Origin of the sequence: Micromonospora sp. Llam0, from assembly GCF_003751085.1 — a bacterium.
GTDB lineage: Bacteria > Actinomycetota > Actinomycetes > Mycobacteriales > Micromonosporaceae > Micromonospora_E.
The window spans coordinates 2561112-2618782 of record NZ_RJJY01000002.1 but is presented as its reverse complement, the minus strand read 5'-3'; the positions used below and the strand labels follow the sequence as shown (position 1 = coordinate 2618782).

The window sequence follows — 57671 nt, the reverse complement described above, 5'->3', positions numbered from 1 at the left end:
CATCGCGGCGGTCCGGGCCTCGGCCAGGCTCGCCCCGTGGGTACGTTCGTACTCGAACAACCACCAGGAACCGGCGACCAGCAGCGCGGATACCAGCAGGATCCGGAACATCAGCGCGCGGGTGAGTAGCGGCTGATCCGGGTCCCGGGGCGGCCGGGTCATGATCCCTGGCTCCTTGGGCTCGAACGCGAGCATCAGCCCGAGCGCGACCGCGGTGGTCATGTTGATCCACAGAATCTGGGTGGGCATGATCGGCAGCGCCGTACCGAACATGATCGCGGCCAGGATGACCAGGCCCTCACCGATGTTGGTGGGCAGCGTCCAGGTGATGAACTTGGTGAGGTTGTCGAACACGCCGCGGCCTTCTTCGACGGCGGCCTCGATGGTGGCGAAGTCGTCGTCGGTGAGCACCATGTCCGCTGCGTCCTTGGCCACCTCCGTGCCGCTGGCGCCCATGGCCACGCCGATCCCGGCCTGACGCAGGGCGGGCGCGTCGTTGACACCGTCACCGGTCATCGCAACCAGATGCCCACGGGCCTGCAGCGCCTCCACCAGACGCAGCTTCTGCTCCGGTGACACCCGGGCGAACACGACCGCGCGGTCCACCGCGTCCGGGAAGTCCTCAGATGGCAGTTTGGCCAGCTCGGTGCCGGTCAGCACCATGCCTTCACCCGGCCCACCCGAGTCGAGCACCCCCACCTGGGAGGCGATCGCGGTAGCGGTGGCCGCGTGGTCCCCGGTGATCATCTTCACCTTGATGCCGGCGGCGTGGCAGGCGGCCACCGCGGCCGTCGCAGCCTCGCGGGGTGGGTCGAGCATGGCCTGCAACCCGGTCAGCACCATGCTGCCGGGCAGCCGGTTCTCCTCGAAGTCGTCCGGGCCGGCCACCGGGTGCATGGCGGTCGCCAGGACCCGCAGTCCCCGCCCGGCTAGCTCACCGGCCGCACGCAGCACGGACTCGCGGTCCAAGGGCCGGACGGTGCCGTCGGCGTGCAGCTGAGCGTCACACAGCTCGAGCATCCGCTCGACGCCGCCCTTGGCCAGCGCCACGTCCCCGGCCGGGGTGCCGCCGGTGGTGTCGCGGTGCAGGGTCGCCATGTACTGACGCTCCGAGCTGAACGGGATCGTCGCCACCCGGGGAAGAAGTGCCTCGACCTCATCGGATCCGAGTCCCGCTTTGCCGGCGACCACCAGCATCGCTCCCTCGGTGGGGTCACCGGCGACGTCCCACCGCCCGTCCTCGTGGGTCAAGGCCGCATCGTTGCAGGCAGCGCCGGTCAGCAAAGACCAGCGCAGCGCCTGGTCGGTGCCGGCCGGATCCACCGCACCGGCGGGGTTGCGCAAAGCACCGTCCGAGGCGTAACCGGAGCCGGTGACCTCGTAGGTGCCGTCGGGGGTCCACACGGTGCGTACAGTCATCTGGTTCTCGGTCAGGGTGCCGGTCTTGTCCGAGCAGATGACCGTGGTGCTGCCCAGCGTCTCCACCGCAGGTAGCCGGCGGATCACCGCACGCCGCCGCGCCATCCGGGCCACGCCGATCGCGAGGGTGATCGTGACCGCCGCCGGGAGCCCTTCGGGAATCGCACCGACCGCGAGCGCGACCGCCGCGGTGAACGTCTCCACCGCGTCGTACCCGCGCACCAGGCCGAGCGCGAACGTCGCCGCGGCCAGGGCGAGGATGCCGACGGTCAGGATCTTGCTGAACCCGGCGAGCTTCTGCGTCAACGGTGTCGCCAGGGTCTCCGCGGCCCCGACCAGCCGGTGGATCTCACCCATCTCGGTCTGCGCGCCGGTGGCGACCACGATCCCGGCACCGCTACCGGTCGTGACCAGGGTGCCCGAGTAGGCCATGTTGTTCCGGTCGGCGACCGGTATCGCCTCGGGCAGCACCACCTCGTCCTTGGTCACCGGAACGGACTCCCCGGTCAGCGCCGACTCGTTGATCCGCAACTCCGCCAACCGGGTCAGCCGCATGTCGGCGGGCACCTTGTCGCCCGCCTCCAGCACAACGAGATCACCTGGGACCAGGTCGTCGGATGGGATGGTCCGCCGGCGGCCGTCGCGGATCACTGTGGCCTGGGTGCGCACCATCGACCGCAAGCCCTCCAGCGCGGCCTCAGCCCTGGATTCCTGGATGAACCCGATGATCGCGTTGATCACCACGACGCCGAAGATCACCGCCGAGTCGACATACTCGCCCAGCACGGCGGTGATGCCACCGGCGGCGATCAGGACGTAGATCAGCGGGTGGTGGAACTGGCGCAGGATCCGCGCGAACAGCCCGGCGCCCTTGGCCGCAGGCAGCCTGTTGGGCCCGTATCGAGCGAGCCGCTCGTCGGCTTCCTGATTGTCCAGTCCGTGGTGGGCGTCGGTTTCCAGCAGCAGCACCACCTCGTGGGCGGCGAGCCCATGGTGGGAGCTACCGGCCCGCATGACGGGCGTCGTCATCGTGTCGTCTCCTGGAGCGCTCGGACAACGTGGGGGGCGCCGACGGCCCCGGCACCGGCACCTTGCGGGTCAGCTCGACGGCGACGCTGCCCAGCAGGCACACCGACAGGCCGTGGCCACGCCGGACCACAACGCCACAACCATGGTGTCGTACTGCCCGCGAGTCATTGCCCCACCATCTCCATCCGGCCACCCGAAGGGCTAGAGGCGAACGCCCCTTCCTGCCAGGCCGGGCACCATGCCGGGCCCGATGGTTCGGACGATCGTCACCAAGGACCATACTGCTGGACGCGTCCTCGTGACGGTGATTGAGCGCACCTTCGATCGTCGTCATCCACGCCGGCTTCCGACGGCCGGTGGTCCCGACCACACCCGGACTGCACCACCGGAAGCTCTGCGTCTGCCGCCACCCCGGACTCATGGTTACGCAGGGCAGCACCTACGACATCTATGTTGGTGGCGCAGGCAGACGGAGGGCCTGACCCTGGCCATCCGCGACACCTCGATCGGCCTGTACGACGTGGACATCTTCAGAAACCCTGCTCACGGGGTGAAGGCGACCATTTCTCTGAGCCACTCGGACAACCGCGCGATCTCATCCGAGGAGGCCGTACCCAACGGCTGTTGACGCCGGAACCGCTCGGTGGAGACCGCCGTGAGGTCCTCGGTCCGTGCCCAACTCGGGCGGGCGAGCCCAGATGCAGGCGAGTCGATACGCACGTGATGTTCCAAGCCGCGATCCCGGCTTGTCAACGGCACCACGATTGCCATCCCGATCGGGAACCGGCAGTGGGCGGTGGAGCCGACGACAACGGCTGGGCGTACGCCACCTTCCTCATGTCCGACCGGGTTACCGAAGTCCACCAACCACACCTGCCACGGTGCGAGCCTGGACTGACTCACGTGTTGTACTCCGGATACTCGTCCGACCCTGGCGGCAGGCCGTCAGCGGCAGCGTTGTCGGTCAACGACACCTCAGCCCGGTAGCTCTCCCACTCCTGCTGATCTGACCGCAGTTCGGCGTACCGCGTCATGATCTTGTTGATCTGGTGCTCGCGGATGAGCCGCCGAAGCGCCTCGGCGAGGGGAACCCCTGCGAAGTCGCGCCTGGCGATCTCTGCCAACTCGTCCCGGAGGCTCCCGTCGAGCTGCATGGTAGTCGTTGCCATAGCAGATACTATAGCTCGAACTATAGCCGCAGTGTCGCTGGCTGGTCAGGAGCAAGTACCTCGATCGTCGCGGGTCATCGCCAGCTCGGCCCGCAACGCGGCCAACTCGTCGGCGACCAGGTGCAGGAAGGCGCGTACCTCGGCCGGGTCGAGACCGCGCCGGGTGCGGTCCAGCGTTCCGATGCCTGCGGCGCTCAAGCCTTCCCTTGGGCCAGCCACAATGGCATCATGAAATCGTCAGACGTCGATCTAACGATCGCCTGGAGACACGCGGGAGATCGGCGAGTGCCCCAACCTATGGGAGGACGTATGCGAAGACTGACCACACTGCTGGTGGCGTTCATGATCGCCATGGCCGGCCTGTTCGCGACAACCGCCGCCCCGGCTTCGGCGGACTACCCGGACCCGCCGGGCGGCACGCTCCGCAACGTCTACAGTGATCTGGACTTCTGCCACTGGTACGGCAACTACGGGATCCAGAACGACCTGTGGAGTTCGTACCTCTGCCAGTACCGCGCGTACGGCAACCCGCCCAACGTCCTCTACTTCTTCTGGACGTTCGACTAGCAGGTGGCTCCTGGGGAGGCTCCACCGTGGGGCGACGGCCTGCCGCCAGCAACGGCCTCACCCAGGTCAACCGGGCGTGCGAGACGGGGGCCGGCGAGCGGGGTCGAAGACGCGGGCCATCATCAGGGCGGCTCGGCGCCGACTCACGATTCGGCTCACGAGCACGCCGAGCCGGTTACCACCGCCGTCAACGACGATCGGGCCCGGATCCCGGCGCTCGAGGTGGCGCAGCGCAGTCGCGACGACGTCCTCTGCGGCCCGCACCTTCCCTGCGGTCAGCACCGCCGCGTCCGGCCCCATCCCGGCCGTGAAATCGGTGCCGGTGGCTCCGGGGGCGACCGCGAACACCGTCAGGCCGGTGCCACGCAGCTCCGTCCATAGTGACTCGGTGAAGCTGAGCATGAACGCCTTTGCGGCGCTGTAGACGGTCATCCGAGGAGTCGGGAAGTACGCGGACACGCTGGCAAGGTTGATGATGAAGCCGTTGCCGGCACCCGTCAGCTGCGGCATGAAGGCCGCTGTCAGCGCGACCGGTGCCATCACGTCAACGGCGACCTCGGCGGTCGACCGGCTCGGGTCCACATCGGCAAACAGGGCGAAAGAGCCGATCGCGGCATTGTTGATCAGGCTTGTCACCTCGACGCCCCGGTCGGCGACCGCTTGGCGAATCTCGGTCGGCGCAGCGGGACTGGACAGGTCCGTGGGGACGACCTCGATTCGCACATCAGCAGTGCGGCGCAGCTCGTCCGCGATCGACGCCAACCGGTCGGCACGCCGCGCGACCAGCACGAGGTTCGCGCCGCGTACGGCCAGCGCCCTGGCGAAGGCGGCACCGATCCCGGAGCTCGCCCCGGTGAGCAGAACGGTCTGTGAGCGGTAGTCGACAGGCATACGACCAGCCAACGTTCTGCCGGCGGCCGTGTCCAAGACCTGTTTCGCACCCCGTCATGCAACAGGCGCATGACGATCGGGACCCAGGGTCAGCCAACGAGGAGCCGCTCAGCAGAGCGGACGAACTCTGCGACCAACGGGTTGGCGTCCCCGGCGCGGGTGACCACGGCGACCTGGCAGGGCTCGACCTCGTGGATGGCAACGGTGACCAGGTCGGGACGCAGGCTGAACCGCCGGTCATTGGCCGGGACGACGGCGATGGCACTGCCGTCGGCGATGGCTTCGAGCTTGTCGTCGTAGGTGTCGGCCAGCGTGGGACCGAGCTGGGCGGGACTGCCGTCCGGTCGGGGTTCGAGCCGCCAGAAGCCGGTCCAGTCGGCGCCCATGCCGGTGCAGCCGACCAGCGGTTCCGCAGCGATGTCCGCGACGGTCACCGACTCCTTGCCGGCCAGCCGGTGCGCGGCGGGCACGACCAGGACCCGGGGTTCGTCGTAGAGGACAGCCACGTCGAGGTCGTCGGCCGGAACCGGCAGCGGCGTACGGATGACCAGGGCGTCGGCCTGCCGGCTGAGCAGTGCGTCGGCGTCCCGGGTGTCGAGGTGGCGGGCGCGGACGTGGGCGTCGGGAAACCGGTGGCGCAGGTCGCGTACAGCGGGGGTGACGATCAGATCGTCGACGTACCCGATGGTGATGGTGTGCTCCGGTGCCGCCGCCCGCGCGGCGAGCACCGCCTGGCCGGCACGGTGCAGTAGCTGCTCGGCACGGGGCAGGAACGCCGAACCGGCGGCGGTGAGCCGGCTGCCCTGGCTGGTGCGTTCCAGCAGGCGTACGCCGAGAGCGTCCTCCAACCGCTGGATCTGTCGGCTCAGCGACGGCTGGGCGACTCGGAGCTGCTCGGCGGCGCGCGCGAAGTTCAGCTGCTCGGCGACCACGGTGAAGTACCGGACCAGCCGCAAGTCCAGATCCGGAAGCATGCCAACAGCCTACTCGTCATGCAGTTCCTGCATGGCGACGTGCGCGGCAGGCCGGTGGAGCGCTCAGCCCGCTGGTCCGCGACGCCATCGGCCGCTCCGGCGGCGGTGGGACGCGCCGTCGAGACGGTTGCGGGCAATGGTGAGCAGCTCGCCGACCTCGGTCGGCAGTCGTCCGGCGGTCTCCCGGTGCAGGTGCCGACGAGCCACCGCCGGGAGACCGGTGAGCAGTAAGTCGTCCAACCCGGTGACCAGACAGAGCCCGGCGAGCCGGGCCTCCAGTGCGGGCAACGGCTCGCCGCGCTGTAGCCGTACGGTCAGCCGGGCCCACGCCCACCCGGCCCGGTTCGCGTCGGTCGGCACCTGGCGCACGGCGGTGGTCAGCAGCCGGCGTACCGTCCGGGGCCGCACCACGCCCGCCGCGACCAGTCGCCGCGCGACCTGCTGATGAGCGCCGGGCGCGAGCAGCGCCAACCAGGTGCCGACCCGTCGGTACCCCGGCTCGGCGGCCATCCAACGCAGGGTCCAGCCGCTGAGCGCGTCCACCGGCACGTGCCGCGCCGCCAGCCAGAGCCGGCCGTCGCGCACCCGCAACGCCCCGGCGTCGACCAGGTCCACCAGCAGCGCGGCGGCCAGACCGAACCCGACCGCCCGGTCCGGCAGCCGCGGCCGGCCGGTCACCGCGTCCTGCGCCAGCAGGAAGAACTCGTCGGCCAGCAACGGTCTCCGCAGGTGCACCGCCGGCAACGGCAGCGTCAACGCGGCGTCGGCCCAACCGGCGGTCCCGGTCCCGGCCCTGGCCCCGGTGTGGTGGACCATCATGGCTCCCTTCGCGGTCACGGGCCGACGGCCTACGCCGGCATCCGGGCCTGGAACTGGCGCGACTGCCAGTCCCGCAGCGCCTGCTTGATCCGTACGTTCTCGTCGCGGGTCATCGCCAGCTCGGCCCGCAACGCGGCCAGCTCATCGGCGACCAGGTGCAGGAAGGCACGTACCTCGGCCGGGTCGAGACCGCGCCGGGTGCGGTCCAGGAACTGGCGGTCGCGGACCAGCCCCGGGCTGATCGACGGCCGGGCCGCAGCGCGGTAGTGGCGGGTGCCGGCGTTGCGGGTGTGCGGCCGGGACTGCCGCCGGGTACGCCGGGGAAACAGGACGAGGTGGAGAAGCCTGCGCACGGTGGAACCACCTTTCGCATTTCGACGGGATCGCTGTCAGGGTGTTTCTGATCAGGAGCGAGATTCGGGGGTACGGCCGTCGCGTTCGACAACGCCGGGCCGCCGCAAGGCGTGTTTGAACACCGACAGCAGCATCATCTGGCCGGTGCGGGGGCCGCTGACGAAGGTGCCCATCACCGCGATCATGGTCACGTGTGGAATGTCGTGACCGTGCCGCAGATGGGACACCCGGATCGCCACCGGGCCGTTGCCGAATGCCCAGTCCTCGGCGCGCAGCCGCAACACGTCGCCGACCTTGATCAACGGTTCACCGGACAATTTCGCACCACCCTCCGTCGTCGCCGCTCCGGCCGTCGTCGCTGCTCTCCGGCGGATGCGGGAACTCCGGCGGCGACAAGCCGGCGACGGTGAGGACGGTCCGGATCCGCCGTGCTCGCGGCACGTCGCGCCGGTCGAGGATCGCCAGGGCCATGGTGAACGGTGCGCAGAACGCGACCGATCCGCACGTCGGGCATTCGCCGATCCGCCTCGGAAGGTGCTTCTCAGCGGTCTCCCTTGCGTGCCGCAACACCGGGTCGTCGTCCGGGTCCGCCCCGGCGGCCACCACCTTTTTGATCATCAAATCCCTCCCGATTTTCTGCTGTCAGCAGATCCACCCTGGACCCGCAGCGCCAGCAGTGGAAGGATTCCCACCAACAGAACCCGTTCCGAAACTTCGATCTTGAATCGGGAAGGACCGGTAATTCGTGAGCAGCAACGGGGTTCCCCGCACTCTCAAGTTCCTCCGCACCCTCAACGGAGGCATGACCCAGGAGCAGTTGGCGCAGCGGCTGAGCGTCTCTACCTCGCTTATCGCCAAGTTCGAGACGGCCCGGCAGATCCCCCTGCCGGACACCGCCGAGCAGATCGACGATGTCTTCGGCAGCGGCACCCTGGTGCAGGAGACCGCCGCGGACGCCCGCAACGCCGTCCCGCCGGACTGGTTCCAGCCGTGGCCGGAGTACGAGGCCGAGGCCGAGATGCTGCGCGGGTACGAGTCAACCTACGTCCCCGGGCTGTTGCAGACCGAGGCGTACGCCCGCGCGGTGCTCGCCGTCGGCCTGCTCCCGCCGGAGGTGGCCGAGCAGCGGCTGGCGCACCGGCTGGCCCGCCAGGCCACCGTCTTCGACCGCAGGACGCCGCCGGTCACCTCGTTCATCGTCGACGAGGCGGCGCTACGGCGGGGCGACCCGGTGATGATGAAGGAGCAGTTGCTGCACCTGGTCGACATGTCGCGGCGCGACCGGGTGCTGCTGCACGTGGTGCCGGTCGACGCCGGGCTCTACATCGGCCAGCTGGGCAACTTCGCGCTGGCCACGCTGCCGGACGGGGCGACGGTGGCCTATGCGGAGAACCCGGTGGACGGCCGCACCTACGAGGAGCCGGCCAAGGTCGCCGCCTTCGTCAACGCCTGGGAGGCGATACGCTCGGTGGCACTGCCCCAAGACATGTCCCGAGACCTGATCGCGAGAATGGCAGAGGAGCTATGACCCAGCCCGCGTGGCGCACCGCCAGCCGCAGCAACAGCAACGGCGGCAACTGTGTCGAGGTCGCCGACAACCTGCCCGGCCAGGTACTGGTCCGCGACAGCAAGGACCGCACCGGCGGCACCCTCACCTTCACCCCCACCGCCTGGTCCACCTTCGTCGCCCAGGCCGCCACCACCCGACCCTGACCACCACCCCCGGACCTGCCCCTACCCCCGACCCCGGGCAGTTCCGGGGGGTGTCGGTTGCCGACATGTCGGTCGCACCGGCGACAATGATCGAGACTTGATCGACTCAGAGGGGTTGGCACAACGGATGATTGACGACAGGGGCCACGACGTCGCGTCGGGCGACGAATCCGGCACGGCAGCGGTCGCCGGAGCTGGGCCGGAGTCCCTGTCGAACGACGAGACCATCGACTTCATCACCAACACACCGGTACGGCTGCGCGGCAACGAAGAGGTCCGCCAGCGCATCGCTCACGCGCTGGCCGTGGAGTACGGCATCTCGACCGACGACATGGCCCGCGACTTCCCGATCCCGGTCGAGCTCGACGGGCGACGCCGCCGGATCCGCAAGGCCGACATCGCGGTCTTCACCCCCGGCGCGCAGCAGACCCTGGAAAACCTGCAACGGGTGGTGATCTGCAAACCGGAGCCAAAGGCCAGCCGGGCCGTCACCAAGATCAGGACCCATGAGCAGGCCCGGCAGGATGTGGAGGAGCTTCAGGATCTGCTCGGCACCCCGGCCACCCCCAACGCGCGGTACGGCCTGTGGACCAACGGCCTGGACTTCTTTTTCCTGCAGCGGGAAAACACCCGGTTCGGAGCGAAGTTCCCAGCGCGGGCCGACTGGCCGGTCGACGCCGCCAGCTTCGGCGGCGCGGCCGGATCCGCTGCCCGGCTGCGCCGGGGCGAGGCGGCCATGCTCAAGACCGCCTTCCGGCGCTGCCACAACTATGTACACGGCAACGAGGGCCTGCCCAAGGACGCCGCGTTCTGGCAGTTCCTCTACCTGATCTTCGCCAAGGTGCACGACGAGCGGGTCAGCCGCCGACAGCACCGCGCGCCCCGGTTCTTCGCCACCCCACAGGAGCCCTTCACCAACGAGGGCCGAGCGGCGATCGCCGAGCGCATCCACGAGCTCTTCGACGAGGTGAAGAAGGAATACCCGCTCTTCACCGACCGCGACCAGATCAGCCTCTCGCCGCGCGCGCTCGCCTTCATCGTCGGCGAGCTCGCCTCCTACGACCTGGCCGGCACCGACATCGACGTCAAGGGCATGGCGTACCAGGAGCTGGTCGGCATCAACCTGCGCGGCGACCGGGGGCAGTACTTCACCCCGAAGGGCGCGGTGGAGCTGATGGTACGGATGCTCGACCCCAAGGAGCACGAAACCGTCCTCGACCCGGCCTGCGGCACCGGCGGCTTCCTCCGCGAGACCCTGCGCCACTTGCTCGACCAGTGGCGCGCGGCGGAGGGCACCAAGGGTCTACCCGACACCGAACCGCAGCTGATCGAGCACCAGGAGCGGCTGGCCCGATACTCCAAGACCCATCTCTTCGGGGCCGACTTCGACCCGTTCCTGGTGCGGGCCTCGCAGATGAGCGTCATGCTCTCCACCGGTGACGAGGGCAACGTCTACCACCTGGATTCCCTCGCCTTCCCCGACGGCCACCTGGCGGACCGGCACGCCGCTGCCGAACGCATCCCACTGGGCAGCGTTGACGTGCTGATGACCAACCCGCCTTTCGGCTCGGACATCAAGATCGAGGACGCCGACATTCTCGACGCCTACCGGGGTGGGGTGGCCCAGTCCTGGACCCGCAACCGGGAAACCGGCCAGGTCGAGGCCGGTCCCGGCCGGGTGTCGGCGATGTCGCCGGAGCAGCTGTTCATCCAACGGGCGGTCGACTGGGTCAAGCCCGGTGGGCGGGTCGGCATCGTGCTGCCCAACGGCATCCTGTCCAACCCCGGCCCGATGGACGAAGGGATCCGCCGCTGGATCCTCGACAACTGCTGGATCCTGGCCAGCGTCGAACTGCCGGTGGAGACCTTCATTGTCGACGCGCACGTCAACATCCTCACCTCGGTGCTGCTGCTCAAGAAGAAGACCGACCGGGAGAAGCTGGCAGCGGAGCTCGGCGAGCGGCCCGACTATCCGGTTTTCATGGCCGTCGCCGAGAAGGTCGGCGTGGACCGACGCGGCAACAAGATCTACAAGTGCCGGCCCGACGGCGTGCCGATCCTGCGAGACACCGTGGAGCGCATCCCGGTCTACCGCAACGGCGGCACCAGTCATCGGGAGGTCACCCGCAAGAAGCCGGTCGTCGACAACGACCTGCCGGAGATCGTCGACGCCTACCGCCGGTTCCGCGCCGAGCACCCCGAGCCGGGTGAGCGCACATGATCAGCCGGATCGAGGCCTACCAGTACCGCTGCTTCGCCCAGCTGAGCATCGACCTGGGCGGGTTCCACGTGCTCGCCGGCGCCAACGGCGCCGGCAAGAGCACCCTGCTCGACATCCCGGTGCTGCTCGGTGACCTGCTCAATCAGCAGCGGGTCGCCGACGCCTTCCTCCGCCCCCAGGGCTGGCGGGACGTGCCCCGGGCGCACACCCTCACCGAGCTGGTGCACCAGGGGCGCGGCGACACGGTGGCCTTCTCGATCGAGGCCGCGCTGCCGGCGGACATCGTCAACACCATGGCCGGCCGCAGCACCGCGTCGACAGTGCACCGGGTCCCAGACCACCTGCGCTACGAGCTGCGGCTGCGGATCTTCAACGACGAGTTGCAGGTCGACGGGGAGTACCTCTACCTCTTCTCCGACGCCGACCGGCGCCGACCGACGGCGGGCATCGCGATGCAAGGTGCCGACCTGCCCAGACGCGGCCGGTCCGCTCGCCAGGCCGCCCAGCCGGTCATCCACCGCGGGCCGGGCGAGCCGACCACGTTCACCGCCGAGACGACCACCCGGGGCACACGGGTGCCCGACTTCCGGGTGCCGGCCAGTCAGGTCGCGCTGGCCGCCGTACCGGCGGATCCGGAGCTCTTCCCGGCGGCGCTGTGGTTCGCCGGCCTGCTGCGCGAAGGTGCGGTCTTCTTCGACCCGGACTGGACGAAGCTGCGCCAGGCCGCCGCGCCCGGTGACCCGCTGCGGGTGCTGCCCTCCGGGCGCAACCTGCCCTGGCTGGTGGCCCACCTGCAACAGGAGGACCCGCAGGGGTTCGCCCTCTGGATCGATCACCTGCAGACGGCGTTGCCGCAGATCAGCGGGGTCGAGGCGATCGAACGCGCCGACGACCACTACGCATACCTGTCGGTGGAGTACGCCGGTGGCTACCGGGTCACCTCGTCCGGGCTGTCCGAAGGCACCCTGCGGATCCTGTCGCTGTCGTTGCTGCCCTACCTGCCCAGCTCCGCGCTGCCCCGCCTGCTGGTCACCGAGGAGCCGGAGAACGGCATCCACCCCCGGGCCATCGAGACCGTGGTGCAGTCGCTGGCCGCCCTCACCGACGACCAGGTCTGGATCTCCACCCAGTCGCCGATCGTGCTGGCCAACACCGACCTCGCCAGCATCGTGCTCGCCCGGCTCGACGGCGACGGCGCGGTCGAGGTCATCGCCGGCACCGACCACCCCCGGATGCAGGACTGGCACGGCAGTGTCGACATCGGCACCCTCTTCGCCTCAGGAGTGCTCTCGTGACCTTCGCTCCCCCCGGACGCCCCCGCCCATGCGTGATGTGATCTTCCTGGTCGCGGACGGTTCGATGCAGCAGATGCTGCACGGCTTCCTCGGCCGACCCGAGTTTCACCGCAGCGTGGGTTGCCGGCGGTTCGACTTCGACCCGCGCCACGACGTGGTCGTCTCGCCCACCAAGGACCCCGGCGTCTACCGGCAGGGGCCGGAGCTGCTGCGCAGGTACCGGCGCAGCCACGACCGCGCCGTGATCATGCTGGACAACGACTGGCAGGGCACCCCCGGCCCGGAGAAGATCCACAGTGAGCTCAGCCAGCGGATGCGTGACTCGTGGGCCGAGTTCGCGGTCATCGTGATCGAGCCAGAGCTGGAAGCCTGGGTCTGGCAGGACAACCCCCGGGTCGCCCAGGCGCTCAACTGCCCGCCCAACTTCCGGCAGATCCTGGCCAGCAGTGGCTTCTGGCCGCCGGAGCTCGCCAAACCGGCGCGGCCCAAGGAAGCCCTCGAACATCTACGCGACCGCTACCGCGACCTGCGCCGCGACGGCTACCGGGTTGACCGGTCCCCGGCGCTGTTCAAGCGGCTGGCCGCCGGGATCTCGGTCAAGGGCTGCGTCGACCCGGCGTTCCTGACCCTGCGCGACACGCTACGTGACTGGTTTCCCGAGGAGGAGCTGTGAAGCTTGCCAGCCCAGACAATCCCGTCCAGGCGAGCTGGCTGGCCGAGCAGGGGTCCCGCCTCGACCCGGGGCCGTACGTCTCGGACGCCTACGCCGCCCGAAAGTACCTGGGTCGGATGCCGCACGCCGAGCCGCTGCACACGGTCACCGCACGGATCTTCCACTCCGGTCGGGCGACGCGCGAGTGGACCACCGACCCGGCACACGGGGTGCCGTTCCTCGGCAGCGCCGACATCTTCGAGGCCGACCTGACCAACCTGCCGAGGATCACCAAGCGCTCATTCGAGAAGATCCCGAACCTACCACTGGAGCCGGGCTGGACCCTGGTCACCCGCTCCGGGATGACCGCCGGCCGGGTCACCTACGCCCGGCTCAGCATGGCCGGGGCGGCCTGCAGCGAACACGTCATGCGGGTGGTGCCCGATCTGGCCCGAATCCCGGCCGGCTACCTCTACACCTTCCTGGCCAGCCCGTTCGGCATTCCGATCATCAAGGGCGGCATCTACGGCACCAGCGTCAGACACATCGAGCCGAGCCACGTCGCCGATCTGCCGGTGCCCCGCTTCGGTGGCGGCGTCGAAGACCGGATCGACGCCCTGATCAGCGAGGCGATGCAGCTGCGCCAGCGCTACGAGGACGGCGTCCGGGAAGCGACCCGCGACCTGTTCGTCAGCGCCGGCATCCCCGAGCTGCTCGACCTGCGCTGGCACGACCAGGAGCGGGACCTCGGCTTCACCATCGAGCGACCCACCGCGCTGTCGCTGCGTGCTCTCAACTACTCCCCCCGCGCCCGCCGCGTCATCGACACCCTCCGCTCCGTCCCCCACCACCCCCTCGGCAACATCTGCAAAGGCGGCTATCTGGGTTCCGGAGTCCGATTCAAGCGGGTTGACGCTAACCCCGAACATGGGGCAAGGCTGATCGGGCAACGGCAGGGCTTCTGGCTCCGGCCCGAGGGTAGGTGGATCAATCCCAACGAAGCACCGGCTGACATCTATGCGAAGGATGAAACTGTCCTTGTTGCTGCTCAGGGCACACTCGGTGAGACCGAAGTCTTTTGCCGGCCGGTGTTCGTCACAGGAACGTGGCTCGAAAATGTCTACACTCAGCATTTTCTTCGGGTGGTCTCGGGGGATCCGCAGGTGCCGGGGGCGTACCTGTTCGCGTTCCTCCGGTCCGAAGTGGCGTTCCGGATGCTCCGCTCGATGAGCACCGGCGGCAAACAGCAGGACATCCACGAATCGTTGCGCGCCGATCTACCCGTGCCGATGGTGGTGGCGGCCGACCGGGAACGGATCGCCGGGGTGGTGCGGCAGGCGTATCGTGACCGCGACGATGCGGACCGCAAGGAGGACGAGGCGTTTGCTCTGCTCGACAAGGCGGTGCGAGAGGCGGCGCGCTGAGCGTGGCTGAGATCGTCGGCGGGTCCACCCCGGCCAACGACGGGGAACGCCTGGTCATCGCACACCTGCGGGACAACGCTCCCGACGACTGGTTCGTGCTGCACAACATCGAAATCCCGGTACACGGCGCGGCGTACGAAGTGGACCTGGTCGTGGTGACCACCCGGGCGGTCCACCTGATCGACGTCAAAGGCACCGTCGGGCGTATCGACGTCGCCGGCGTCCGGTGGTACCCGAAGGGCCGTGGCTCCTTCGCCTCCCCGGTACGCAAGATCCGGTCGCACGCCCGCGCGCTCAAAGGCGTCCTGGAACGGGCCCGGCCCGAGCTGTCCCAGGTCTACGTGGGCCAACTCGTCGTCCTGGTCGGTCGGGACGCCCAGCTGATCGACCCCAGCGACCGCGCCGACGCCGACGCCATCGACGTCGTCGACCTGCCCGGCCTGATCCCGGCGCTCGACGACCCGGCCCGGATCCGGCCCGGCATGATCCGCGACATCCGGGACCATCAGGCGACCGTGCTGAACGCCCTCGGCGGCGGGGTCCGCCGGCGCACCGGGCCACGCCTGTTCGGCAACTGGCAGGTCTGCGAACGGCTCGGCGGCGACGAGGAGGTCACCGAGTACCGGGCCCGCAACGCCACCTTCGCCGGGTCGGAAACCGTGCTGCTGCGGGTCTACCGGGCCGACCCGTTCCTGCCCGCCAAGCAGCGGACAGCGCAGCGCCACGCGATCGGCAACGCCTACGCGGTGCTGACCAGAATGCCGCCGAGCCCGCACGTCGTGGGCCGGCGCGACTTCTTCCCCACCGACGACGAAGGACAGTTCGTCCTCGTCCTCGACGACGTCGACGGTCAGGCGCTGACCGTGCACCTGACCGACTCACGGCAGGCGCTCAGCGCCGACGTGCGGCTGCGGGTCGTCGCCGACCTGCTGCGCGGGCTCGCCCACGCACATACCCACGCCGTGCTGCACCGGGCGTTGACCCCTACGTCGGTGCTGGTCACCCGGGACAACCGGGGCGTACTCACCGGGTTCGACTACGCCCGGCCACCCGGGTCACGGGAGCATTCGGTGGTCCACCGGCTGGCCGACATCCTCGACCCGGCCTACGTCGCCCCCGAATGCCAGGGGCGGGCGCAGGAGATGAGCCAGGCGTCCGACGTGTACGCGGCCGGGGTCATCGCCTACCAGTTGCTCACCGGCGAGTTGCCGTTCGCCAGCACCGATGACCAGACCCGCAAGGGCAGTGTGCTGCCGCAGACGGTGATGACCGCCGCCGGGCTCAGCCCGGCGCTGGCCGAACTGCTGGGCCGGATGTGTGCGCTGAAGCCGTCGGCCCGACCCACCGCCGCCGATGCCCTGCGGGACCTGGCAGTGCTGATCCGGCCCGGCAACACCCGACTGGCCGAGGCAGCCGCCGGGCCATCTCCAGCGCAACCCGACTACCGTGATCTGCCGCCGGGCCACCAGCTGACCCGCAAGTTCACCATCCGCCGCCGGCTCGGCAAGCCGGGCTCCTACGGCACCACCTACCAGGCGTACGACAATCTCGCCGGCCTCGACCGGGCGGTGAAGATCGTGCACCGGGACCGCGAGTCGGTAGTCGAACGGCTGCGGGTCGAGTATCAACTGCTGCTGCGGCTGCCGGCGCACCCCAGCGTGGTCAAGGTGGAGAGCGCCGACTACCTCGACGGCGGCGAGATCCCGTACCTGGTCTTCGAGTACGTCGACGGACAGCAGGTCGCCGACCTGGTCAGCCAGCGGGCGCTGGGGCCGGCGGACACGGTGCGGCTCGGGGTCGACGTCGCCGACGGGTTGGCCTACCTGCACGACAACGGCATCTACCACTGCGACATCAAGCCTGCGAACCTGCTGCGCACCGACAGCGGCTGCAAAATATTCGACTTCAACGTGGCGGTCTCCGACGACTCCAGCCTGTCACGCACCGGCGGCACCGCGCGGTACGCCCCGCCGGACTTCGCCACCGGTGGGCAGGTCACCCGGGCCGACCTCATCGACCGGGACGTCTACGCCCTCGGGCTCACCCTGTACGAGGTGCTGACCGGGCAGTGGCCGTACTCCGATCGCCTTGCCCCTGTCGGGCGGCGGCCCGACGACCCGCGCCAGGTGCCGGGCCTGGGCAACCTCTCCGACCAGCTCGTCCACATCCTGTCGACCGCCATCGCCCCGCTGCGCAGCGACCGGTACACCAGCGCCCAGCAGTTCCGTGACGCGTTGGCCGCCATCGGCGACGAGGTGTTCCAACCGGTCCGGCCGGAGCCGGTCGACCCGGTGCTCCCGCCACCCGCACCGACAGCGGTCGGCAGCAACCCGTTCGTCGGGCACCTGCAGACCCTCTACAGTCAGAGCATCCGCAGCAACGCCGGCACCCGCGCCGGCGGCAACCCGGCGTTCGACCTGTACGTGGCCACCGCGCTGGACGACAAGCTCACGCCAGATGTGTTGGCCGGCGCCTACCGGCTGGTCGTCATCACCGGCAACGCCGGGGACGGCAAGACCGCGTTCCTGGAACGGCTGTTGACGGTCGCCGCCAAGGACGGGCCACACACCCCGGGGCGGCGCGGCAACGGAGCCGACTTCACCACCCCCACCGGCCTGGTCCTACGCACCAACCACGACGGCAGTCAGGACGAGTCCGACAAACACAACGACGACGTGCTGCTGGACTTCTTCGCGCCGTTCGCCGGTGTCGACCTGGCCGGCGTCGCCGGCGAGACCCGGCTGATCGCGATCAACGAAGGCCGGCTGGTCGACTTCCTCGACACCCACCGGGCACAGTTTCCCGCCCTGGCCGACCAGGTGCTGACCAGCCTGACCGACCGGCCGGAGCCGGCGGCCGGCGCGGCCGCCACCGTCGTGGACCCCGGTGTCGTGGTCATCAACCTCAACCGCCGCAGTCTGCTGGACGACTCCGACGAGTTGGGCGGCGCGGTCTTCGACCGGATGCTGGCCCGGATGACCGCACCCCAGCGGTGGGAGGCGTGCGGCGGGTGCGCCCTCGTCGACACGTGCTACGTCCGGCACAACGCCCGTACCTTCGCGCACCCCGCCCTCGGGCCGAAGATCGCCGCACGGCTGCGGATGCTCTACCGGCTGACCGAGCTACGCGGCATCGCGCACATCACCGTCCGCGACGTCCAGTCGGCGCTGGCCTTCATGCTGACCTCCGGTCGTGACTGCGCGGACATCCACGAGCTGTACGCCAGCGACCAGCTCACCGAAGTGCTCGACGGCTTCTACTTCAACAGCTGGGCCGGACCGGTCGCCGGTGCCGACCGGCTACTGAACCTGCTGGCACAGGTCGACGTCGCCACAGTCGCCGACCCGGGCCTGGACCGGCGGCTCGACTACGTCGGCCCGGACGCCGGACGTGCCCTGATGACCGTCGACCAACGCGGCGAATACGACCTGCGGATGCTGCAGCGGTTGGTCGACGCCCTGCCGCGCGGCGCGGCGATGGACCCGGCCACCGCCGAGACGCATCGCCGCTACCTCGCCGCCGCCCGTCGCCGGTTCTACTTCGAATGCGTCGACGACGAACGATCCCGGCGGATGCTGCCGTACCGCTCGGCCCTTGACTTCCTGAACCTGCTGGTCCGGCCGGACGAACTGCCGTCGCGGCTCCCGGAGCTGATCACTGCGCTCAACCGCAGCGAAGGTCTCGGCGACGCGGCACGGCTCGCTGACGCGCTGGCGTTGCAGGTCAGAGTGGTGCCCGGCGGCAAGATCCGCAGCTACCGGCTGTTCCCCGCCGGACAGTTGACGCTGCTGGCCGACGGCGAGCCACAGTCGCCCTACCTGGAGGGTGGCGCGCAGGAGTTGGTGCTCGGCTACCGGGGGGCTGCCGATCATCGGGTCACCCTGCGGATCCGGCTCGACCTGTTCGAGCTGCTCACCCGGCTGCGCGACGGCTACCTACCCGGCATCGCCGAACGCCAAGGGCTGCACCTCGGCCTGACCATCTTCAAACACGAGTTGTCCGCCGCCCCGTACCAGGAGCTGCTGCTCACCGAGACCGGGCAGCAGCTGTGGCGGGTGCTCCGCCAGCCGGGTGGGCAGGTCCGGATGGAGCCGGTGACCCCACGGGAGGAGTCGTAGTGGGGCTGCACAGGGACGACAAGGAGTTCCGCCACCCGGCGGTCAGCTACCTCGACTACACCCAAATCGACATGGACCGGGTGCTCACCGCCCTGCTGCCCCGGCTGTGGTACAATGGCTCGCCCAGCGTGCTGGTCGGTTCGGGGGCGGATCTGAGCGTCGACGCCTTCGTCGAGCAGATCGCCAACTCTCCCGACCGGTTCGTTGGATTCGACCCGGACGTCACCGCGCGCTGGCTGGAAACCCACCTGCTCGACCTGGTCAACCGGGGCAAGCCGGGGCAGGCAATCGCCGGGCTACGTCCGCTGCACGGCTTCACCTACCGTTTCCGGGTAGCCCGCCGGTCCCGGCCGCGCAACGCCGACGAACAGCTCTACCGGATGATCCACCACGGCTCCAGGACCCAAGGCACTGTCCTGCCACTGCTGAAAAGCTTCTTCTTCGCCGGAGTCGACCCGCGTACCGGCGACGGCGACGCCACCGAGATCGACGTCGAGACGCAGACCCTGATCAACCTCTGCGAATCGGCCAAGGGTGCCGTCACCGACCGGGAGGACCAACGGGCCCGCAAGATCTACCCACCGCTGGACACCGCCGCCGCCGAACTGCTCACCCACGACGTCGGCCGGCTGCTCTACCACCGAGGTGTCGTCCCCCGGTCGGTGCTGGTCGACCACCTCAAGATCCTGTTCGCCTTCCACCTGGCGCGGTACCACTTCCGAATCATGAAGACGTTGCCGATCTGGACGGCCGGCGACCGCGTCGCATTCGGTGGCGGATTCTTCCTCGACGTCGCGGGCGTGCCCGACACACCCGCCGCCCGGCTCGCCGAGACCAGCGCCCAGATCTGGTACGACCGGATCCCGGCGTTCGTGCAGGCCACCTTCACCGTAAAGAAGCTCGACGACTTCGGCTGGCACCTGGTGAAAATCGGCAAGCTCCGCAAGCCGGTCGGCGACATGTTCCCCGTCGACCAACTGTTGTCGTTGCTCGGCCCGGCGCACAAGGCCGACCGGGGCCGGTTCGCCGAGGCGCGGCTGGCCCGCGTAGTGGAATCGGCATCCGGTGCGGACAACGGCCTCGACCCGCAGATCGCCGACCTGCTACAGCTGAAACTCGACCCATTCACCACCTACATCGAGATCATCACCGCGTACCGGGTCAAACATCACCGCACCCGGCTGACCGAGTGCCTCGACAGCCTGCTGCTCAAGCACCGCCCCGGCGCGATGCTCGCCCAGCCGCGTCGCGGGCAACGCCGATTCATCCTCGACAGCCGGCTGCTCGAAGTGCTGCTACAGCTGGCCCTGCTCCACCCCGACGGCACCGGCGCGTTTCGGACCGCCGCGATCCGGGTCGACGAGTTCCTTACGCTGCTGCGCGACCGGTACGGCATCTACATCGACGAATTGCCCCCCGGTGACGGCTTCGGCCAGCCCAGCATCACCGACCACCGGGCGCTACGACAGAACCGGGCCGCGTTCGTCGCCCGGCTGCGCGAGATCGGCTTCTACACCGACCTCTCCGACGCCTACCTCACCCAGACCATCACCCCGCGTTATCGCCTCGGGTCCGACGGAGCACCGCGATGAGCACCGGACTACGCGAAGTCACCGACACCGACCTCGACGAAGCCCTCGAACGCGTCCTGGTGCCCCGGTTCGCCGCGCTGCTCGCCGCCCGCACGGCCGGGCACTGCGTCCGGGTGACCGACCTCGGCGCACCGCTGGCCGCCAGGCTCTGCCGCCGGCTGCGCGGCGCCACCGGCACCGCCGCCCAGATCCACGTCCTCGGGCAACCGCCGCAGGTGCCCGACGACGTCGCCATCAGCGGCACCAAGCTCGTCGAACTGCGCAACCCCGACGCCGATGGCCGCCAACGCCCGCCGCTGCTGGTGTTCATCCCACCCGGCACCCACGCCAGCGCCGAAGACTCCTTCGGCGTCGCCACCTTTGAACAGAGTGAACCCGGCGACGTCTACCAGGAACTCGTCACCCGGCTACAGGCTGGTCTGCCCGACGAGCTGCGTACCGCGATCGGCGAACTGTTCGGCGTGCTCGACGAGCAGACGGTCGAGCCAGGTCGGGTCGACGCCGGCCCGCTGCGGCGCGCCCGCTTCCTGCTCACCATCGAACACAACGACCGGGACCCGCAGGCCGCCGGCGGCGCGCTGTTCGAACTCGGCCTCATCCCCGACTTCGAACTGTTCACCGACCCCACCCAGGTCCGCACCCGGGCCACCCGCAACGCCCGGACCGTCCAAGCGCTGAGCCGGGCCGACCGGTCGGTCCGGCAACGCGTCGTCGACCTGCGGCTCACCGATGCCGCGTTCCGCACGAGAGTCGCCGAACTGCTGACCGACGCCGGCCGGGACGCCTCCGCCAACTGGACCCGCCGGATCGTCGTGGACCGGGCCAACTGGGGATTGTCCTTCCACCGCTGGCCGCTGCCGCAGGACCGGGTCGCAACGGCCGTACGCATCACCCTCGCCGAGCTGGCCCTGCCGCGCGCCGGCGGACGCCCCGAACACCGCGACCATCCGGTCCTGGACACCATCACCGGACAGGCGTACCTGCCGGGCGGCGCCTCCGGCCACAACCAGCTGCCGGTGGCGTTCGAGGTGACCCCGGACCCTCGGCAGGTCCGTGGCCTGACCTCCTTCACCGTCCAGTTGATGTCCGAAGAGTCCGGCCCGACCGGCGTACACGCCGTCGTCAAGGTCGGCACCAACCGGCGGCAGACGTACAAGGCCGTGCTGAAACGGCTGCGCTCCGCCCGGCTCGACAACGGCTGGCACTACCTGCGGGTGACACCGATGGACAGCGATGGCGTGCCGCTGCCGGTGGAGACAGGCCACCCCGCGGGTCACCACGACGCCCACGGCGGCGAGGTGCCGGACCGGCACGCCGACAACGAAAGCGACCGGTTCTATGTCGTCGCGGACGACGACCTCGACGAACCACCGGCACCACCTCGCACCCGCCGTTCCGTCGGAGTGACCCAGGAGTTGCTCCGGCTGGCGTTCGAGGCATCGGTGGACGGACGCGACGGGCAAGGCGTCAGCTGCCAGCAGACGTCCTGGAAGGACCCGGCCCGCACGGTCGTCGAGGCCGAGTTCGGCGCGCACGGCACCGCGCAGGTGCCACTCGCTCCGATCCTCGCCGAACTGGAGCGGCAGATCCTCGCCGACCCCACCCAGTTCGCCGTACGACAGCTGACCACAGCGGCCGGGCAGCCACCCCGCCTCGTCCAGGTCGAGCCCGCGCACCCCCCGTTGGCTTCCTCAGACCGGCTCGACACGTTCCTCGCCACCCGGGCCGCTGTCCTGACCGCGATCAGCGGCGACGACGCCATGGTCGTCGCCGGCCGCGACCTGAGTCGGATCGACGCCGCCGTGCTCGCCTACGCGGAGGCATACACCGAGCTGCTCAACGGATCGCTACACAGCACCGGGCGGGTCGCCGAGACCGAGCTGACCCGGCGGCTGGCCACCTTGCTGCAGATCGACACCGTCGTGGTGGAGCACCAGGACATCCGCGGCAACCTGCACCAGCTCACCCTGGTCGCTCCAACCCATCCACTGCGCCTACTGTGGATGGTTACCTGGGCGCGGCTCGGTCGGCACTGGTTGGCTGAAGCGTCGACCGACGCGCCAGCCGAGAGCCCGGCCACGGTCAGTGGAAAGGACCGGATCCGGGCAGCGGCCGAGCGGCTGTTCGCACTGACGCCGACCGGATTCCCGCTGATGATCGTCGGCGCCGACGGCCGGCTAAGCGCCGCCACCGCCGACCTCGCCACCTACTGGGGAGCCTGCCTACCAGCGGAAACCGGCGACCCGCATACGCTGTTGGCCGACGTGGCGGCAGCACTCGGCGTGCCCGACGCCCCGAATGCGGCACTGACGGTCACGGCCGGGCAGCTCGCCGACCGGATCGAGCGATACGTCCGGATGCACCCGTACGTCGCCACTCTGGTCCTGTGCGTAGTCAACCCGGGGCGCGCCGAACTCCTGGCCGACACCCTCATCGAACTGGAACGGCGCAAACCACTTCGACACCTCTCGTACGACCTGCGACTGTTCGCCGCAGACCCGCAGCTAGCCGGCACCGGTGCGGCACTGGCTCAACTACTCACCGGCGAGTGGAGCACCGCCGCCGAAGCGGAGACGTTCTGCACACCGAGAAGCGCGGGGCTGGCACCCAAACTCGCCGTAGCGGTGCTGCCACTGAACGACTTTCGTTCCGCGACAAGCCGGCACACCGCACATGTCACGCTGCTCTTCGACGCCTTCAGCGGTGAAGACCTCGGCGTCGGCCCGGCCCGGCCCGACTCGACCGCACCCGTACACGGACTTGTCCAAGAGTTGACCGTCGATTACGTCGACACCGCCGACGGCATCGTGGCCTGGCACAAACAGCCCCGGCACGGACCCGGGCGGGACATCCCGGGGGCCGAGGAGTATTCCGACCTGCTCACCGCACTCCCCCGGGTAATCTCGGTCGCCGCGGCGACAGTAGCCACCGGCGAAGCGGGAACCGGCCTGGTGCCACGAATCACGCTGAACCTCACCGCCGCCGACGGCAGCCTGCTCCATCAAGCCCACCGATGCAGCGACTGGGTCATCACCGTCGACCGGACCTTGGGCGTCGAGTACTTCGACAGCCCGGGCAGCTCACGCCGCCCCGACTACATCATCGACTTCGCCAGCACCGGACCGGACGGCCTCGGCCACCAACTGGTGGTCAGTTCCAGATCGGTGGACGAGCTGCGCGCCCTGCTGCATCCCATGATGAATCAGCACGGTTTTCAGGTCGACCGTAGACATGCTGGGACCTTCTTCGACCAGCTCCGGCTGCTGTCCGGCCGACTCGCCTTCAAGATCGCGTCTACCGCGCCGAACCAGCGGACCGAAGTCCTGGGACTGGCGCTCGCCCGGCTCTACCTGGAGCATCAAGCGGTCCTGGGCAACCAGATCCTCGTCCCCCTCGATTCCCACCTGGAGCTGTACCGGGAGGCTCGCCGCAGAGCAGACGAGGTCACCGAGAGCATCGGACTACGGCGCACCGACCTGGCCCTGTTCAGCCTCGACGCACAGCGACGCACTATCACCTGTCGACTCGTCGAGGTGAAGTGTCACAGCACGCTGACCAGCATCGCGGACCTGCAGAAGGTCCGCAGCGAGATCATCGAGCAGCTCAGCCGCAGCCGGGACGTCCTTGCTGAAAGCTTCGACCCCGCGCACCACCAGCCCGATCGCCCCGATCGGGCAAGCCGCAACGCGGAGCTCGCCGCGCTGCTGCGCTTCTATCTCGGTCGCGCGGTCCGCCACGGCATCATCGACGATGCTGGTCCGATCGCGGACGAGGCTCGCTGGATGTTGGACCACCTCGACTGGGGATACCAGCTGAACTTCACCCAGACCGGGCTCATCTTCGACCTACGAGGCAGCGGCACCGACCAAGACGTCGAAAGCGACGTCGAGTTTCACCGCATCGGCCGCGATGTCATCGACGAGCTACTCGGCGGCATCGTCACCGACCCGGTGCTGGCGGCCGCCACTCACACCGACACCCGCTCCCAGGGGACTCTGGCGACGCGGCCGTCCACGGTCGCACGGCTGCCACAGGCAGCGTTCCGGGCACCGGCCCGCGACCATGTCGTGCCGCAAGGCCGCCCCGCCGACGACCGCGACCCAGCGGCCGCCGACGATCTCAACGATGCGGCCGATGCGACGCAAGCGAATCTGGGCAGTGCGCCGGATGATGTCCGGCCCCGGTCGGAACCGGCGCACCCGGTGGAACCGCAGGAGTCGACCGACCGGCCGCAACCGCCGGAGTCAACGGACCACCGACAGCTGGCGGTGGCCGACCCATCGGCCCAGTCGATCCAGCCAGACATCTACCTCGGCGCGGCACGTCCGTCGCCACAGTACGGAATCCTCGCCGAGTACGGCGGTCGGCACATCGCGCTCGACCTCAACGAGACGCACACCATCAGCCTGTTCGGGGTGCAGGGCACCGGGAAGAGCTACACGATGGGCACCATCGTCGAAGCCGCTTCCCTCGCCACGCCGCCGGTCAACCACCTACCGCAGCCACTGGCCACAATCATCTTTCACTACAGCGCCATACTGAACTACGTGCCGGAGTTCACCAGCCTGGTCGCACCAAACTCCGACGAGGCGCAGGTGCAGCGCCTGCGGGAGCGCTACGGTGTCGAGCCGGCCGGGCTCGGTGACGTACTGATGCTGGTTCCGGAAGACCAGCTGGAGCAGCGCCGAAGCGAGTATCCCGGCATTGAACTGCGGGCACTCAAGTTCAGCTCCACGGAGCTACGTGCCGCGCACTGGCGATTCCTCATGGGCGCGGTCGGCAACCAGTCCACCTACATCCGCCAGCTCGGTAGGATCATGAAGGCGCACCGCGACAACCTGTCGATCGGTGTCCTGCGCGCCGGAGTCGACCAGTCGACCCTGTCGGATCCCATCAAGCAGCTCGCCCATCAGCGCCTGGACCTCGCTGCCGACTACATCGACGACACCGTCCGCATCCAGGACCTGGTCCGCCCCGGCCGAGTCGTCATCGTCGACCTCCGCGACGAACTGATCGAAAAGGATGAGGCCCTCGGCCTGTTCGTCGTACTCATGGAGCTCTTCTCGGAAGCCACCAGCGACGGGCGACGGTTCAACAAACTCGTTGTCTTCGACGAGGCACACAAGTTCATTGACAGCCCAGACCTCGCCGCCGGCCTGATCGAGAGCGTACGGGAGATGCGGCACAAGGGGATGAGCATCCTGGTTGCGAGTCAGGAGCCGACTTCAGTGCCAGTAGCGCTGATCGAGCTTTCCAACCAACTGATCCTGCACAAGTTCAACTCGCCAGCCTGGTTGAAGCACCTGCAGAAGGCCAACGCAGCTCTCGCCGATCTGACTCCGGCCAAGATGGCCGCGCTCGGGCGCGGGGAGGCATACATCTGGTCCGGCAAGGCGACCGACGCGGCATTCACCCGCAGCGCCGTCAAGGCACAGATCCGCCCCCGGATCACCCAGCATGGCGGGAGCACAAAGACTGCTGTCTCCGAGTAAGCGGTCCCAGGTTTCGCAGACGACTGCAGGTGACGCGAATTGTTGCACTACCAGCAAATGCCCGGGAAGGAATCTGTGCCAGATATGCGTGCTCGGCAGAACCTGCCCCGCCAGGTACTGGTCCGCGACAGCAAAGACCGCACCGGCGGCACCCTCACCTTCACCCCCACCGCCTGGTCCACCTTCGTCACCCAGGCCAGCACCACCGGCAGCTGACCACCAACCGGTGGCGCCTGCTCACCTCGGCCACGGTCACTCAACCCACACCCAGGCAGCGTTCTGGCTGCTGTCTACTCGGTGCTGGAACGGGGCCGGGGCGGGCCCTGGTTTGTTCGGTAGGTTCAGATGTGGTCGGCTATCGATGCCCGACGTCTGAACGGTCCGGGTGTTTCCGGAGGGATGCGAGGATGGCCCCCTGCGCTGCGGCTACGGTGGCCGTGAATGTTGCCGGATCCCGGGTGATGCGTACGGCGCCAGCGTGCATCATCCCGGAGAGTAGTTCCACGGCGAGGCGCACGTCGCCGACGTCGCGGAACTCGCCGCGTGTGATGCCATCTCGTACGACGTTCTCGACCTCGGCGATGACGGCTTCGAACGGACCATCAGGCCCCTTGGGTATCTCCTGGACCAGCGGACCGGAACCCGGACGGAACATCACCTGCAGGGCTTGGTCTGTGCACGCGTCCAGAACTGTACCGATGATCTCCAACATCCGGTCGGTCGCGGAGTCAGCGGACCGTGCACCGATGGCGGCCACCCGATCGAGCATGGGCGTGGCCGCTCGGTGGGTCACGGCCCGTACCAACGCGCTTTTGTCCGGGGCATAGTTGTAGAGGGTGTTACGTGCGATCCCGGCCCGGGCCGCGATGTGACCCATGTTGATCGAGTCGTAGTCGCGTTCCGTCAGTAGTTGCCGAATGGCCTTGGTGATCTCGGCCCACACCATCTCGTGGTGCTCCTGGACGCTATCTCCCCGTATCCGCGGCACGATGTGATTCTGTCCTGGCGTCAGGTGGCGCGTCCAGTGCCGGCAGCAACACCCGCGAGATGAGAGTTTTCCTGGTGGGTCGCGGTGAGCCGCACGCGGGTCAAGCGCCAACCGTCCGGGGTGCGGACCGCTTCGTTGTCGTAGAAGCCCACCACCAGCCAACGGTTGGGGCCGCCTGCGGCAAGCTCCTCTGACAGCCAGTGCTCAGCCCTGACGTGTGCGTGGACCGTCGCGCGGTCGCCGTCGAGATCGACGACATGGCCGGTGATGACGTGATGCGTTGCCGCGAAGGGCGCGAAGGCACCGCGCAGAATCTCGACGTAGTCCCGCAACGGCGTCGTCATCGGCGGAATGCCGGTTACCGACGAGAAATCGAGCGTCAGCGGATCGGTGAAGACCCGCCCCGGCAGTCCGTTGAACTCCCGGCGGTCTGCGATGTCGGCGTAACGTCCGAACAACTCCGTCAGATCCGCGCGGTCCGCGAGCGCGCTCATCTCCCAGCCCCTTCCTCTCCGCGTCACCGCACCACGGCTACCTGGGCAGCGCCGCGACAGTGGATGCTATACGACAACCTGTCGCAAAAGTATGCGACAGGTTGTCGCGAAAAGCAAGCTCGGGCGATCGACGGACCGGTGCAGCGGTCGCGGGCGGCCTCGCTCGTCCGGCCCGGGTTGATGGCCGCGCAAGCCGGTCGACCAGTGCAAGTAAGCAGAAGCCGATCGATGTAGCTACTGGATCGTCGCGCTCCGTCAGCATCCGCTCGTGCCGCAGCGTGCGTGTTGAGGTCGGCTGGTGGCGCGCCCCCACGGACGGTCGGTCCACGGGTTCTTGTCCAGGTAGGTCGTGAGCCTGGGAAACCGCCGCCGGGTAGGGGTCTCGCCGGTCAGCTCGGCCGGAGCCAACGTGCGAAGGGCGACGCAGCAGCGCCTGGGCGACACGTTCGGTGTCACTGCCTACCTCGGCCCGGGCACCTTCGACGATGCGCCAGAAGGCCGGCCCACTCCACGACCAGACCGTACCAAGTCGGTTCGCCCCCTGCGTGCGCCGACGCGAGCAGCCGTGCGAGGCTTACCGGTAGGCCCCGGCGTGAATCAAGATCAAGCGTACGGATCCGCTTGATCCGATCGTCACGATGCGTAACGAAACGCGGCGACGATCGGTGTGCGGTCGTGCCGATGTGCGGTCACTCCGGAAGTGTTCGCCGCGATCGGATGGAGTCATGACTGTTGAACGGTGCCGGAGATGAATGAGACCTTGATCGGCTCTGCCGGTGCCCTCACCGGGAAGAGTCCGCAGCCCCGGCCCGAGTCCGGACTCGAAGCCGATCAAGGCCGACGGTGAGGAGAAGCAGCGGTACGGCGAGGTAGGCCACGAGACCTGCGGCGCGCTTCGCTGCGGTGGCGGCCCCTCCGAGGTGTGCGGGCAGGTCCCAGACGGCGGGCCCAGTCGACAGAATATTCCAGACAGCCGCGTTCTCGCCGTAGTCGAGCACGGTCATCGCGACTGCGGGGATCAGCAGGAGACGCCACCTCCGGCCCGGCAAGCGCCGGATCAACAGGGATGTTACGAGCAGCAGGGCCAGGCCGCAGAGCAGCGGGTACACGAGGTCGAGCAATTCCAGCCGGAGATAGGCCGCCCGTCCCTCGGTACCGCAGGCCGCGACCAGATCGCGTGCATCCGCGGCGGTCCAGTGGCTGCGTACGTCCAGGGCGCTCCGCCCGTGGCAGGCCCGGGAGACCGCGCCGGTCAGGCCGGGCCAGCCGAACATGGCCAGTGCGCTGATCCCATGGAGAACCCAGATAGCTACGACGACCCGGCCACGGCTCATCACGGACCACGCCTTCACCACAACCTCCGATGCTACGATCTCGCAATACCTGCCCCCGGGAGAGATAGTGCGAGATCGCAGCAGTTCTGTCAAGGGTGATGATCCGTCGAACGTGCTCTTCGACACCTGGCTCACGGCCCGCGCCGCCATCGCACTGCTGGACACCGCGCTGGCCGGCACCGGTCTGGACGCCGAGGACTTCGCCGTCTACTCCGTACTGCGCCAGGCCGGCGAGATCAGCCCAAGCGAACTCGCCCGGTGGATGTCCGCCCCGGCAACGACGGTTTCCAGCCACGTCAAGCGACTAGTCGCGCGCGGGCACGTCCGGCAGGTTCCACACCCAGAGGATCGTCGGTCGTACCGCATCACGCTCACCGACGCAGGCCAGCACGCTCACACCACGGCAGGCCGGCACTTCCTGTCCGCCCTGGCCACTGTCGAGGGCGCCCTCCCCCGGCCCGCCAGCGACGTACAGCGGGCGCTACGGGACCTGCACGCCGCGATCGGCGCGGCCGCCCAGCGGGCATGATCACCCACGGAGCGCGGGTCAACAAGGCGCCCGGATCTGCCGCGAAACGCGTGTCACGGAGCGCGTCCAGGCGCCGCCGGGGGAGCCGTCCGGACGTGCTGAGATGTGCGCACCCGGTCACCGCGGCGGTGCGTACGGACCGTGGGGCATCGGTCGCCGTGCTCGCCCTCGTGCCACCATGGTGCGCCATGGATCATCAGGGGCAGTTTCGTCATGCAGCGATCGCGTTGGGCATCCCGGACGACGAGGTCAGCCGGTTCACCGAGCACCTCCGTCTGTCGATCCGGTTGAGCGGGGGATCCGGCGGCGTGCCGGTCGGGCAGTTCGGTGGGCTGCCCCGGCTGCCGGTGGGCATGGACTGGCCGTCCGACGGGGTCGGTCCGTTGCCGTTCATCTTTTCGGTCGACTGTGCGGCGTTGCCAAGAGTCGACGGCTTCGGCCTGCCGGCAGCGGGCTCGCTGCTGTTCTTCCTGGCCCACGAGCAGGCCGCTGCCACCGGGGAGCGAAGGTACGGCCGGGTCGTGTTCGTGCCCGCCGGCACCGATACCGAGGTGGCGGCAGGATCCACCGGCCACGCGATCGTCGGCGAGCAGTACGACGTCAGCGCCACGCTGCGCGCGGAGCGCCTACCTCGGCGGGTACGCCGACGCCGAGGTGGTCAAGTGGATCGCGGAGCAGACCCTCGCGTGGCGGGAGAAGACCGGCGAGATCGTCGTCCCGGTCGCGAAGTGGTATTCCCATGTGGAGAAGGAGACGCACCGGCTGACGAGTGAGTGGGTGTCGCTCGCCCGCTTTCCCGTGGACAACGAGTTCTGTTACCGAAGTGACGGGAGTTTCGTGATCCGTCACGACGACCTGGCCGCTGGCCGGCTGCACGAGGCGCTGCCCGTGGCTGAGCTGATCCCATAGACAGGACTGCAGTTTCACCTGCCAGTTCGTCGAGAGCCGTGTCGCCGACCGCTACCAGCAGGCCTAGAACTGCGAGGTCGGGTCGGCTGATCAGCCGGTCCGTCGACGGCACCGGGGCTGGAGAACGACACCGAAGGTGCCGCAGGACGGGAAGACTTCGGTGGCGGCCATTGCGACGCCGCGATCTGGGCCCCGGTGACCGGCAGGGTGGGCGAGATCTGGTCGAGCAAGCGCTGCGCCAGGGTGGCGTCGATCTCGAGGTCTGCGCTGATGCGGACATCGGCCGCGGTCGCCAGGTCCACCACGTCGTCGCTGGTGAACGTATCAGCTCGGTGAGTGCTCAGCCGCCGCGCGAACTCCTGGACATTGATCATTTGTAGCCTCATCGTCGGGTTGTTGATTATCCACCGTAACCCCCGCCTCGGTCGGCGGATCCCGCGCGGGGCCGGCAGGGCTGTCACGCTCTGAGCTACCCATGCTGCCCCGCGACGCCCGGAACTGCCGCCCTGCGGGCGCTGGCACCCCTCTGTGTCGACTATCAGCCGCTTCGACGGTTGCCGTACTGGCGAGGGCTCTGCACCGTGCCGGAACGGCCGTGGATGCGGCTCGCCGTACCTGCGGTGTGGTTGGCGGTGGCCTTGCCCTTGGACCGGCGTGCCGCCCGGTTCTCGAAGGGCTGCGGCTGCTCCTCGGCCCCCGCTTCGGCGTCAGCGGTGGGATCGGCGCCGCTGGTGGCATCGGCCATCGTTGTCTCCTCGTACTGTCCAGCTGCGGATCTTGAAAACACGCCCGCAGCGATACGCAGACCGTAGCGCGCAGACCGATCCCGGCCGGGGCCGGCTGCCCGAGCAAACCGTCCAGTCACGCCAGAGCCCCAGCCGGGGTCACTTCACCACGACGCCGTCCAAGCATCCGGACCTGCCGCGCCGAGGGCGCGGGTACTCCTTCCCGGCGGCCAGCGCTCTCGACGTTACGGGCGCGGCCCGGGCACGACTCGCTACGCTGGCCCGGTGACCGTGGCCGATGAGATCGCCCGTAGCCGGTACGTCAGCCTGACCACCTACCGCAAGGACGGCACCCCGGTGGCCACACCGGTCTGGCACGTACCGCACGGCACCGAACTCTGGATCGTGACCGAAGCGGGCTCGGGCAAGGTCAAACGGATCCGGAACAACCCGCGCGTTCGGGTACAGCCGTGTTCCCTACGCGGGGCGGTGGCACCGGCCGCGCCGAGCGTGACGGGAACGGCCCGTTTACTCGACGGCGACGGAACGGCGCTGGCCCGCAAGCTACTGGCCCGCCGGTACGTCATGGCACGGGCAGGGAACTGGCTCGCTCGCCTGCTCCGGCTACGCCGCCCCCCGATGGTCGGCATCATCGTGTCGTTCTGATCAACCCGACCCTCCGACCGCAGAGCCACCCGGAGCGCTCTGAGCGGGCTGGCCCCGGCGCTGGTGGTGGTGCCGACACTCGACCCGTTAGCCGATCATGGACGTACCGCGCAACGGCTACCCGAGGCCGGAACTCCCGCGCAGCTCACCGAGCATCCCGGAGCGACGCACGCGTTCCTCAGCATGCCGGGCCTGGTACCGCAGGCAAAGTCAGCACGGACGGAGATCACCGAGTTCCTCCGCAGCCACCTCGACGGGTGATCTCCTACTGGAACGGATTCTGGGGATCGCCGCTCAGATGTTCCAGGTCGCCGAAGTCGGTGAAGAAGCAGGCGACCTCGCCGTCGGCGGTGTACCCGACCCAGCTGCGGTACCGGCCGTCGGCGTCGAGGTGGATGGCGACCAGGTTGGTGTCGGTGGCCTCATCGTGGTAGACGCTGTAGAGCCCGTCCTGGTCGAAGGAGAGGTCCGCGATCAGATCCTCGCGGGCGTCGCCGTCGGTCAACGCCTCGAAGACCTCGACCGATCCGAACCCGCCGGTGGCACCGTCGACCGGGTAGACGTAGTCCTCTCCGCCGCGCCGGGCGGGCAGCCACCGGCTGACCGGCTCGGGACGTACGACGACTCCGGCGCCCAGCACCACGTCGTCCTCGACCAGGATTTCGACGGCGTACTCGCCGGGTGCCACGGTCTGGGTGAACGCCCAACGGGCGACTTCGCCAGCGGGGAAGCCCCCTGGCGGTTCGGCGGCCACCAGTCGACCGCTTGGCAGCCGCAGCCGCACGTCGGTCCGCCACGCCTCGGCACGTTGTCGAGTGGAGGGCAGCAGGTCAGCAGGTCGAGCGAAGTCAAAGATTATTGACATGATGTCAGGCCTACTTTACCTTCAAGGTGTCAAGTTTTCTTGACACGGCGTCTACGCAACCCCCGCGCGGCCGGCTTTGTCGCGCACGCCGAAGCACGCCGAAAGCACGCCGAAAGCACACAGCGGACCGCACGCGGAGCACGCAGCGGAGCGCACGACCCCTCCGGACCCCTCGTCAGATCGAAGGAGCGACGACGATGCACGCGCTGACCCGTACCGCCCGGATGACCGGGCTCTTCTACCTCGGCATCGCCATCACCGGCGTACTCGGCTTTCTCATCGTCCGCGCGCAGCTCTTCGTGGCCGACGACCCTGATGCGACGCTGGCCAACCTGGTCACGCACGGTGCGCTCGCCCGCGCGGGCGTCGCCCTGGAGCTGGCCATCGTCGTCACCCAGGTCCTCACCGCCGTCTGGTTCCACCGCCTGTTCCGCACCGTGAGCTCCCTCGCCGCCAGCGCTATCGCCGCCTTCGGCCTGGTCAACGCGATCGCGGTCCTCGTCAGTGCGGCGATGTTGGGCACCGCGATCGGAGTCTCAGTGGACCCGGTCGGCGACGCGGCGGCCACCGTCCAGCTCCTGTACCTGGTCAGCGCCAACATGTGGACCGTGGGCGCACTGTTCTTCGGCCTGTGGCTCATCCCGATGGGCTGGTGTGTGCTGCGCTCAGGCTGGATGCCCCGCGCCCTGGGCTGGATCCTCATGGTCGGCGGCGTCGGGTACGTGCTCAGCCCGTTCGTCTCGTACCTCGCCCGCGACGCGCAGGTCCTCGTCGACGCGATGGCCTATCCGGCGTCGGTCGGCGAGTTCTGGATGATCGGCTACCTGCTCAGCTACGGCATACGCCGGACGGCACTGGGCGAAGCGCAGCCGGCCGTCCGTACACCGGCGTCGCCGTCGGCGGCGGCGAGCTGAGACGCCTGGTACAGCAGGCTGTACTTCCTGGGCGGCACAGCACTGGATCCGACGCCTGTCGCCTATCGTCTGTGGCCGGGGAGGTACGCCGATGCCGCGCAGAGACACCGTCGGGCGTTCGGTCGCCGCTCGGGCGGCGGGGCCGGGTCGTGGGCGCACACTGCGACGGTACGTCCGTCGCCGCGTACGAATGTCCGTCGACGCCATCGAGCACCTCGTCAGCGGCCTCGGCACGTCGATCCTGGCGCTGGCGGCCGTACTGCTCCTGCTCCTCGTCGCGCTCGCCAGCGTGGTCGGCATCGGCCTGGCGATGGTCCCGTCGGCGGCGAAGGCGGTGCGGCTGGCCGCCAACCGGGAACGGGCCCGACTGTCGCGATGGGACCGCGACCTGCCGCTGCCGCCGGCGGCTCCCGCCGGCCTGCGCGGCGTCCTGCACGATCCGTGGGTACGGCGCGAGGCCGCGTTCGTGGCCGCGCACGGCACCGTCGGGTTCGGGCTGGGTGTACTCGGGCTGTCGCTGCCGATCTCCGCCGTGCAGAACCTGCTGTTCCCGTTGTACTACTGGGTGCTGCCGCCGGAGGCCGGCGGCCCGGGTTTCATCGACCGGCGGATCGACGGCTTCCCCGACGCGCTGCTGGTGGGGCTGATCGGGATCGGCTGGCTCGCCGCGACCGTGGCGCTCGGCCCGACGATGGCCCGGCTGCAGGCGCTGCCGGGGCGATGGTTGCTGGCCCCGCCCCGCGACGTCGACACGTCGATGCGGATCGCCGAGCTGACCGCCACCCGGGCGGCCGCGCTGGACGCGCACGCCGTCGAACTGCGCCGCATCGAGCGGTCCCTGCACGACGGGGCGCAGAACCGGCTGGTCGCGGTCACCGTACTGCTGGGTGCCGCGCGGCGGGCGATGGCCCGGGATCCGGCGCGGGCGGTGGAGATCCTGGACCGCGCGCACGACTCCGCCGAACTGGCCCTCGCGGAGCTGCGTACCGTGGTCCGCTCGATCCTGCCGCCGGTGCTCGACGACCGTGGGCTCGCCGCCGCGCTCGACGGCCTGGCCGCCGGCTGCGGGGTGTCGTGCACGGTGCAGGTCGACGTCCCGGGCCGGTGCGCCGCTTCGGTCGAGGCGACGGCATACTTCGTGGTCGCGGAGGCGCTGACCAACGTCGCCCGGCACAGCGGTGCCGCCTCGGCGTCGGTCACCGTGCACCGCAGCGGCGACCGGCTGCACGTGTCGGTCGTCGACGACGGCCGGGGCGGCGCCGACGAGGGCGGCGGCTCGGGGATCGGCGGCATCCGCCGACGGGTACGGGCACACGACGGCCGGTTCGCCCTGACCAGCCCACCCGGTGGGCCGACGACACTACTCGTGGAGCTGCCGTGCGGATCGTGATCGCCGAGGACGACGCCCTGCTGCGGGAGGGTCTGGCGCTGCTGCTGCGGGCCGAAGGGCTGGACGTGGTCGCCACCACCGACTCGCCGACGACCTTCCTGGCCGCCGTGGACGAGTTCCGGCCGGACGTGGCGATCGTCGACGTCCGGATGCCGCCCACGCACACCAACGAGGGCATCGTCGCCGCCGTCGAGGCCCGGCGCCGTCGACCCGACCTCGCGGTGCTGGTCCTGTCGGCGTACGTCGAGCAGGCCTTCGCCACCGACCTGCTCGCCGGCGGCGCGGTCCGGCTCGGCTACCTGCTCAAGGAGCGGGTCGGCCGGGTCGAGGAGTTCCTCGCCGCGCTGCACCGGGTCGCCGACGGTGGTACGGCGATCGACCCGGAGGTGGTCGGGCAGCTGTTCGCCCGCAGTCGTCCCGACAGCGACCTGAGCCGGCTCAGCGCCCGCGAACGCGACGTGCTCGCCCTGATGGCCGAAGGACTCGGCAACACGGCGATCGCGCAGCGGCTGTTCGTCACCGACGGGGCCGTCCACAAGCACATCCGCAGCATCTTCGCCAAGCTCGGACTCGCCCCGGACGACCGCGCGGACCGGCGGGTGACGGCGGTCCTGCGCTACCTCGAAGACGCTCAGCGGCGTAGCTAGTACAGCCTGCTGTACCCCGGTCGGCCAGTACGCTGGATCGTTTGAAAGTCCGTCTGACCATAGCGTTCTCCATGTCATCGTCCTCTGACGACATGGAGAGTGGTTCAGATGTCCGTCCGCGTTGGACGCCCCGCCGACCCGGCGGTCCGCGTGATACAGCTCGCCCGTACGTATGGTTCCGGACCGCAGGCGGTCACCGCGCTCGCCGGCGTCGACGCGGATTTCCACCGCGGCACGTTCACGGCGGTGATGGGGCCGTCCGGTTCCGGTAAGAGCACCCTGCTGCAGACCGCGGCCGGTCTGGACCGGCCCTCCTCCGGGCAGGTGTTCATCGGCGACCAGGAACTGTCGCGGCTGTCGGAGACGAAGCTGACCAAGCTCCGTCGCAGCCGGATCGGCTTCGTCTTCCAGGCGTTCAACCTGATCGGCGCGCTGACCGTCGAGGAGAACATCCACCTGCCGCTGCGGCTGTCCGGGTCCCGCCCGGACGCCGCCTGGCTGCGCCAGGTGGTCGAGCGGGTCGGGCTGGGCGACCGGCTGCACCACCGCCCGGCCGAGTTGTCCGGCGGGCAGCAGCAGCGGGTGGCGATCGCCCGGGCGCTGGCCATGCGCCCCGAGGTGATCTTCTGTGACGAGCCGACCGGCGCGCTGGACACCCAGACCGCGTCGGAGGTGCTGGCCCTGCTGCGGTCGGTGGTCGACGACGCGCAGCAGACGGTGATCATGGTGACCCACGACCCGGTGGCGGCCTCGTACGCCGACCGGGTGATGGTCCTCGCCGACGGTCGGATCGTGCGGGACATGCCCCAGCCGGGTGCGGAGCAGATCGCCGAACAGTTGGCGTGGCTCGGCCGCCGCCAGCTCGTCACCCAGGAGAGCTGAGCCATGCTGAAGCTCGCCCTTCGGATGCTGCGCCACCGCATCGGCAGTGCGGTCGCCACCCTCGTCGCCCTCACCTGCGGCGTCATGATCCTCATGTCGATGGGCGTGATGGTCGAGTCCGGCATGCGGTTCACGCCCGAACCGCAGCGGTACGGCGCCGCCGACATCCTGGTCGCGGACCGCGACATGACCATCGAGACCACCGAGTTCGGTGAGACGTCCACGGTCACCGTGGACCTGCCCACCGGCGGAAGCGTGCCGGTCGCCCTGGCCGAGCGCATCGGTCAGCTGCCCGGCGTGGCGGTGGCCGCCGCCGACCGGTCGATCCAGGCGGTCGTGCCGATCGAATCCGCCGCGCCAGGTCAGCCGGCGGCACAGGGGGCGGTCGGGCACGGGTGGAGCAGCGCCGCGCTCACCCCGTACCGGATCGTCGACGGCGACCAGCCGGACACCACCGACGAGGTCGCCATCGACGTGCGGCTCGCCTCGGCGGCCGGCGACCAGCTGCGGCCCGGCGACCAGGTTCCGGTCCTCGCCGCCGGCTCGGTGCAGCAGTACCGGATCAGCGGCATCGTGGACCGTACCGCCGCCGGTGACCAACCGCCCGCGCTGTTCTTCACCGACGACCGCGCCGCAGCGCTCAGCAGCAGCCCGGACCGGGCCGGACTGATCGGGATCGTCCTGGTTAGCGGCGCGGACTCCGCCGCCGTGACGGCCGAGGTCGGTCGGCTGGCCGCCGAATCCGGCGCGACGGTCCACACCGGCACCGAACGGGCCGGACTCGAACAGTCCGAGGCGCTCATGGCAGCCGACATGCTGATCCAACTCGGTTCCGTACTCGGTGGCTACGTCGCCGGGCTCGTCATGTTCGTCGTCGCCGGAACGATCGGCCTGGCGGTCCGCCACCGCCGCCGCGACCTGGCCCTGCTGCGTGCCGTCGCGGCGACCCCGGGACAGGTACGGCTGCTGGTCGTCGCCGAGGTCGCGCAGCTCGCCATCGTCGCGGTGCTGCTCGGCATCCCCGCCGGGCTGTGGGCGACCGACTGGGTGCACCGGCAGCTGATGGACCGGGGCTTCATCCCGCACGGCTTCCCGTTCGACGGCGGGGTGCTCACCGCGGTGGCGGTCAGCGTGGCGACCGTGCTGGTGGCGGTGTCGGCGGCGCTGATCGCGGCCCGCCGTACGGTGCGGATCCGGCCGACCGAGGCGCTCGGTGAGATCGCCGTGGAGCCTCCCCGCAGCAGCCTTGTCCGGCTCTTCGCCGGTCTGGTCGCACTCGGCGGCGGATTCGCCCTGACCATGTTCACCACCGCCCTGCGTGGCCAGGCCGGACTCAGCGCGGCGCTCGGCATGCTGTTCGTCTTCGTGCTCACCGCCGCCCTGCTCGCGCCGTGGATCAACCGGTACGCCGCACAGGTGCTCGGCCCGGTGCTGCGCGCGGTGTGGGGCGACAGTGGCTACCTGGCGGCGGCCAACCTGCGGGCGAACGCGCAGGGTATGGCGACCGTGCTGACCGCGCTGGTGCTGTCGGTCGGCTTCGGCGGCTCGATCTGGTTCCTGCAGGACAACCTGGACCGGCAGGCCATCGCCCAGACCCGCGACGGCACGCTGGCCCAGCACACGCTGATGTCGGCGGTCGGGCTGCCGGCGAGCGCCGCAGCGGACGCCCGCGAGATCCCCGGCGTCGTCGCGGCCACACCGGTCCGGCGTACCTCGGTGATCCTGCCGGTGATGGGCGGCGCCGAACCGTTCGGCGCCCAGGCGATCGACCCCGACGGGGCCGACCGGACCATGGACCTGTCGGTCACCGAGGGCAGCCTCACCGACCTGCGCGGCGACACCGTGGCACTGTCCAACCTGCAGGCAGCCACCCTGGGAGCGGATCTCGGCGACCAGGTCGAGATCTGGCTCGGCGACGGCACCCCGGTGACGTTGCGGCTGGTCGCCATCTACGAACGCGGCCTCGCCTTCGGCGACGTCACCCTCCACCGGGAGACGGTCGACGGCCACACCCCGACCAACCTCGACGACGAGATCCTGATCCGCACCGAACCGGGCGACGCCGAGGCCGTCGCCGGGCTCGCCGGCCTGGTCGAGCGGTACCCGGGCAGCGGCCTGATCGACACCGGGGCCGTCGGCGCCCAGCTCGCCACCGACCTGGCGCTCAGCGCCTGGATGAACAAGCTGGTCATCGGGGTCATGGTCGGCTACGCCGCCCTCGCCGCCGCAAACACCATGATCATGGCGGCGCTGACCCGGGGCCGTGAACTGGCCCTGCTGCGGCTGGTCGGCGTCACGACCCGCCAGGTCAAGCGGATGGTGCACGCCGAACAGGTCGGCCTGCTCGGCACGTCGCTGCTCATCGGCGGCGCCATCGCCGCCGTCACCCTGGTCTCGGTGGTCCGGATGATGACCGGACAGCTGGTCCCCTACGTCCCGCCGCTCGGCTGGGTCTCGATCATCGGCGGTACCACGCTGCTCGCGCTGGTCACCACCATCGCCCCCATCAGCGCACTCCTTCGGACGCCACCGGTCAACAGCATCGGCGTCAAGGAATGACCGTAAGCCAGTCCACCGCAGGCTCCGACGAATCGCCGTCGGCTCCGTGGATCGGCGCACCGTGCGCCCGGTCCGAACACTCACCAGGAGGTTCCATGTCACCGCAACACACCACGACGCCGCGCAAGCGGTTCGGGTTCGGTCGCCGCAGCGCCGCCGCACTCGCGCTCGTCGCACTGGTCGGGTTCGCCGGCATCGGCATCCAGTACGCCGACGCCGCGCAGGCCCACCGCCCGAAGAAGGACTCCATCCAGACCAGCATCGACGCGCTGGTCAAGGACGGCGTCGCGCCCGGGGCGCTGGTCTCGGTACGGGACAGCAGGGGTCGCGTCACCAACTACACCGCCGGCGTCAACGACCCCCGTACCCGGGCGAAGGTGCCCACCGACGGGTACGTGCGGATCGCGAGCAACACCAAGATGTACACCTCGGTCGCCGTCCTGCAGCTCGTCGACGAAGGCAAGGTCAAACTGGACGAGCCGATCGAGACGTACCTGCCGGGGCTGGTCCGTGGCGAGGGCTTCGACGGACACACCATCACCGTCCGCCACCTGCTGAGCATGACCAGCGGCCTGCCCGAGTACGAACTGCCGGACGTCTCCGTGTGGGGCGAGCGGTACTACGAACCGCGTGACATGCTCGACTCGGCGTTCTCCCAGCCGGCGCACGCCCCGGCCCCCGGCGGGGAGGTGCAGTACCGCAACGCCAACTACATCGTTGCCGGTCTGCTGGTGCAGAAGGTCACCGGTCGCCCGCTGGCCGAAGTGATCACCAACAAGATCCTGAAGCCGGCCCGACTGCACGAGACGTACTGGCCGAGTGTCGGTGACAAGACCATCCGCCGGCCGCACGCCAAGGGCTACCTGCCGGACCCTCAGACGGAGAAGTGGGTCGACACCACCCAGGTGGACCCCTCCATCTCCTGGGCGGCCGGCCAGATGATCTCCACCCCGAGTGACCTCAACAAGTTCCTGGTGGCGTTGCAGAGCGGGAAGCTGATCAAGCCGGCGACCCTGGCCGAGATGCGCGACAGCAAGGCCTTCCTGCCCGGCGGCGAGACCTTCCCTGACCTGGTGTGGCACTACGGTCTCGGCACCAACGGGTACGAACTCTCCTGCGGCGGTATCGCCTGGGGGCACGGCGGCGACATCGACGGATACTCCAGCCGTACCGCCATCACCGCCGACGGTCGCGCCGTGACCCTCGTGGTGACCGCCGCGACCAACGACGGCGTCTTCAAGGTCCTGGACGCGTTCGACGCCGCCCTGTGCGCCGGTAAGTGACCCCGCGCCCCGGCCGGGATGCTCGGCGCATCCCGGCCGGGGCCCAGCCCCCAACCTTCGAGCAAAGGAGCCACGTACCGTGTCCACCTCAGTCGCCCTACCGGACCGGCCCGTCCGGTCGTCCCGCCGCCGGATCGTCACCATCGCGACGGCCGCCACGATCGCGGCCGGCGGGCTCGCGGCCGCCGGCCCGGTCACCGCCGCGCAGGCCGAGACCCGCCCCGACGCCATCGGGCAACGCCCCGACGTCATCGCGCAGCGCATCGAGACACTCGTCGGCTCCGACCGGCACCCCGGCGCGCTGGCCGCCGTCCGGGACCAGCGCGGCCGGACCCGCCACTACACGGCCGGCGTCGGCGACCTGCGTACCGGTGCGAAGGTGCCGAGGAACGGCAAGGTACGCATCGGCAGCGCCAGCAAGATGTTCGCCTCCGTCGTCATCCTGCAGCTCGTCGACGAAGGCACAGTGGACCTCGACGCGTCCGTCGAGACGTACCTGCCGGGCCTGGTGCGCAGCCCCGGCGTCGATCCTGACGCGATCACCGTCCGCCAGTTGCTGCAGCACACCAGCGGACTGCCCGACTACACCGACTCGATGTTCCAGGAAATGATCGACATCCCGCCGTACCAGCACATCTACCTCGAACCCCGGGACCTGCTCGACCTGGCCAACGCCATGGACGGCGGACCGGCCGGCACCTGGGCCTACAGCAACACCAACTACCTGTTGGCCGGTCTGATCGCCCAACGGGTCACCGGCCGCCCGTTCAACGAGCTGGTCACCACCCGGATCATCGAGCGGCTCGGCCTGCGTCACACGTACGCGCCCGGGGTCGGTGAGGAAGGCATCCGGGGCAGGCATCCCCAGGGTTACCAGCTCGACGACGCCACCGGCAAGCTGCTCGACTTCACCCGGATGGACCCGAGCTGGGGGTGGGCCGCCGGCCAACTGATCTCAACCCCGGCCGACCTGAATACCTTCATGCGGGCGCTGCTCGACGGCAAGCTACTCAAGCCGGCGCAGCTGGCCGAGATGCGCACCACCGTCGCCGTACACCCGCAATCGGACGTGAGGTACGGGCTCGGTCTCTTCAGCACCCCGCTGAGCTGTGGCGGGGTGGCGTGGGGACACGGCGGCGACATCCCGGGCTACTCGACCGCCAACGGTGCCACCGACGACGGTCGGGCGGCGACCCTCACGGTCACCTCGATGACCGGGTCGGTGACGGACAAGTCCGTCGCCGCCGAGCGGGCCGCACTGGTCGACGCCGCGCTCTGCGCGAAGTGACCCGTACCGGCGCAGGGCGGTTCAGCAGCGGACGAGTTCGTCGATCAACGTCCAGTGCCTGTCCTCGATCGGCTGGCTGTCGTCGAGGGTGAGCAGTTGCCGTACCGCCGTGGTCAAACTGTCCTTGGTGATCCGCTGCGGGTCGGTGCCGGCCCGCAGCGGAGCCGCGACCAGCTTGACCGTCGTCCCGCAACCGCTGACCGTCGAACGAATCGCGGCGGTACTCGCGCGGCGGGATTGACACCCCGAACGCCCCGGGGCCCGGCGTCACCCGGTCAGGGTCTGCGGGCGACCAGCATGCCCAGCGGCGGCCGGTCCGGGGTCGGCGGGGTCTGCTCGACGGTCACCAGGACCTGGAAGCCTGCCTCGGTCAACAACCGCGCCACCTCGGCTGGCCGCTGCCGGTGGAAACGCAGGTCGATCGGCTTGCCCTCGAACTCGTCCCGGTGCCGGATGTCGTCGCCGACCTGGAAGACCAGCATCAGGTAGCCGCCCGGCACCAGCACCCGGTGGAACTCGGCGAACGCCTCCGGCCGCCGCTGCCATGGCAGGTGGATGATCGAGAAGTAGGCGAGCAGCCCGCCGAGCCCGCCGTCCGAAACGTCCAGGTCGAGCATCGAACCGACCTCGAACCGCAGCCCCGGATACGCCTGCCGGGCGTGCGCGATCATGCCCGGGGACAGGTCGACACCGAACGCGTCCAGCCCGTGCCCGGCCAGCAGCACGGTGACCCGGCCCGGCCCGCAGCCGACATCGGCGACCGCGGTGTTGCCCGTCGAGCGCACCAGCTCGGCGAACATGCCGAGCATGGCCCGGTCCAGCGGCGACTCGTCCAGCTCGGTCTTCACCGCCTCGGCGTACTCGCCGACGATCGCGTCGTAGGAGTCACGGGTGGTGGTCAGGAAGTCGGCGTCGGACACCCGCAGCACGGTACGCGACCGGCAGCAGCAGCGCCGCGACGACCAGACCCACCGCCGGCCACAGCCAGAACCGGGGTCCCGGCCAGCGGGGCGGTTCCTGCCCCGGCCGGATCACCCCGGTGGCGAGCGCCCGGTCGGCCACGTCGATCGCCCGTACCCCGTCGGCGGCCGTCATCCGTACCGTCGGGGTGGTCTCGCCGGGCACCAACGACATCAGCTGTACGCCGCCGACGTGCCCGTAGCTGATTCATCCATGTGGTGGGGTGACCGGCATGGGTGTGCTGTACGACTACTTCCGGTCCACCGACGACGGCGCGGCGATCGCGTTGATGGACGATCTCGGCGGTGGACCGGTCGCCCGCAACACCGCTGCCAGCGGCGACGGCGTCCATGGCACCGGCGTCGTTGCCGTGGACGCCGTCGGCTTCAAGTGGATCGACCCTCCGGTCGCTCTCGGCCAGCTCGTCAGCTTCGTCCGGGATGCGCCCTGGCGGGCCGGCCTGGTGCAGAGCCGGCTGCTCTGGAGTCCGGAGGAGGAAGGCCCGTGGTTGTTCGGCCTCGACGACGCCACCCGGGACACCCTCGCCTCGATCAGCGGCGGCCAGCTGCCGGAGCTGTCGGCGCGGTGGGGGCGGATCGACGAGTTCGCCCACTCCGGCCCGCTGCCCGAAGGCGAGCTCGTCCCGGTGATCGAGGCGATCGCCGGTCTCGCCCGACGAGCCCGCGACGCCGGTGACCACCTCTACTGCTGGTGCTGCCTGTGACGGACCACGGCTGACCGGTGCCGCCGGTTCTCATCCTTCTCCCATGATTGCGTGATCTGATCAGCAGACATGGGCAACGCATCGGCGCGCATCCTGGTCGTCGACGACCAACCGAACATCGTCGACATGCTGGTCACCGTGCTCACCTTCCACGGCTTCGCCGTCGACTCCGCGACCACCGTGGCGCAGGCGGAGCAGCTCGCCGAGTCGGAGCGACCGGACCTCGTCGTACTCGACGTGATGCTGCCCGACGGCGACGGCTTCGACCTGTGCCGGCGGCTACGGCAACGCGGCCACCGGTTCGGCATCGTCTTCCTGACCGCCCGCGACGCCCGCCGCGACCTGGTCTCCGGGCTCACCCTCGGTGGTGACGACTACCTGACCAAGCCGTTCGCGGTGGAGGAACTGCTGGCCCGGGTACGGGCGGTGCTGCGCCGGGTCGGCTCCGGTCCCGCCGGGCGCGACGGTCCCGCCGGGCCGGGCGATCCGGCTGGGACGGCCGGCCGGGCCGGTTCCATGCTGCGCTACGCCGACCTGGAGTTGGACGAGGACACTCTGCTGGTGCAGCGGGCCGGCACCCCGGTCCAGTTGTCGCCGACCGAGTTCAAACTGCTGCGCTACCTGATGCTCAACTCCGGCCGGGTGCTGTCCCGCAGCCAGATCCTGGAGGCGGTGTGGCGCTACGACTTCGGAGGTGAGTCGAACGTCGTCGACACCTACATCGGCTACCTGCGCCGCAAACTGGACCCGCTGGGTGAGCCACTGATCGTCACCCACCGCGGCTTCGGCTACGCGCTGCGTACCGCCGTGCAGGGGTGAGCCGTGCCGCCGCGTCGCACCCGCCGGGCACCGCACGGTCGCACCCGCCGGGCGCCGCGCTGGTCGCTGCGCGGCTCGCTGATCGCCGCCACCGTGGCGCTCACCTGCGCCGCGCTGCTGATCACCGGTGTGGTCAGCGCGGTCGCGTTGCGCCAGCAGCTGATGAACCGGACCGACGAGCAGCTCACCACCGCCGCCGCGCTGGTCGCCAGCGGCAGCCGGCAGATCGCCCGGGTCGGCGAGCGGGACCTGCGGGACCAGACGGTACGGGCGGTGATCGGTCCCACCGAGTTCCTGGTGGAGATCCGGACCGGTGACGGCGAGCTGACCCGGTTCGCGTCGACGGCGCCGGTGCCGGCGACCCCGCTGCTGGACGCCGCACCGGCCCCACCGCCCGGCGGGCGGTCCCCGCTGACCAGCGTCACCACCCCAGAAGGGGGGTACCGGGTGGTGACCGTCGACGCCGGCCCCGGCGTGGTGCTGCTGGGGCTGCCGCTGGCCCCGGTCCGGGAGACCGTGGCGCGGCTGCTCGGCATCGAGGTGCTGGTCTCGGTGGCGGTCGCCGTACTGCTGGCGTTTCTGGCCCGGATGCTGATCGTGGCCCGGATGCGGCCGTTGGACGACATCGCGCGGACCGCCGACGCGATCGCCGGCGGGCAGTTGGACCGCCGGGTGCCGATCACCGACGACCCCCGACGGGTACGGCGTACCGAGGCCGGCCGGCTGACCCTGGCGGTGAACGGCATGCTGGACCGGATCCTCGCCGCGTTGGCCGTGCGGGAGCGTTCCGAGCAGCGGATGCGGTCGTTCGTCGCGGACGCGTCGCACGAGCTGCGCACCCCGCTCACCGTGATCCGCGGCTACACCCAGTTGCTGCGCGGCGGCATGGTCGACGAGCAGCGCCGGCCGGACGTGCTGCGCCGGCTCGACGACGAGGCCGCCCGGATGTCCACAATGGTGTCCGACCTGCTGTTTCTGGCCCGGCTGGACGCCGAGCCGCAGTTGCAGGACGAGCCGGTCGACATCGCGGTGCTGGCCCGCGACGCGGTCGCCGACGCGCTCGCCGTCGAACCGCAGCGGGTGATCGCGCTGGACTCGCCACCACATCTGCTCGTCGCCGGTGACGCGGACGCGTTGCGGCGGGTGCTGGCGAACCTGCTGGCCAACGTACGGGCGCACACGCCGGTCGAAGCGAACGCCGAGGTGTCGGTGCACACCGACGCCGGCCGGGTGCGGGTGGCGGTGTCGGACACCGGGCCAGGGCTGACCCCGGAGGCCGCCGAACGGGTCTTCGACCGCTTCTACCGGGCGGGCGCGGCGGGCGGCGCCACCGAGGGCAGCGGGCTCGGGTTGGCGATCGTCGCCGACGCGGTACGGGCGCTCGGCGGCGAGGTCGGCGCCGACACCACTCCCGGCGGCGGGACCACCATCTGGTTCACCGTCCCGGCCGCGCTCCGGACGGGAGTGTCGCGGTGACGTCGGCGGGCACAACGGGTACGGTCTCCGGCCGTGGCGACGAAACCGGCGAACCAAGCCGCCGCGCGGGCGGCGGCGCTTGAGGCCGACGCGGAGAAGTATCCGGACGAGCGGGCCGACCTCCTGCTGGAAGCGGCCGAGGCGTGGCGGGTGGCCGGCCAGCTCGACCGGGCACGCAAGCTGCTGGCCGAGCTGATCGCGGCGGGCGGCGAGGACGGCTGCTACGCGCGGTGCGACCTGGCCGGGATCGAGTTCGAGGCCGGGGCGGACAGCGAGGCGTACACGGAACTCGCCCGGCTCGCCCGCGACCCCGACCTGGGTGAAGGGCAGTGCACTCTCGTAGCCGAGTTGCTGGCCGAACGCGGTGACCTGCCGGCGGCGCTGGAATGGTACGACCGGGCCGTCGCCCGCCTGACGCCCGAGGATCTCGAGGCACTGCGCGGGCCGGACGGCTGGATGCAGATGTCGTCGGTGATGGTCCGGGCCCGGCGCGAGGTCCGGCGCCAGCTCGGGTTGCCGGCCGATGCCACCGACGAGATCGCCCCGGCGGCACCGGCGCAGCAGATGGCAGAGCCGACCGGACTGCCGACGACGCTGGACGAGGCGCGTGAGCACTTCGAGTCGGGTCGGATACCTGATCAGTTGCGGCTGCTGGTGTTTCAGCGCGCCGAGCGGGCCGAGGCCCGCCGCCGGTGGCCTGATGCGTACGTCGACCCTGATGAGGAGTACTTTCCGGCGGCGGAGCGTCGCTGGCGCGGCCTGGCCGACAGCGGGGTGCCGGCGATCCGGGTGGTGCCGGCCACGGTTGCCGGGTTGTCCGAGTTCGCCGAGCGGATCGGTGAGTCGCCGCTCGACTCGGCGGTGAAGACCCGGTACGCCAGGCTGGCCGCCGACCAGGACACCATCGTCTGGCCACCGGCACGTAACGATCCGTGCTGGTGCGGGTCGGGTATCAAGTACAAGAAGTGCTGCGGCCGAGCAGGCCTGGGCTCGTAACGCCGTAGTCCGACCAGCGACCTAGCTGAGACCGGGGCAGGCTGTCGGTAGTCCGATCGTGCGGGCGATGTCCAGCATCCGCTTGTCGTAACTGATCAGGACCGTCAGGGCGTCGCCCAGCACCTGAGCGCTTGCGATGTGGATCGCGTCCAGGGACCGCGCACCTGGTGGTACGAGCGCGGCGGCGTCCCGGACCTCGGCGGTCAGCAGGATCTCGGTGAAGTTGCGAAGCAGATCCGACATTATGTCGGGGTAGTCACCGATCGTGTCGAGAGTACGGACGGTCTCGACGAACCCGAGGGTCGACGTGGCCATCGGTGCCGCAGGTTGATCGGCAAGGTACTCGCGCAACTCGGGCGCGTACGACCGGCCAGAGACGAGGGTGGCGAGAGCCGAGGAGTCAAGGTAGATCAACGGTCCTCGTCCTCACGGGCTTCGAGCAGCAGGTCCAGCGGTGACGCGTCCTCTGGTACGTCGAAGTGCGGGATTTGGTCCAAGTCGCTCGTCGTGGTCGTGGCGAGTTTGATCAGGCCCTTCGCGACCAGCGGCGAGTAGCGGCTGAGGGCGGCCGAACCAGGTAGCAGCACGGCGATCACGGTGCCGTGCCGGGTGACCTCGAGCGTTTCGCCACGCTCGACCCTGGCGAACATGGCACTCGGGTTGTACGAGAATTCACGTACGGACACGGTGCTCAACCTGACCCCCCTAACTGTGCCTACAACTCAACCATAGTACCTACATCTTCATCCGCCGCCCGGAACCACGGGACGAGCTGGTGCGGTTGCAGCGGTGCGGGCAGTTCTTAACGGGTTCTCATCGAACTCACGTCCGGCTTGCACCGCAGCCGGGTGTGATCGGGGCATGCGCATCTGGAGACCTCGCAACCGGCGGGGATGGCTGCTGCTCACCGTGGCGCTGCTGATCCCCGGGAGTCTGGTCGTCGCGGACCGGATCGCCGCCGGGGTGGTCGGCGGCCGGCTCGCCGACGCCGCCGCCTGCGTCCTCGGGCTGGCCGAGCCGCCGCAGGTCGACGTACACGGCTTCCCGTTCGTGACGCAGGCGTTGGCCGGCCGGTTCGCCGGTCTCACCGTCACCGCCGACCGCTTCGGCGGAAGCGAGCTGCCGATCGCCGGGGTAACCGCCGAGGTGCGCGACGTCGAGATCGACGGCGGCCTGGCAGCGGCCGGTGCCGGCTCCGCCGGTTCGGGCCCGGTCGAGATCCGGATCGGTCAGCTGTACGCCGCGCTCACGGTCGACCTCACGCGACTGGACACGCTGACCGACAACTGGGCCGGCGGCGGGACTGACGGAGAATCGGCAGACTCTTTCGGCGGTCTGCTTTCCGGGGCCGACGTGCAGATTCGCGGCAGCGACAACGGCCAGCTGATCGTCGACGTGACAGCGACGATCTTCGGCCAGGCCGTGCCGGTGACCGTGTACGCCGTACCCGTGCTCGACGGCCGCATGTTGCGGATCGAGCCGGTGGAGGTCGAGGTGTTCGGGCTGCGCCGCTCCGCCGACCAGCTGGCCGGTGCCCTCGGCGCCGGTGCCCTCGGGCAGCGTCGGATCGAACGGGAGCTGCCCGATCTGCCGGCCGGGCTGGCGTACCACGGACTGACCGCGACCGCCGACGGGCTGCGCCTGGAGATCACCGGCGAGTCCGTCGCCGTCGGCGGAGACGGCCTGCGGCCCGCCGGACGGGCGACGCCGTCAGACACCGACAAGTGCGGGGAGCCGGCGTGAACAGCGTGGAGACCGGTGCCGTCCACCGGATGATGGGCGCGGTCGGCAGCGGGACCTGGCCGACGAGCATTTCTCCGGCAGCGACGAGGCCAGCGGGCAGCTGATCTTCGAAGCGGGCGACGGTCGGTTGGACGATCCGGCGAACGTCGCGGCGGTCACCGCCGCGCTCGACCGGGTCGAGCAGGCACCGCACGTGGTGTCGGTGACCCCGCCGGCCGCCGCGCGGTCGCGCCACCGGCCGTCTCCGACGGCGGTCGGGTGAGTACGCTGCGGATGCAGCCGACCACCGCCCCCAGCGATCCGGCCACCGTGGACACCGTGGCGGCGCTACGGGAGGTCCAGCCGTACGGCGGACAGCTGCACGTCACCGGCGCGGTGGCGATCAAGTCCGATCTCACCGAACGGGTCGCCGACCGAATGCCGTGGGTGATCGCCGTGGTGGTGGCGCTCTCCGCGTTGCTGCTGCTGTTCGCGTTCCGGGCACCCGTGCTCGCGGTCAAGGCGGCGGTGATGAACCTGCTGTCGGTACGGACCGGGCTGGCCGCCACCGGGCGGGTGATCACCTCCGCCGCGTTGATCATGGTCTGTGTCTTCGCCAGCTTCGTGCTCAACCCGAGCCCGGTGATCAAGATGTTCGGGCTCGGGATGGCGGTGGCGATCGCAGTGGACGCCACGATCATCCGTGGCCTGCTGGTACCGGCCACGATGGCGCTGCTCGGCCGGGCCAACTGGTGGCGACCCGGCGCGGGCAGGCCGGCCACCGGAGACATCCCGGCGGGCACCCAGCGCGACGGGCTGCTACCGGCCGGCGAAGCGAGCCGACCGCTCGACGCAGCAGCCGGGCTGCCGTTCAGCACCGACGGTAACCCACCGTAGTATGCCTGGTGGACCAGATCACGGGGGGTGCGGTGGCTGGGCGGCTGGCAAACCGACTGGGAACGGCCCGCGAGGAGGCGTTCGTCGGCCGTACCGCCGAACTGGACGCCTTCCGGGCCGCACTCGCCGGCGCGCCCGACGGATGTCCGGTGTGGTTCGTGCACGGCCCCGGCGGCATCGGCAAGTCCATGTTGCTGCGTCGGTTCGCCGCCCTCGCCCGCGACGCCGGCCGGATCGTCGTCCAGGTCGACGGCGCCGGCATCGACCCGTCCCCGGCCGGGTTCACCGCGGCCGCCTACGCCGCGCTCAGCGGCGCCCCGGCCGTCCTGCTGGTCGACACATTCGAACGCTGCCAGGGCCTGGAAGGCTGGCTGCGGGACCGGTTCCTGCCGCGCATCCCGGACGGCGTCGTCGTGGTGGTCGCCGGCCGGCAGGCACCGGACTGCGAGTGGCAGGCCGACCTCGGCTGGTCCGGCGTACTGCGGGTGGAGAGCCTCGGCGGTCTGCCGCCGGACGCGGCCACCGAGCTGCTGGACCGGCGCGGCGTACCTCGTGAACTCTGGGACGCGGTGCTGCGCTTCGCCGGCGGCCATCCGCTCGCGCTCAACCTGTCCGCCGCGGTCGCCGTCGGTGACCGCCGGGCCGCCGCCACCTGGACACCGACCCCGGACGTCGTCGCGACGCTGCTGCACCACCTGGTCGGCGAGCTGCCGTCGGCGCAGCACCGGCTCGCGCTGGAGACCTGCTCACATGCGCTGACCACCACCGAGGACCTGCTGCGTTCCGTGGTCGGCGAGGCGGCGGCGGAACTGTTCGCCTGGCTGCGCCGGCTACCATTCGTCCAAAGTGGCCGCGACGGGGTCGTCCCGCACGACGTGGTACGCAGTGTGCTGGACACGGATCTGCGCTGGCGGGACCCGCACGGCTACCAGGTGATGCACGCCCGGGTGGCGGCCCACCTGCTGCACCGGGCGCGGGCCGCCAGCGGCGACGCCGTACTGCCGGCGGTCCGCTCGCTCTACCACATCCTGCAGGACACCGCCGTGATGGCGCCGTTCGCGCTGCGCCACGGCGGCGGCGCGGTCTACCCGGACCGGGCGACGCCCGGCGACCACGCCACCCTGCGGCGGATCGTTCGGGAGTCCGGCGACGGCACCGACCAGCTGGTCGGCTTCTGGCTGGACCGCCAACCGGAGGCGTTCGACGTGTACCGGCGTTCGCTCGACGGAGCCGTCGCCGGGTTCCAGGTGACTCTGCGGCTCACCGGCCCGGACCCGGACGAGATCGCCGCCGACCCGGTGGTCGCGGCGGTCTGGCGGTCCGCCGCCGCCGCGCCGCCTCGGGCCGGAGAACACATCCTGCTCACCCGGTTCAGCTACCCACTGGCGGCGCGGCGGCGCTCCGCGGTCCGGGATCTGATGCACGTCCGGACCCTGCAGTGGTGGATCCGGTCGCAGCGGCTCGCCTGGTCGTTCCTCACGCTGGCCGACGAGGCGGTCGGAGTGGCCGAGTTCATCGACCACCAGCCGGTCCGGCCCCGGCCGGTGGTCGACGGCCGGACGTACGACCTGTACGCACACGACTGGCGGGCGGTCCCGGTGGACGTGTGGGCGTCCCGGGTGACCGCGTGGCCGCTGACCGGCGCGCCGGCCCGGTCCTCGACCGGCGCGGCCGCCACCGTCGTCGCCGCCCCGGTGCACACGGTGCTCTCCCGGCCCGACTTCGACGCGGCGGTCCGGTCGGCGCTGCGGCGGCTGCACGACGGGTCGGCGCTGCGGGCCAACCCGTTGACCCGCAGCCGTTTGGTGCTCGGTTCCGGTGCCGGCCCGTCCGCCGACCAGTCAGGCGCCGGTCAGTCAGGCGTTCGGGACCCGGTGGACACGCTGCGGACGCTGCTGACCGACGCGGCGGAGTCGCTGCGGCACGACCCACGCGATGCCAAGCTGTACCGGGTGCTGTCCGCCACCTACCTCGCCGGGCCGACCACCCAGGAGGCGGCGGCGGACCGGCTCGGTCTGCCGGCCAGCACGTACAAGCGGCATCTGCGGGCCGCCATCGACCGGATCTGTGAGCTGTTGTGGCGCCGGGAGTCGTGACCCGACCGCCGATCAGCTTGAGTCAGCCGTGCAGTTCGCGGTGCCACAGGGCGTCGCTGATCCGGTCCAACGCCCGGGTCAGATGCCGGCGGTAGGTGCTGAACGGCAGACCGAGCCGGTCCGCCGCCGCCTCCTGCGTCGGGGTGCCGTGCACGAACGTGGTGACCAGCACCCGGTGTGACCGGGCGTCGTCGCGCAGGCCGTCGAGCGCGGCACCGAGTACGCCGCGCAGCGCGTCGACCGGGTCGCCGTCCGGGCGGTCGGCGACCAGCCGGGTACGGACCAGCGGGTTGGCGGCCAGCGCGTCGGGGCGGCGCCAGGCCCGCATCGCGGACCGGACCGCCGCGTCGAACTCGGGGCGGGACAGCACCAGCAGGTCGGCACCGGGCCGGGCGGTACGCGGCTGCAGCCCGTACAGCAGTTGCCGCTGGTTGTGGTCGAGCCAGTGCATCAGCGGCGTGACCCGCCAGTCGTGGAAGAACAGGTGGTACAGGCGTCCGCCGACCTGCGGCACCGTCTCAACGGGATGGTCGTCGAAGTAGGCCAGGTGCGGCCCCCAGAACTCGGCGTCGTGCAGCACCAGGTAGTGCAGGGCCAGACCCTTGTCGTGCAGGTAGTGGGCCAGCATCCGCATCTGGATCATGTCGGTCACCGGCGACGGCCGCTGGTATGACGGGGGATGCACCATGAACCGGGCCAGACCGATGTGTTCGCCGCCGCGCAGCGGGGCGCTGGCCCGGCAGTGCCGCCAGGCGGTGTCGACGACCGGATCGGCGTCCAGTTCGGCCGGCTGCGGGTCGTCCAGGTCCAGCCAGATCATGAAGCCCACCACTTCGTCGGTGGCGGAGCTGCGGTAGACGCGGCAGCCCTCGGGCTGGCGGTCCAGCCAGAAGCCGACCAGCGCGGCGGACTCCGGGCCTTCGGCCTCGCCGGCGAGGTCCAGCACCGTCGGCCGGTCCGCCGGCTGGTACGGATCCTCGTAGGCCTCGCCCTCGCTGGCGAAGGTGAAGTAGCGGCGGATCTCCTGCGCGTGCCGTTGCAGGTACATCATCGCGCCGACCGCCGGCAGCACCGCCGGCCCGGTGGCGGCCAGCGCCTGCTCGAGCAGGTAGGCGTGCAGCCGCCGGTGCATCGTCTCGTAGCCCTGCGGGTCACGCCAGCGCAGGTCGTCGTTGAGCGCGTCGCGGACCACGTCGTGCGGGCGCAGGCCGCGGGCGTCGGACTCGATGAACGGCAACTCACGCAGCCAGGCGAAGATCGGCCCGGGGTCGCGGTCCAGGGCCGCCCGCAGCAGTCCTTCGGTGGTCGTCTGGGCATGCGCGCAGATCTCCAGCGCGTGCCGGTGCAGCGGCGACGGGGTCTCCCCGATCAGCTGGGTGAGCAGGGTCTCCACCACGTTCAGGCTGGGCCGCCAGGCGGCGGTGGCGGCGGCGTCGTGGGTGACCGCGACCTCGGCGGCGAGTCGCAGCGCCAGCGGGTGGCCGCCGGCGAACGACAGCACCGAGGGGTGCAGATCCGGCGGTACGCCCCGGCGGTTCAGCAGCGCGACGGCGTGCTCCCGGGACAGGTTGCCCATCGGGATCACCTTCAGCAGGTCACGCCAGGCCGGGTCGGCCCGCCACTGCGGCCCGGGGCCGCCCCGGCCGGCCAGCACCACCAGGACGGACTCGGGCAGTCGGGGCAGGAACCGGTCCCGCAGCCAGTCCTCCAGCCCCTGGCAGTGCTCGAACGAGTCGACCAGCAGCACCGCAGTGTCGTCGGCCAACGCGTCGCTGGCGGCGAGCTCGAACCGGGCCGGCGACGGGCTGACCGCCCGACCGTCCACATGCACCACCCGCCGCCCGGCGGCAGCGGCCTCGTCACCGAAGTACCGCAGCAGGGTGGACTTGCCGATGCCGCCCGGACCGTGCAGGTAGAGCACTCCGAGCGGCTCGGGGGCGCGGTCCAACGCCTCCCGCAGCAGGGCGAGCTCGGCGGCCCGGCCGACGAAGTGGTGCTCCCGGGTCTGCCGCAGCCGTCGGTCCAGACTGGTGGTCGCTTGCCCACATCCGGCCATCACAAATCGATATCTTAGTGAAGCCGGTACGCCAGCGGCCGCCCCGGCCCGGCTGCCGGGACGGCGCCATCGGCCGCCCCGGGACGGAATCGGCAGGTCACCGCGACTGCAGGGCGTCCAGCGCGACGGCCATGGCGATCACCAGGCGGCGGTCCAGTTGCGGGTGGTGGATGTCGACCTGGTAGTTGTCCCGCAGGCCCCACCTGCGCACCACGGAGAAGGCCGGCTGGCCGTCGATGGTGAAATCGAAGTGGTACGGCAGCCAGGAAAGCAGGTCACTGAACCGGCGCAGCAGGGCGACCACCATGTTGCGTTCCGCGCCGGTCGCCGCGCCGAGGTTGGGCTGCTCCAGGTGCCAGGTGGAGCGCAGCAGCGACTTGGCGAAGTCCTTGCGGAACAGTCCGATCGGGTGGCCGGAGGCGTCCGTCACGTCGTAGGTCGCCCCGAGGTCGATCACCTGCCGGGCTTTGAACCCGAGTACGGGCTGTTGGCGCTGATCGTCGGCGTAGAGGGTGACCTGTTCGCGGAAGGCCAGCCGCTTCTGCTGGGCGAAGGCGAGCAGCGGCCCGGGTGAGCCGTCCGGGCCGACGGCGCGGACCTCGTACTGGTTGACCATCAACCGGATGCGCTGTCGCACGTACAGCTGTCGGAGTGTCTGCAGTTGCTGCTGGTCCATCGGTCGCTGGCCTTCTTCCGTCGGGGTGGGCGGCCGTTCGCCACCGGATCGAAAGTTTGCCATGGATAGCCGGTACGACACTCGCCGGCATCACCGACCACATATCCTTCAGTAGCCTCCACGCTACGTTCCGTCCGCCCCTGCGGCAGGCCGACGACAAAGGATCCGGACGCATGTGGCCTATTCGGCAAAAAGCTTCCGCCGCCACGCAACCACCCGCCGACTCCCCCGACGACGGCGAGGCGCTGCCCGAACTCGCCGACGCCGACTGGATGCACCACGCCCGGGCGTTCGCCGCGACCAGCTTCTGGACCGTCGCCCGCCGGCTGCCCGGGATCCTCGCCGAGGCGGTCCGGCTGGCCTGGTCGGTGAGCCCACGCGACACGGTCGCCGCGATCGGGCTGAACATCGTGGCCGGGGTGATGACCACCTTCGGGCTGCTGGCCACCAGCAGCGTGCTGCGGGAACTGTTCGCCTCCGGGCCGACGCCGGACCGGATCCGCGCGGCCGCCCCGGCGCTCACCGTCGCCGCGCTCGCCGTGGTGGCCCGGGGCGGGCTGACCATCGCCGCCGGCTGGGCCCAGGCCCGGCTGACCCCCCAGGTCACCTACCGGGCCGAGCTACGGCTGTTCGAGGCGACCACGTCGGTGGAGCTGGCCGCGTTCGACGACGCCGGCTTCGCCGAGGAGATGGACCGGGCCCGCGACCGGGGCACCGTCGAAGCGGCGTCCATCGTCGACGACGCGGTGAACCTCACCACCGGAGTCGTCGGGGTGGCCGCCACCGCCGCCGCGGTCACCGTCATCGAACCGCTGCTGCTGCCGTGCCTGCTGCTGGCGGCGGTGCCGGCCGCCGTCACCGCCATCCGGATCGCCCGCCGCGAATACCTCGCGCTGCTGGCCCGGATCACCCGGCGGCGGCGGATGTGGATGCTGGCCCACCTGATGGCCAACCGGCACACCGCCGCCGAGATCCGCACCTACCAGATGCGGGACTTCCTGCTCGGCGAGTACCACCGCACGATGACCACCGAGACCCGGGCCCAACTGCGGCTGGTCCGGGCACAGACCGGCACCCGGGTGGTCGGGGGTGCGTTCAGCGGTACCGCCGCCTTCGTCGTGTACGCCGTACTCGGCGGTCTGCTCCTGGTCGGCATGATCCCGCTGGCCGCCGCCGCCACCGCGATGATCGCGCTGCAGGCCGCCCGGGCCAACCTGAACACCGCCATCCACGCCACCAACTCGCTGTACGAGGACGCGCTGTACTACCGCGACTACCGCGACTTCCTGGCCCGCGCCGACCGGCAGGTGCCGCCGGCCGGCGGACGGCGGATCGGCGGGTACCACGAGATCGAGCTGGACGGCGTCAGCCTGAGCTACCCGGACACCGACCGGCCGGCGGTCGACGGGGTCAGCCTGACCCTGCGCCGGGGCGAGGTGATCGCGCTGGTCGGCGAGAACGGCTCCGGGAAGTCGACCCTGGCCAAACTGATCGCCGGGCTGTACCGGCCGAGCAGCGGCACCATCCGCTGGGACGGCGTCGACATCGACGAGATCGACCCGCAGCGGCTCGCCGGCCAGGTCGCGGTGGTGAGCCAGGACTGGTGGCGGTTCCCGTTCACCGCCGGGCAGAACATCACCATCGGCCGACCGGACCGCCACCGGGCGGAGCACGACCGGGTGCGGCCGTCCATGGTGGATGCGGCGACGGCCGCCACCGCACACGAGATGATCGAGAGCCTGCCCCGGGGCTATCGGACGCTGCTCGACCGCAACTTCCGGGAAGGCCACGACCTGTCCGGTGGCCAGTGGCAGCGGCTGGTCGCCGCCCGTGGCATCTACCGCGACGCGCCGCTGCTGATCTGCGACGAACCGTCGGCGGCGCTGGACGCCCGCGCCGAACACGCCCTGTTCCAGCAGCTCCGACGCCGGCCGGACCGGACCGTCGTGCTGATCACCCACCGGCTGGCCAACGTCCGCCAGGCCGACCGGATCTACGTGCTGCGGTCGGGCCGGCTGGTCGAGGCCGGTACCCACGACGAACTGCTCGCCGTCGACGGGCTGTACCGGGAACTGTTCGAGCTGCAGGCGAGCGGGTACGCCGACACGCCGGTCGGATAATCGACCGGTGACCGCCACCACCGGACCCACCGCCGCCCCGGCCGCGCACTCCGCCACGCCTCCGGCCACGCACTCCGCCGCACCGCCGACCCGGCCGCCGGCAGCGGTGCTGGAGGCGGTCCTGGAACGGATCACCTACGCCAACGAGGAGACCGGCTACACCATCGCCCGGGTCGCCACCGAGCGGTCCGGCACCGACCTGCTGACCGTGGTCGGCTCGCTGCTCGGCGTACAGCCCGGGGAGAGCATCCGGCTGGTCGGCCGGTGGGGGTCGCACCCGAAGTACGGCCGGCAGTTCGAGGTCCACTCGTACACCACGGTGCTTCCGGCCACCGTGCAGGGCATCGAACGCTACCTCGGCTCCGGCCTGATCAAGGGGATCGGACCGAAGATGGCCGGCCGGATCGTGGCCCACTTCGGCGCCGACACGCTACGGATCATCGAGGAAGAACCGGGCCGGCTGGTCGAAGTGCCCGGTCTCGGGCCGAAACGGACCTCGCTGATCGCCAAGGCGTGGATCGAACAACAGGCGATCAAGGAGGTGATGATCTTCCTGCAGGGCGTCGGGGTCACCACCTCGCTCGCCGTCCGGATCTACAAGAAGTACGGCGACGCGTCGATCTCGATCGTCCGCAACGAGCCGTACCGGCTGGCCGCCGACGTCTGGGGCATCGGGTTCAAAACCGCCGACACCATCGCGCAGGCGGTCGGCATCCCGCACGACAGCCCGGAACGGATCAAGGCCGGCATCCAGTACACCCTCTCCGAGGCCGCCGACAACGGCCACTGCTACCTGCCAGAGCCCAACCTGTGCACGGACGCCGCCGGCATCCTCGGCGTCGCCGTCGAACTCGTCCGCGACGCGCTCACCGCGCTGGTCGCCGAGGAAGGCGTGGTACGCGAGGCGGTGCCGAACCCGACCAGCGACGGGAGCACCATCCCGGCGGTCTACCTGGTGCCGTTCCACCGGGCCGAATGCTCGCTGGCCGGCAGCCTGCTGCGGCTGCTGCACCACCGGGCCGACCGGTTGTCGGCCTTCGCCGACGTCGACTGGGGCCGGGCGCTGGCCTGGCTGCGCGCCGGCACCGGCGCCGACCTCGCCCCCGAGCAGGAGCAGGCGGTACGCCTGGCGCTGACCTCGAAGGTGGCGGTACTCACCGGCGGGCCGGGCTGCGGCAAGTCGTTCACCGTCAAGTCGATCATCACGCTGGCCGCCGCCAAGGGCGCCAAGATCGTGCTCGCCGCGCCGACCGGCCGGGCCGCGAAGCGGATGACCGAACTCACCGGCCACCCGGCCGCCACCGTGCACCGGCTGCTGCAACTGCGGCCCGGCGGCGATCCGACGTACGACCGGGACAACCCGATCGACGCGGACCTGATCGTCGTCGACGAGGCGTCGATGCTCGACCTGATCCTGGCCAACAAGCTGGTCAAGGCGGTCGCACCCGGTGCCCACCTGCTCCTGGTCGGCGACGTCGACCAGTTGCCGTCGGTCGGTGCCGGCGAAGTACTGCGCGACGTCCTCGCCGCCCCGGCCGTACCGCAGGTGCGGCTGACCCGGATCTTCCGGCAGGCTCAGGAGTCCGGGGTGGTGGTCAACGCGCACCGGATCAACGCCGGCGAACAGCCCCGTACCGACGGCATGGCCGACTTCTTCCTGTTCGCGGCCGACGAGCCGGAGGCGGTCGCCGGCCTGGTGGTGGACATCGTCGCCCGGCGGATCCCGCGCAAGTTCCGGGTGCCGGCCCGCGACATCCAGGTACTCAGCCCGATGCACCGGGGTCCGGCCGGCGCCGGCAACCTCAACACCGCCCTGCAGGAGGCCCTCGCACCGCCGCGCGACGACCGGCCGGAGCGGCGGCACGGCGCCCGGGTGTTCCGGATCAACGACAAGGTCATCCAGATCCGCAACAACTACGACAAGGGC

Annotated in this window: 54 protein-coding genes and 1 pseudogene (2 of these 55 cut by a window edge); 34 read left to right on the top strand and 21 right to left on the bottom strand. The window is 70.3% G+C overall.

The window, feature by feature from the left end; translation table 11 throughout:
* A protein-coding gene (locus EDC02_RS39185; RefSeq protein ID WP_123607096.1) for a cation-transporting P-type ATPase crosses the window boundary here: on the bottom strand, window positions 1–2448 show its 5' portion. The gene continues 273 nt to the left of window position 1, outside the view; 2448 of the gene's 2721 nt are visible here — the first part of the coding sequence; it begins with the start codon at window positions 2446–2448; its stop codon lies beyond the left edge, outside the window.
* A 250-nt stretch (window positions 2449–2698) separates the two neighbouring features.
* On the opposite strand from EDC02_RS39185, the gene EDC02_RS41170 reads away from it, so the two are divergent.
* Window positions 2699–3076, top strand: coding sequence for a hypothetical protein (locus tag EDC02_RS41170; protein ID WP_199758136.1), 378 nt, complete (start codon window positions 2699–2701; stop codon window positions 3074–3076).
* Here the strand turns inward: EDC02_RS41170 and EDC02_RS43040 are convergent.
* The 3 genes from EDC02_RS43040 to EDC02_RS39170 are packed head-to-tail and all read right to left on the bottom strand — an operon-like array spanning window position 2992 to window position 3815.
* Window positions 2992–3312 carry a type II toxin-antitoxin system PemK/MazF family toxin gene (locus EDC02_RS43040; RefSeq protein ID WP_370461632.1) on the bottom strand — a complete coding sequence of 107 codons (321 nt, stop codon included), beginning with the start codon at window positions 3310–3312 and terminating at the stop codon, window positions 2992–2994. The two genes, EDC02_RS41170 and EDC02_RS43040, sit on opposite strands and share 85 nt — an antisense overlap.
* A gap of 35 nt (window positions 3313–3347) precedes the next feature.
* A complete protein-coding gene (locus EDC02_RS39175; protein ID WP_123607094.1) occupies window positions 3348–3617 on the bottom strand; it encodes a hypothetical protein in 270 nt (89 codons plus the stop codon).
* A 45-nt stretch (window positions 3618–3662) separates the two neighbouring features.
* Window positions 3663–3815: a DivIVA domain-containing protein gene (locus EDC02_RS39170; protein ID WP_233606676.1), complete on the bottom strand. Its 153-nt coding sequence runs from the start codon at window positions 3813–3815 to the stop codon at window positions 3663–3665.
* A 111-nt stretch (window positions 3816–3926) separates the two neighbouring features.
* Here EDC02_RS39170 and EDC02_RS39165 point away from each other — a divergent pair, with 111 nt between their 5' ends.
* Window positions 3927–4184, top strand: coding sequence for a hypothetical protein (locus EDC02_RS39165; protein ID WP_123607092.1), 258 nt, complete (start codon window positions 3927–3929; stop codon window positions 4182–4184).
* A 66-nt stretch (window positions 4185–4250) separates the two neighbouring features.
* Here EDC02_RS39165 and EDC02_RS39160 read toward each other — a convergent pair whose 3' ends face one another.
* The 6 genes from EDC02_RS39160 to EDC02_RS39135 form a co-directional block, all read right to left on the bottom strand.
* Complete coding sequence (locus EDC02_RS39160) at window positions 4251–5075, bottom strand: SDR family oxidoreductase (RefSeq protein ID WP_123607091.1); 825 nt, start codon at window positions 5073–5075, stop codon at window positions 4251–4253.
* An 89-nt stretch (window positions 5076–5164) separates the two neighbouring features.
* Window positions 5165–6049, bottom strand: a complete 885-nt coding sequence (locus tag EDC02_RS39155) for a LysR family transcriptional regulator (RefSeq protein ID WP_123607090.1) — start codon at window positions 6047–6049, stop codon at window positions 5165–5167.
* 63 nt (window positions 6050–6112) lie between these two features.
* On the bottom strand, window positions 6113–6886 hold the full coding sequence (locus tag EDC02_RS39150; RefSeq protein WP_148083827.1) for a GPP34 family phosphoprotein: 774 nt from the start codon (window positions 6884–6886) through the stop codon (window positions 6113–6115).
* 11 nt (window positions 6887–6897) lie between these two features.
* On the bottom strand, window positions 6898–7197 hold the full coding sequence (locus tag EDC02_RS39145; protein ID WP_233606747.1) for a DivIVA domain-containing protein: 300 nt from the start codon (window positions 7195–7197) through the stop codon (window positions 6898–6900).
* A gap of 75 nt (window positions 7198–7272) precedes the next feature.
* A complete protein-coding gene (locus tag EDC02_RS39140) occupies window positions 7273–7539 on the bottom strand; it encodes a hypothetical protein (protein ID WP_123607087.1) in 267 nt (88 codons plus the stop codon).
* Complete coding sequence (locus EDC02_RS39135) at window positions 7529–7840, bottom strand: hypothetical protein (RefSeq protein ID WP_123607086.1); 312 nt, start codon at window positions 7838–7840, stop codon at window positions 7529–7531. Before EDC02_RS39135 ends, EDC02_RS39140 begins: the two co-directional genes overlap by 11 nt.
* Before the next feature lie 127 nt (window positions 7841–7967).
* On the opposite strand from EDC02_RS39135, the gene EDC02_RS39130 reads away from it, so the two are divergent.
* The 10 genes and pseudogenes from EDC02_RS39130 to EDC02_RS39085 form a co-directional block, all read left to right on the top strand.
* Complete coding sequence (locus EDC02_RS39130; protein ID WP_123607085.1) at window positions 7968–8750, top strand: helix-turn-helix transcriptional regulator; 783 nt, start codon at window positions 7968–7970, stop codon at window positions 8748–8750.
* Window positions 8747–8935 (top strand): DUF397 domain-containing protein, encoded by a 189-nt coding sequence (locus EDC02_RS39125; RefSeq protein WP_123607084.1) that lies wholly within the window; start codon window positions 8747–8749, stop codon window positions 8933–8935. Before EDC02_RS39130 ends, EDC02_RS39125 begins: the two co-directional genes overlap by 4 nt.
* 127 nt (window positions 8936–9062) lie before the next feature.
* A complete protein-coding gene (locus EDC02_RS39120) occupies window positions 9063–11156 on the top strand; it encodes an N-6 DNA methylase (protein WP_123607083.1) in 2094 nt (697 codons plus the stop codon).
* The gene (locus tag EDC02_RS39115) at window positions 11153–12451 is read left to right on the top strand and encodes an AAA family ATPase (RefSeq protein WP_123607082.1); all 1299 of its coding nucleotides are present in this window, start codon (window positions 11153–11155) and stop codon (window positions 12449–12451) included. The genes EDC02_RS39120 and EDC02_RS39115 overlap by 4 nt, the downstream gene beginning before the upstream one ends.
* Before the next feature lie 28 nt (window positions 12452–12479).
* Window positions 12480–13124 (top strand): hypothetical protein, encoded by a 645-nt coding sequence (locus EDC02_RS39110; RefSeq protein WP_123607081.1) that lies wholly within the window; start codon window positions 12480–12482, stop codon window positions 13122–13124.
* Entirely contained in the window at window positions 13121–14527 is a 1407-nt protein-coding gene (locus EDC02_RS39105; RefSeq protein ID WP_123607080.1) for a restriction endonuclease subunit S, read from the top strand. Before EDC02_RS39110 ends, EDC02_RS39105 begins: the two co-directional genes overlap by 4 nt.
* A gap of 2 nt (window positions 14528–14529) precedes the next feature.
* Window positions 14530–18645, top strand: coding sequence for a serine/threonine protein kinase (locus EDC02_RS39100; RefSeq protein WP_123607079.1), 4116 nt, complete (start codon window positions 14530–14532; stop codon window positions 18643–18645).
* Window positions 18645–20237, top strand: coding sequence for a hypothetical protein (locus EDC02_RS39095; RefSeq protein ID WP_123607078.1), 1593 nt, complete (start codon window positions 18645–18647; stop codon window positions 20235–20237). The genes EDC02_RS39100 and EDC02_RS39095 overlap by 1 nt, the downstream gene beginning before the upstream one ends.
* Window positions 20234–25729, top strand: a complete 5496-nt coding sequence (locus tag EDC02_RS39090; RefSeq protein ID WP_123607077.1) for an ATP-binding protein — start codon at window positions 20234–20236, stop codon at window positions 25727–25729. The genes EDC02_RS39095 and EDC02_RS39090 overlap by 4 nt, the downstream gene beginning before the upstream one ends.
* Window positions 25730–25825: 96 nt before the next feature.
* Window positions 25826–25945 (top strand): annotated as a pseudogene (locus tag EDC02_RS39085) (DUF397 domain-containing protein); the annotation flags it as partial.
* Between the two features lie 139 nt (window positions 25946–26084).
* Here EDC02_RS39085 and EDC02_RS39080 read toward each other — a convergent pair.
* The 3 genes from EDC02_RS39080 to EDC02_RS39070 form a co-directional block, all read right to left on the bottom strand.
* On the bottom strand, window positions 26085–26675 hold the full coding sequence (locus EDC02_RS39080) for a TetR/AcrR family transcriptional regulator (RefSeq protein WP_233606675.1): 591 nt from the start codon (window positions 26673–26675) through the stop codon (window positions 26085–26087).
* Window positions 26676–26737: 62 nt separating this feature from the next.
* Window positions 26738–27211, bottom strand: a complete 474-nt coding sequence (locus tag EDC02_RS39075) for a nuclear transport factor 2 family protein (protein WP_123607074.1) — start codon at window positions 27209–27211, stop codon at window positions 26738–26740.
* A 782-nt stretch (window positions 27212–27993) separates the two neighbouring features.
* Window positions 27994–28563, bottom strand: coding sequence for a hypothetical protein (locus EDC02_RS39070; protein ID WP_158632470.1), 570 nt, complete (start codon window positions 28561–28563; stop codon window positions 27994–27996).
* A gap of 49 nt (window positions 28564–28612) precedes the next feature.
* Here EDC02_RS39070 and EDC02_RS39065 point away from each other — a divergent pair, with 49 nt between their 5' ends.
* Genes EDC02_RS39065 through EDC02_RS41160 form a run of 3 tightly spaced genes read left to right on the top strand, consistent with a single transcriptional unit; the run spans window position 28613 to window position 29983 of the window.
* Window positions 28613–29074, top strand: coding sequence for a MarR family winged helix-turn-helix transcriptional regulator (locus EDC02_RS39065; RefSeq protein ID WP_158632469.1), 462 nt, complete (start codon window positions 28613–28615; stop codon window positions 29072–29074).
* Window positions 29071–29847 carry a DUF1963 domain-containing protein gene (locus EDC02_RS43035; RefSeq protein ID WP_370461608.1) on the top strand — a complete coding sequence of 259 codons (777 nt, stop codon included), beginning with the start codon at window positions 29071–29073 and terminating at the stop codon, window positions 29845–29847. Before EDC02_RS39065 ends, EDC02_RS43035 begins: the two co-directional genes overlap by 4 nt.
* Window positions 29729–29983 (top strand): hypothetical protein, encoded by a 255-nt coding sequence (locus tag EDC02_RS41160; protein WP_233606674.1) that lies wholly within the window; start codon window positions 29729–29731, stop codon window positions 29981–29983. Before EDC02_RS43035 ends, EDC02_RS41160 begins: the two co-directional genes overlap by 119 nt.
* Before the next feature lie 538 nt (window positions 29984–30521).
* Here EDC02_RS41160 and EDC02_RS39055 read toward each other — a convergent pair.
* On the bottom strand, window positions 30522–30728 hold the full coding sequence (locus EDC02_RS39055) for a hypothetical protein (protein ID WP_123607070.1): 207 nt from the start codon (window positions 30726–30728) through the stop codon (window positions 30522–30524).
* A 265-nt stretch (window positions 30729–30993) separates the two neighbouring features.
* Between EDC02_RS39055 and EDC02_RS39050 the strand changes: the two genes are divergently transcribed.
* Together EDC02_RS39050 and EDC02_RS39045 are read left to right on the top strand one after the other, a co-directional pair.
* A complete protein-coding gene (locus tag EDC02_RS39050) occupies window positions 30994–31374 on the top strand; it encodes a PPOX class F420-dependent oxidoreductase (protein WP_123607069.1) in 381 nt (126 codons plus the stop codon).
* Window positions 31375–31413: 39 nt separating this feature from the next.
* Window positions 31414–31635 (top strand): alpha/beta hydrolase, encoded by a 222-nt coding sequence (locus EDC02_RS39045; RefSeq protein ID WP_255500687.1) that lies wholly within the window; start codon window positions 31414–31416, stop codon window positions 31633–31635.
* 4 nt (window positions 31636–31639) lie between these two features.
* On the opposite strand, the gene EDC02_RS39040 is transcribed toward EDC02_RS39045, so the two are convergent.
* Entirely contained in the window at window positions 31640–32239 is a 600-nt protein-coding gene (locus tag EDC02_RS39040; protein WP_123607068.1) for a DUF4241 domain-containing protein, read from the bottom strand.
* Window positions 32240–32436: 197 nt separating this feature from the next.
* Here EDC02_RS39040 and EDC02_RS39035 point away from each other — a divergent pair, with 197 nt between their 5' ends.
* The 7 genes from EDC02_RS39035 (at window position 32437) to EDC02_RS39005 (ending at window position 41202) form a co-directional block, all read left to right on the top strand.
* On the top strand, window positions 32437–33153 hold the full coding sequence (locus EDC02_RS39035; protein ID WP_123607067.1) for a DUF4386 domain-containing protein: 717 nt from the start codon (window positions 32437–32439) through the stop codon (window positions 33151–33153).
* Between the two features lie 91 nt (window positions 33154–33244).
* A complete protein-coding gene (locus EDC02_RS39030; RefSeq protein WP_123607066.1) occupies window positions 33245–34543 on the top strand; it encodes a sensor histidine kinase in 1299 nt (432 codons plus the stop codon).
* A complete protein-coding gene (locus EDC02_RS39025; RefSeq protein ID WP_123607065.1) occupies window positions 34531–35190 on the top strand; it encodes a response regulator transcription factor in 660 nt (219 codons plus the stop codon). The genes EDC02_RS39030 and EDC02_RS39025 overlap by 13 nt, the downstream gene beginning before the upstream one ends.
* 108 nt (window positions 35191–35298) lie before the next feature.
* Window positions 35299–36072 carry an ABC transporter ATP-binding protein gene (locus EDC02_RS39020; RefSeq protein WP_123607064.1) on the top strand — a complete coding sequence of 258 codons (774 nt, stop codon included), beginning with the start codon at window positions 35299–35301 and terminating at the stop codon, window positions 36070–36072.
* Window positions 36073–36075: 3 nt separating this feature from the next.
* Complete coding sequence (locus EDC02_RS39015) at window positions 36076–38631, top strand: FtsX-like permease family protein (RefSeq protein ID WP_123607063.1); 2556 nt, start codon at window positions 36076–36078, stop codon at window positions 38629–38631.
* A gap of 95 nt (window positions 38632–38726) precedes the next feature.
* Complete coding sequence (locus EDC02_RS39010; RefSeq protein WP_123607062.1) at window positions 38727–39914, top strand: serine hydrolase; 1188 nt, start codon at window positions 38727–38729, stop codon at window positions 39912–39914.
* Window positions 39915–39993: 79 nt separating this feature from the next.
* A complete protein-coding gene (locus EDC02_RS39005) occupies window positions 39994–41202 on the top strand; it encodes a serine hydrolase (protein WP_123607061.1) in 1209 nt (402 codons plus the stop codon).
* 275 nt (window positions 41203–41477) lie between these two features.
* On the opposite strand, the gene EDC02_RS39000 is transcribed toward EDC02_RS39005, so the two are convergent.
* A complete protein-coding gene (locus EDC02_RS39000) occupies window positions 41478–42122 on the bottom strand; it encodes a class I SAM-dependent methyltransferase (protein WP_123607489.1) in 645 nt (214 codons plus the stop codon).
* Window positions 42088–42336, bottom strand: coding sequence for a hypothetical protein (locus EDC02_RS39985; protein WP_148083826.1), 249 nt, complete (start codon window positions 42334–42336; stop codon window positions 42088–42090). Before EDC02_RS39985 ends, EDC02_RS39000 begins: the two co-directional genes overlap by 35 nt.
* Before the next feature lie 58 nt (window positions 42337–42394).
* On the opposite strand from EDC02_RS39985, the gene EDC02_RS38995 reads away from it, so the two are divergent.
* From EDC02_RS38995 to EDC02_RS38980, 4 genes are all read left to right on the top strand, one after another.
* Complete coding sequence (locus EDC02_RS38995) at window positions 42395–42886, top strand: hypothetical protein (protein WP_148083825.1); 492 nt, start codon at window positions 42395–42397, stop codon at window positions 42884–42886.
* A gap of 69 nt (window positions 42887–42955) precedes the next feature.
* Window positions 42956–43705, top strand: coding sequence for a response regulator transcription factor (locus EDC02_RS38990; RefSeq protein ID WP_123607059.1), 750 nt, complete (start codon window positions 42956–42958; stop codon window positions 43703–43705).
* 3 nt (window positions 43706–43708) lie between these two features.
* Window positions 43709–45181, top strand: a complete 1473-nt coding sequence (locus tag EDC02_RS38985; protein WP_123607058.1) for a cell wall metabolism sensor histidine kinase WalK — start codon at window positions 43709–43711, stop codon at window positions 45179–45181.
* 33 nt (window positions 45182–45214) lie between these two features.
* Window positions 45215–46177 (top strand): SEC-C metal-binding domain-containing protein, encoded by a 963-nt coding sequence (locus EDC02_RS38980; RefSeq protein WP_123607057.1) that lies wholly within the window; start codon window positions 45215–45217, stop codon window positions 46175–46177.
* 21 nt (window positions 46178–46198) lie between these two features.
* On the opposite strand, the gene EDC02_RS38975 is transcribed toward EDC02_RS38980, so the two are convergent.
* Both EDC02_RS38975 and EDC02_RS38970 read right to left on the bottom strand, forming a co-directional pair.
* Window positions 46199–46591 (bottom strand): type II toxin-antitoxin system VapC family toxin, encoded by a 393-nt coding sequence (locus tag EDC02_RS38975; protein WP_123607056.1) that lies wholly within the window; start codon window positions 46589–46591, stop codon window positions 46199–46201.
* On the bottom strand, window positions 46588–46863 hold the full coding sequence (locus EDC02_RS38970; RefSeq protein ID WP_233606673.1) for a type II toxin-antitoxin system Phd/YefM family antitoxin: 276 nt from the start codon (window positions 46861–46863) through the stop codon (window positions 46588–46590). Before EDC02_RS38970 ends, EDC02_RS38975 begins: the two co-directional genes overlap by 4 nt.
* A gap of 175 nt (window positions 46864–47038) precedes the next feature.
* Here EDC02_RS38970 and EDC02_RS38965 point away from each other — a divergent pair, with 175 nt between their 5' ends.
* The 4 genes from EDC02_RS38965 (at window position 47039) to EDC02_RS38955 (ending at window position 50892) form a co-directional block, all read left to right on the top strand.
* On the top strand, window positions 47039–47920 hold the full coding sequence (locus tag EDC02_RS38965) for a DUF2993 domain-containing protein (RefSeq protein WP_123607054.1): 882 nt from the start codon (window positions 47039–47041) through the stop codon (window positions 47918–47920).
* Window positions 47921–48047: 127 nt separating this feature from the next.
* Complete coding sequence (locus EDC02_RS42485) at window positions 48048–48182, top strand: hypothetical protein (protein WP_255500655.1); 135 nt, start codon at window positions 48048–48050, stop codon at window positions 48180–48182.
* On the top strand, window positions 48179–48796 hold the full coding sequence (locus EDC02_RS38960) for an MMPL family transporter (RefSeq protein ID WP_233606672.1): 618 nt from the start codon (window positions 48179–48181) through the stop codon (window positions 48794–48796). The genes EDC02_RS42485 and EDC02_RS38960 overlap by 4 nt, the downstream gene beginning before the upstream one ends.
* Window positions 48797–48804: 8 nt before the next feature.
* Window positions 48805–50892: an AAA family ATPase gene (locus EDC02_RS38955; protein WP_158632468.1), complete on the top strand. Its 2088-nt coding sequence runs from the start codon at window positions 48805–48807 to the stop codon at window positions 50890–50892.
* 22 nt (window positions 50893–50914) lie between these two features.
* Here EDC02_RS38955 and EDC02_RS38950 read toward each other — a convergent pair whose 3' ends face one another.
* Window positions 50915–52948, bottom strand: a complete 2034-nt coding sequence (locus tag EDC02_RS38950; protein WP_123607052.1) for an AAA family ATPase — start codon at window positions 52946–52948, stop codon at window positions 50915–50917.
* A gap of 97 nt (window positions 52949–53045) precedes the next feature.
* Complete coding sequence (locus EDC02_RS38945; RefSeq protein ID WP_123607051.1) at window positions 53046–53624, bottom strand: hypothetical protein; 579 nt, start codon at window positions 53622–53624, stop codon at window positions 53046–53048.
* 173 nt (window positions 53625–53797) lie between these two features.
* Between EDC02_RS38945 and EDC02_RS38940 the strand changes: the two genes are divergently transcribed.
* Together EDC02_RS38940 and EDC02_RS38935 are read left to right on the top strand one after the other, a co-directional pair.
* A complete protein-coding gene (locus tag EDC02_RS38940) occupies window positions 53798–55744 on the top strand; it encodes an ABC transporter ATP-binding protein (RefSeq protein ID WP_123607050.1) in 1947 nt (648 codons plus the stop codon).
* Window positions 55745–55850: 106 nt separating this feature from the next.
* A protein-coding gene (locus tag EDC02_RS38935) for an ATP-dependent RecD-like DNA helicase (RefSeq protein ID WP_233606746.1) crosses the window boundary here: on the top strand, window positions 55851–57671 show its 5' portion. Its footprint extends 369 nt past the window's final position; 1821 of the gene's 2190 nt are visible here — the first part of the coding sequence; its start codon is at window positions 55851–55853; its stop codon lies beyond the right edge, outside the window.

Coding starts and splice junctions, on each gene's coding strand:
- EDC02_RS41170 (WP_199758136.1), top strand. CDS start 2,699: ATGGTTCGGACGATCGTCACCAAGGACCATACTGCTGGACGCGTCCTC.
- EDC02_RS39175 (WP_123607094.1), bottom strand. CDS start 3,617: ATGGCAACGACTACCATGCAGCTCGACGGGAGCCTCCGGGACGAGTTG.
- EDC02_RS39165 (WP_123607092.1), top strand. CDS start 3,927: ATGCGAAGACTGACCACACTGCTGGTGGCGTTCATGATCGCCATGGCC.
- EDC02_RS39160 (WP_123607091.1), bottom strand. CDS start 5,075: ATGCCTGTCGACTACCGCTCACAGACCGTTCTGCTCACCGGGGCGAGC.
- EDC02_RS39155 (WP_123607090.1), bottom strand. CDS start 6,049: ATGCTTCCGGATCTGGACTTGCGGCTGGTCCGGTACTTCACCGTGGTC.
- EDC02_RS39135 (WP_123607086.1), bottom strand. CDS start 7,840: ATGATCAAAAAGGTGGTGGCCGCCGGGGCGGACCCGGACGACGACCCG.
- EDC02_RS39125 (WP_123607084.1), top strand. CDS start 8,747: ATGACCCAGCCCGCGTGGCGCACCGCCAGCCGCAGCAACAGCAACGGC.
- EDC02_RS39120 (WP_123607083.1), top strand. CDS start 9,063: ATGATTGACGACAGGGGCCACGACGTCGCGTCGGGCGACGAATCCGGC.
- EDC02_RS39115 (WP_123607082.1), top strand. CDS start 11,153: ATGATCAGCCGGATCGAGGCCTACCAGTACCGCTGCTTCGCCCAGCTG.
- EDC02_RS39110 (WP_123607081.1), top strand. CDS start 12,480: ATGCGTGATGTGATCTTCCTGGTCGCGGACGGTTCGATGCAGCAGATG.
- EDC02_RS39090 (WP_123607077.1), top strand. CDS start 20,234: ATGAGCACCGGACTACGCGAAGTCACCGACACCGACCTCGACGAAGCC.
- EDC02_RS39080 (WP_233606675.1), bottom strand. CDS start 26,675: ATGGTGTGGGCCGAGATCACCAAGGCCATTCGGCAACTACTGACGGAA.
- EDC02_RS39075 (WP_123607074.1), bottom strand. CDS start 27,211: ATGAGCGCGCTCGCGGACCGCGCGGATCTGACGGAGTTGTTCGGACGT.
- EDC02_RS43035 (WP_370461608.1), top strand. CDS start 29,071: ATGATCACCCACGGAGCGCGGGTCAACAAGGCGCCCGGATCTGCCGCG.
- EDC02_RS39055 (WP_123607070.1), bottom strand. CDS start 30,728: ATGGCCGATGCCACCAGCGGCGCCGATCCCACCGCTGACGCCGAAGCG.
- EDC02_RS39040 (WP_123607068.1), bottom strand. CDS start 32,239: ATGTCAATAATCTTTGACTTCGCTCGACCTGCTGACCTGCTGCCCTCC.
- EDC02_RS39035 (WP_123607067.1), top strand. CDS start 32,437: ATGCACGCGCTGACCCGTACCGCCCGGATGACCGGGCTCTTCTACCTC.
- EDC02_RS39030 (WP_123607066.1), top strand. CDS start 33,245: ATGCCGCGCAGAGACACCGTCGGGCGTTCGGTCGCCGCTCGGGCGGCG.
- EDC02_RS39020 (WP_123607064.1), top strand. CDS start 35,299: ATGTCCGTCCGCGTTGGACGCCCCGCCGACCCGGCGGTCCGCGTGATA.
- EDC02_RS39015 (WP_123607063.1), top strand. CDS start 36,076: ATGCTGAAGCTCGCCCTTCGGATGCTGCGCCACCGCATCGGCAGTGCG.
- EDC02_RS39010 (WP_123607062.1), top strand. CDS start 38,727: ATGTCACCGCAACACACCACGACGCCGCGCAAGCGGTTCGGGTTCGGT.
- EDC02_RS39985 (WP_148083826.1), bottom strand. CDS start 42,336: ATGTCGTTGGTGCCCGGCGAGACCACCCCGACGGTACGGATGACGGCC.
- EDC02_RS38995 (WP_148083825.1), top strand. CDS start 42,395: ATGGGTGTGCTGTACGACTACTTCCGGTCCACCGACGACGGCGCGGCG.
- EDC02_RS38990 (WP_123607059.1), top strand. CDS start 42,956: ATGGGCAACGCATCGGCGCGCATCCTGGTCGTCGACGACCAACCGAAC.
- EDC02_RS38965 (WP_123607054.1), top strand. CDS start 47,039: ATGCGCATCTGGAGACCTCGCAACCGGCGGGGATGGCTGCTGCTCACC.
- EDC02_RS38950 (WP_123607052.1), bottom strand. CDS start 52,948: ATGGCCGGATGTGGGCAAGCGACCACCAGTCTGGACCGACGGCTGCGG.
- EDC02_RS38945 (WP_123607051.1), bottom strand. CDS start 53,624: ATGGACCAGCAGCAACTGCAGACACTCCGACAGCTGTACGTGCGACAG.
- EDC02_RS38940 (WP_123607050.1), top strand. CDS start 53,798: ATGTGGCCTATTCGGCAAAAAGCTTCCGCCGCCACGCAACCACCCGCC.